This window comes from Acinetobacter venetianus RAG-1 = CIP 110063, assembly GCF_000368585.1.
Taxonomy (GTDB): Bacteria; Pseudomonadota; Gammaproteobacteria; order Pseudomonadales; family Moraxellaceae; genus Acinetobacter; species Acinetobacter venetianus.
The window spans coordinates 442,625-500,295 of the sequence record NZ_KB849558.1 but is presented as its reverse complement, the minus strand read 5'-3'; the positions used below and the strand labels follow the sequence as shown (position 1 = coordinate 500,295).

The 57,671-nt window shown below is 38.8% G+C and carries 51 protein-coding genes (1 of these 51 cut by a window edge); 23 read left to right on the top strand and 28 right to left on the bottom strand.

Annotated elements, in window-relative coordinates; genetic code table 11:
- From F959_RS07825 to F959_RS07810, 4 genes are all read right to left on the bottom strand, one after another.
- Window positions 1-350: the 5' portion of an HNH endonuclease gene (locus F959_RS07825; protein WP_004878889.1), read on the bottom strand. The gene continues 13 nt to the left of window position 1, outside the view; 350 of the gene's 363 nt are visible here — the first part of the coding sequence; its start codon is at window positions 348-350; its stop codon lies off the left edge, out of view.
- Between the two features lie 109 nt (window positions 351-459).
- Entirely contained in the window at window positions 460-903 is a 444-nt protein-coding gene (locus F959_RS07820; RefSeq protein WP_004878886.1) for a hypothetical protein, read from the bottom strand.
- Window positions 904-1,113: 210 nt separating this feature from the next.
- Window positions 1,114-1,536 (bottom strand): hypothetical protein, encoded by a 423-nt coding sequence (locus tag F959_RS07815; RefSeq protein ID WP_004878884.1) that lies wholly within the window; start codon window positions 1,534-1,536, stop codon window positions 1,114-1,116.
- A gap of 100 nt (window positions 1,537-1,636) precedes the next feature.
- On the bottom strand, window positions 1,637-2,020 hold the full coding sequence (locus F959_RS07810) for a hypothetical protein (RefSeq protein ID WP_228127148.1): 384 nt from the start codon (window positions 2,018-2,020) through the stop codon (window positions 1,637-1,639).
- Window positions 2,021-3,384: 1,364 nt separating this feature from the next.
- Between F959_RS07810 and F959_RS07800 the strand changes: the two genes are divergently transcribed.
- Both F959_RS07800 and F959_RS07795 read left to right on the top strand, forming a co-directional pair.
- Entirely contained in the window at window positions 3,385-3,930 is a 546-nt protein-coding gene (locus F959_RS07800; protein WP_004878880.1) for a 1-acyl-sn-glycerol-3-phosphate acyltransferase, read from the top strand.
- A gap of 138 nt (window positions 3,931-4,068) precedes the next feature.
- A complete protein-coding gene (locus F959_RS07795) occupies window positions 4,069-4,818 on the top strand; it encodes a YebC/PmpR family DNA-binding transcriptional regulator (protein WP_004653079.1) in 750 nt (249 codons plus the stop codon).
- 43 nt (window positions 4,819-4,861) lie between these two features.
- Here F959_RS07795 and F959_RS07790 read toward each other — a convergent pair whose 3' ends face one another.
- Together F959_RS07790 and F959_RS07785 are read right to left on the bottom strand one after the other, a co-directional pair.
- Entirely contained in the window at window positions 4,862-5,332 is a 471-nt protein-coding gene (locus F959_RS07790; RefSeq protein WP_004661600.1) for an Lrp/AsnC family transcriptional regulator, read from the bottom strand.
- Between the two features lie 457 nt (window positions 5,333-5,789).
- Entirely contained in the window at window positions 5,790-6,560 is a 771-nt protein-coding gene (locus F959_RS07785) for a glutathione S-transferase family protein (RefSeq protein ID WP_004878877.1), read from the bottom strand.
- A 357-nt stretch (window positions 6,561-6,917) separates the two neighbouring features.
- On the opposite strand from F959_RS07785, the gene F959_RS07780 reads away from it, so the two are divergent.
- The 7 genes from F959_RS07780 to ychF all read left to right on the top strand — a co-directional run bounded on the left by F959_RS07780 (window position 6,918) and on the right by ychF (window position 14,544).
- Window positions 6,918-8,129 (top strand): SfnB family sulfur acquisition oxidoreductase, encoded by a 1,212-nt coding sequence (locus tag F959_RS07780; protein WP_004878875.1) that lies wholly within the window; start codon window positions 6,918-6,920, stop codon window positions 8,127-8,129.
- A 13-nt stretch (window positions 8,130-8,142) separates the two neighbouring features.
- Complete coding sequence (locus tag F959_RS07775; RefSeq protein ID WP_004878873.1) at window positions 8,143-9,366, top strand: SfnB family sulfur acquisition oxidoreductase; 1,224 nt, start codon at window positions 8,143-8,145, stop codon at window positions 9,364-9,366.
- Window positions 9,366-10,778, top strand: coding sequence for an LLM class flavin-dependent oxidoreductase (locus F959_RS07770; protein ID WP_004878871.1), 1,413 nt, complete (start codon window positions 9,366-9,368; stop codon window positions 10,776-10,778). Before F959_RS07775 ends, F959_RS07770 begins: the two co-directional genes overlap by 1 nt.
- A gap of 27 nt (window positions 10,779-10,805) precedes the next feature.
- Entirely contained in the window at window positions 10,806-11,636 is an 831-nt protein-coding gene (locus F959_RS07765; RefSeq protein ID WP_004878866.1) for a MetQ/NlpA family ABC transporter substrate-binding protein, read from the top strand.
- A gap of 11 nt (window positions 11,637-11,647) precedes the next feature.
- On the top strand, window positions 11,648-12,718 hold the full coding sequence (locus F959_RS07760; RefSeq protein WP_004878864.1) for a methionine ABC transporter ATP-binding protein: 1,071 nt from the start codon (window positions 11,648-11,650) through the stop codon (window positions 12,716-12,718).
- Complete coding sequence (locus tag F959_RS07755) at window positions 12,699-13,358, top strand: methionine ABC transporter permease (RefSeq protein ID WP_004878861.1); 660 nt, start codon at window positions 12,699-12,701, stop codon at window positions 13,356-13,358. Before F959_RS07760 ends, F959_RS07755 begins: the two co-directional genes overlap by 20 nt.
- Before the next feature lie 94 nt (window positions 13,359-13,452).
- Complete coding sequence (gene ychF / locus F959_RS07750; protein WP_004878859.1) at window positions 13,453-14,544, top strand: redox-regulated ATPase YchF; 1,092 nt, start codon at window positions 13,453-13,455, stop codon at window positions 14,542-14,544.
- Window positions 14,545-14,622: 78 nt separating this feature from the next.
- Here ychF and F959_RS07745 read toward each other — a convergent pair whose 3' ends face one another.
- The gene (locus F959_RS07745) at window positions 14,623-15,156 is read right to left on the bottom strand and encodes an Mpo1 family 2-hydroxy fatty acid dioxygenase (protein WP_004878858.1); all 534 of its coding nucleotides are present in this window, start codon (window positions 15,154-15,156) and stop codon (window positions 14,623-14,625) included.
- 106 nt (window positions 15,157-15,262) lie between these two features.
- Between F959_RS07745 and F959_RS07740 the strand changes: the two genes are divergently transcribed.
- Entirely contained in the window at window positions 15,263-15,967 is a 705-nt protein-coding gene (locus tag F959_RS07740; protein WP_004878857.1) for a Crp/Fnr family transcriptional regulator, read from the top strand.
- 36 nt (window positions 15,968-16,003) lie between these two features.
- Here the strand turns inward: F959_RS07740 and F959_RS07735 are convergent, their stop codons facing one another.
- Window positions 16,004-17,134: a CNNM domain-containing protein gene (locus tag F959_RS07735; RefSeq protein ID WP_004878856.1), complete on the bottom strand. Its 1,131-nt coding sequence runs from the start codon at window positions 17,132-17,134 to the stop codon at window positions 16,004-16,006.
- 166 nt (window positions 17,135-17,300) lie between these two features.
- Complete coding sequence (locus tag F959_RS07730; RefSeq protein WP_029424882.1) at window positions 17,301-17,765, bottom strand: hypothetical protein; 465 nt, start codon at window positions 17,763-17,765, stop codon at window positions 17,301-17,303.
- Between the two features lie 179 nt (window positions 17,766-17,944).
- On the opposite strand from F959_RS07730, the gene F959_RS07725 reads away from it, so the two are divergent.
- From F959_RS07725 to dapC, 4 genes are all read left to right on the top strand, one after another.
- Entirely contained in the window at window positions 17,945-18,334 is a 390-nt protein-coding gene (locus F959_RS07725; protein WP_004878852.1) for a tautomerase family protein, read from the top strand.
- Window positions 18,335-18,454: 120 nt separating this feature from the next.
- Complete coding sequence (purT, locus tag F959_RS07720; protein WP_171056597.1) at window positions 18,455-19,672, top strand: formate-dependent phosphoribosylglycinamide formyltransferase; 1,218 nt, start codon at window positions 18,455-18,457, stop codon at window positions 19,670-19,672.
- Window positions 19,673-19,742: 70 nt separating this feature from the next.
- Window positions 19,743-22,409 carry a [protein-PII] uridylyltransferase gene (gene glnD, locus F959_RS07715; RefSeq protein WP_004878848.1) on the top strand — a complete coding sequence of 889 codons (2,667 nt, stop codon included), beginning with the start codon at window positions 19,743-19,745 and terminating at the stop codon, window positions 22,407-22,409.
- A 64-nt stretch (window positions 22,410-22,473) separates the two neighbouring features.
- On the top strand, window positions 22,474-23,643 hold the full coding sequence (dapC, locus tag F959_RS07710) for a succinyldiaminopimelate transaminase (RefSeq protein ID WP_004878846.1): 1,170 nt from the start codon (window positions 22,474-22,476) through the stop codon (window positions 23,641-23,643).
- A gap of 47 nt (window positions 23,644-23,690) precedes the next feature.
- On the opposite strand, the gene F959_RS07705 is transcribed toward dapC, so the two are convergent.
- The gene (locus tag F959_RS07705; RefSeq protein WP_004878844.1) at window positions 23,691-24,308 is read right to left on the bottom strand and encodes a LysE family translocator; all 618 of its coding nucleotides are present in this window, start codon (window positions 24,306-24,308) and stop codon (window positions 23,691-23,693) included.
- 154 nt (window positions 24,309-24,462) lie between these two features.
- Between F959_RS07705 and F959_RS07700 the strand changes: the two genes are divergently transcribed.
- The 3 genes from F959_RS07700 to F959_RS07690 all read left to right on the top strand — a co-directional run bounded on the left by F959_RS07700 (window position 24,463) and on the right by F959_RS07690 (window position 29,363).
- On the top strand, window positions 24,463-24,915 hold the full coding sequence (locus tag F959_RS07700; RefSeq protein ID WP_004878842.1) for an Lrp/AsnC family transcriptional regulator: 453 nt from the start codon (window positions 24,463-24,465) through the stop codon (window positions 24,913-24,915).
- 112 nt (window positions 24,916-25,027) lie between these two features.
- Window positions 25,028-26,209, top strand: coding sequence for an efflux RND transporter periplasmic adaptor subunit (locus tag F959_RS07695; protein ID WP_004878840.1), 1,182 nt, complete (start codon window positions 25,028-25,030; stop codon window positions 26,207-26,209).
- Window positions 26,210-26,219: 10 nt separating this feature from the next.
- Window positions 26,220-29,363, top strand: coding sequence for an efflux RND transporter permease subunit (locus tag F959_RS07690; protein WP_004878838.1), 3,144 nt, complete (start codon window positions 26,220-26,222; stop codon window positions 29,361-29,363).
- Between the two features lie 42 nt (window positions 29,364-29,405).
- Here F959_RS07690 and F959_RS07685 read toward each other — a convergent pair whose 3' ends face one another.
- From F959_RS07685 to msrB, 4 genes are all read right to left on the bottom strand, one after another.
- Window positions 29,406-30,029, bottom strand: a complete 624-nt coding sequence (locus F959_RS07685) for a LysE family translocator (protein ID WP_004878836.1) — start codon at window positions 30,027-30,029, stop codon at window positions 29,406-29,408.
- A gap of 73 nt (window positions 30,030-30,102) precedes the next feature.
- Complete coding sequence (locus F959_RS07680) at window positions 30,103-30,942, bottom strand: AraC family transcriptional regulator (RefSeq protein ID WP_004878835.1); 840 nt, start codon at window positions 30,940-30,942, stop codon at window positions 30,103-30,105.
- Between the two features lie 34 nt (window positions 30,943-30,976).
- Entirely contained in the window at window positions 30,977-31,462 is a 486-nt protein-coding gene (locus tag F959_RS07675) for a glutathione peroxidase (RefSeq protein WP_004878832.1), read from the bottom strand.
- Window positions 31,459-31,878 carry a peptide-methionine (R)-S-oxide reductase MsrB gene (msrB, locus tag F959_RS07670; protein WP_004878830.1) on the bottom strand — a complete coding sequence of 140 codons (420 nt, stop codon included), beginning with the start codon at window positions 31,876-31,878 and terminating at the stop codon, window positions 31,459-31,461. The genes F959_RS07675 and msrB overlap by 4 nt, the downstream gene beginning before the upstream one ends.
- Window positions 31,879-32,107: 229 nt before the next feature.
- On the opposite strand from msrB, the gene F959_RS07665 reads away from it, so the two are divergent.
- Complete coding sequence (locus F959_RS07665; RefSeq protein WP_004878829.1) at window positions 32,108-33,538, top strand: pyridoxal phosphate-dependent aminotransferase; 1,431 nt, start codon at window positions 32,108-32,110, stop codon at window positions 33,536-33,538.
- A 56-nt stretch (window positions 33,539-33,594) separates the two neighbouring features.
- Here the strand turns inward: F959_RS07665 and F959_RS07660 are convergent, their stop codons facing one another.
- Window positions 33,595-34,479, bottom strand: a complete 885-nt coding sequence (locus F959_RS07660) for a tetratricopeptide repeat protein (RefSeq protein WP_004878826.1) — start codon at window positions 34,477-34,479, stop codon at window positions 33,595-33,597.
- A 216-nt stretch (window positions 34,480-34,695) separates the two neighbouring features.
- Here F959_RS07660 and dnaE point away from each other — a divergent pair, with 216 nt between their 5' ends.
- From dnaE to F959_RS07635, 5 genes are all read left to right on the top strand, one after another.
- The gene (gene dnaE / locus F959_RS07655) at window positions 34,696-38,259 is read left to right on the top strand and encodes a DNA polymerase III subunit alpha (protein ID WP_004878822.1); all 3,564 of its coding nucleotides are present in this window, start codon (window positions 34,696-34,698) and stop codon (window positions 38,257-38,259) included.
- 13 nt (window positions 38,260-38,272) lie between these two features.
- On the top strand, window positions 38,273-39,112 hold the full coding sequence (locus F959_RS07650; RefSeq protein ID WP_004878821.1) for an RNA methyltransferase: 840 nt from the start codon (window positions 38,273-38,275) through the stop codon (window positions 39,110-39,112).
- Window positions 39,105-39,923, top strand: a complete 819-nt coding sequence (cysE, locus tag F959_RS07645) for a serine O-acetyltransferase (RefSeq protein ID WP_004878820.1) — start codon at window positions 39,105-39,107, stop codon at window positions 39,921-39,923. The genes F959_RS07650 and cysE overlap by 8 nt, the downstream gene beginning before the upstream one ends.
- A gap of 113 nt (window positions 39,924-40,036) precedes the next feature.
- Complete coding sequence (locus F959_RS07640; RefSeq protein ID WP_004878819.1) at window positions 40,037-40,936, top strand: ABUW_2363 family tetratricopeptide repeat lipoprotein; 900 nt, start codon at window positions 40,037-40,039, stop codon at window positions 40,934-40,936.
- Between the two features lie 120 nt (window positions 40,937-41,056).
- The gene (locus F959_RS07635) at window positions 41,057-43,075 is read left to right on the top strand and encodes an esterase/lipase family protein (protein ID WP_029424883.1); all 2,019 of its coding nucleotides are present in this window, start codon (window positions 41,057-41,059) and stop codon (window positions 43,073-43,075) included.
- A 46-nt stretch (window positions 43,076-43,121) separates the two neighbouring features.
- Here F959_RS07635 and ahpF read toward each other — a convergent pair whose 3' ends face one another.
- From ahpF to F959_RS16730, 13 genes are all read right to left on the bottom strand, one after another.
- Window positions 43,122-44,687 carry an alkyl hydroperoxide reductase subunit F gene (ahpF, locus tag F959_RS07630; RefSeq protein WP_004878817.1) on the bottom strand — a complete coding sequence of 522 codons (1,566 nt, stop codon included), beginning with the start codon at window positions 44,685-44,687 and terminating at the stop codon, window positions 43,122-43,124.
- Between the two features lie 127 nt (window positions 44,688-44,814).
- Window positions 44,815-45,729, bottom strand: a complete 915-nt coding sequence (locus F959_RS07625) for a hypothetical protein (protein ID WP_004878816.1) — start codon at window positions 45,727-45,729, stop codon at window positions 44,815-44,817.
- A 20-nt stretch (window positions 45,730-45,749) separates the two neighbouring features.
- The gene (locus F959_RS07620) at window positions 45,750-46,874 is read right to left on the bottom strand and encodes a toxic anion resistance protein (RefSeq protein ID WP_004878815.1); all 1,125 of its coding nucleotides are present in this window, start codon (window positions 46,872-46,874) and stop codon (window positions 45,750-45,752) included.
- Between the two features lie 12 nt (window positions 46,875-46,886).
- Window positions 46,887-47,663, bottom strand: coding sequence for a hypothetical protein (locus tag F959_RS07615; protein ID WP_004878814.1), 777 nt, complete (start codon window positions 47,661-47,663; stop codon window positions 46,887-46,889).
- A gap of 122 nt (window positions 47,664-47,785) precedes the next feature.
- Entirely contained in the window at window positions 47,786-48,202 is a 417-nt protein-coding gene (locus F959_RS07610) for a PaaI family thioesterase (protein ID WP_004878813.1), read from the bottom strand.
- 53 nt (window positions 48,203-48,255) lie between these two features.
- Complete coding sequence (locus F959_RS07605; protein WP_004878812.1) at window positions 48,256-49,239, bottom strand: fatty acid desaturase family protein; 984 nt, start codon at window positions 49,237-49,239, stop codon at window positions 48,256-48,258.
- A 120-nt stretch (window positions 49,240-49,359) separates the two neighbouring features.
- Window positions 49,360-50,157: a PaaX family transcriptional regulator C-terminal domain-containing protein gene (locus tag F959_RS07600; protein WP_004878811.1), complete on the bottom strand. Its 798-nt coding sequence runs from the start codon at window positions 50,155-50,157 to the stop codon at window positions 49,360-49,362.
- Window positions 50,158-50,269: 112 nt separating this feature from the next.
- A complete protein-coding gene (locus F959_RS07595; protein ID WP_004878810.1) occupies window positions 50,270-51,070 on the bottom strand; it encodes an undecaprenyl-diphosphate phosphatase in 801 nt (266 codons plus the stop codon).
- Window positions 51,071-51,198: 128 nt separating this feature from the next.
- A complete protein-coding gene (locus tag F959_RS07590) occupies window positions 51,199-53,088 on the bottom strand; it encodes a M48 family metalloprotease (RefSeq protein WP_019384191.1) in 1,890 nt (629 codons plus the stop codon).
- Between the two features lie 103 nt (window positions 53,089-53,191).
- Complete coding sequence (gene purF, locus F959_RS07585) at window positions 53,192-54,730, bottom strand: amidophosphoribosyltransferase (RefSeq protein WP_004878808.1); 1,539 nt, start codon at window positions 54,728-54,730, stop codon at window positions 53,192-53,194.
- Between the two features lie 40 nt (window positions 54,731-54,770).
- Window positions 54,771-55,364 carry a CvpA family protein gene (locus F959_RS07580; protein WP_004878807.1) on the bottom strand — a complete coding sequence of 198 codons (594 nt, stop codon included), beginning with the start codon at window positions 55,362-55,364 and terminating at the stop codon, window positions 54,771-54,773.
- A 1-nt stretch (window position 55,365) separates the two neighbouring features.
- Window positions 55,366-56,373 carry a quinone-dependent dihydroorotate dehydrogenase gene (locus F959_RS07575; RefSeq protein ID WP_004878806.1) on the bottom strand — a complete coding sequence of 336 codons (1,008 nt, stop codon included), beginning with the start codon at window positions 56,371-56,373 and terminating at the stop codon, window positions 55,366-55,368.
- 230 nt (window positions 56,374-56,603) lie between these two features.
- Window positions 56,604-57,671 (bottom strand): YadA family autotransporter adhesin (locus tag F959_RS16730; RefSeq protein ID WP_004878805.1); only part of this gene is annotated, 1,068 nt, incomplete at its 5' end.

Genomic DNA, 57,671 nt, shown 5'->3' with positions numbered 1-57,671 from the left:
TTGCTGTCTTCTCGCGCTGTCTTTTCTTGGTGACACGGCGAGCATAGCGATTGCAGGTTGTCCATATCATCTGTGCCACCCTGTTCCTTTGAGACAATATGATCGAGATCAGTGGCCATAACAACTTCACCGATTGCGAAGTGTTTTACGCAAAGATAATTATCTCTTTTAAGCACTTGTTCTCTAAGCTTGCGCCATGCATGTCCATAGCCCCGCTCTGTGGTTGAGCCTGATCGTTGAGGTCGTTTGTTCCAATTACTGCGCTTATCTGCATGATCATCATAGAAGCCTTTTTGGCTTCTTGATTTGACTAGGTTTGGACATCCAAACTCTCTGCAAGGTCTGCTCATTCTGTTTCACCTCAATCTTCAGGCATAAAAAAAACCACCGAAGTGGGCGTATTTTTGACAATCAATTTCAATAAACTATTTTATTGTTGTTCTGTTAGCTGATGATAACCTACTTCTGAAAATACTTGTCCAATAAGTATAGTAGATCTCTATCATCTATTTCCTTTTTTCTACTTTGCTCTATTTGCTGCTGATACTCTTCTTGTGAAATTACTCCTTTATCAGGTGTAGTCTCAATGAGCTTCAAATAAGGCTTATTATTTAAAGTTTTATTTTGTGCATTATATTGAGTTTTATCATAAGCGCTCATACCGGATGTCTGAAATACATCTTCAATTCTTTGTGTCATATAATTATAGTTTTGATTTGCCCATTTTGTTTTTAGTTGATTTGATATCTCAAAAAAATCCACACTCTCATTGCTGTCAGTCTTATTATGAGAGTTATCTTCTTTAACAATTAAAATAGATGGTTTTTTTTCGAAAAAATCATCGGCTCTGCATACAGAACTGAAAACCACTAAACTAATAAAAAACAATAGTATCCTAAACATCAAATGTATAGCTCATTACAAACCGTTGGAATGAATAAATTTTATATAAATTTAAAAAAAACCTCCACTCCCTATCATATTCTTTTATTGCTTTTCGGCCTATAAATAGTTTTGTTTAGCTTTGCTTTCGGCAACTAAGATTCCATAATTTTCACTCATAAAAAACCGCCTCAACGGCGGCTTTAACACAACATCTTTAAGTGCTATTTATTACTCTGGAATAAAGACCATTTTTTGTTGGGCAACAATCCACTCTGGTTTCCCATCTTTTAGCCAAACTTTTGTTCTTGCCTTATTTATAAGTAAATGGACAATTTTTCTGTCTAAGTTTTCTAGACCAGTACTCTTGTACACTTTGATATGTCTAACATATCCACGTTTATCAATGAAAACTAAAAATTCAATTTCTCTGTATCTATTTTCAAGCTCACTGTTGTACACAGTTATATTTGGCAAATAAACCCAAATGTTCTCATTATTACTTATATCCTTAAAATTAAATTCAACACCATCAATAATTAACTTATCCGTTGAGTAAGGATCTAATTTTTCCATTTTAATATAGTCAACTTGAGTTGCTGCACATCCACTTAAAGATAGAAATAAAGCACAAAAAAACAATTTATTAAGCATGGTTTTTACCAAAAATTTTTTTGATTATATATATTTTTAAATCAAATACTATACTTAAAACCTCAAAAAAAATCAGATATTAAAAAATATTTTTGTGAAGTTAGTTCTTTCCAATCTTTATACGAAAATTAGTTGATCCAATGTCTTGTATTTGCATGGTGTAAACAGGCTTTCCGTCTTTCTGATCTTCGTTAATTAATAATTTAACAACTCCATAATTCTTATCACCAGTTATTTCAACTTTGTAAAAGTATGCCGGTTGTTTGGATTCATAAGAACTTGGACCGCCAACAGCTCTAATACTATAGTCGGTAACTTTGCCAAATTCTCTTCCTATCGTATCATCTGTATATATTACAGATTCAACACGCTGAACATTATTCTTATTATTAATCATAGAATGTACTCCCCAAAATATAAGTAAAACTACACTCATGAGAGCAATATTTCTTTTCTTCTTCAAATCTTTAAATTCTATAAACATGAAAGGGAAAAACCTTTTGAAAACATTCAAACAATTTATAAAAATCGTTACCTAATTGTACCCACTACAAAAAAAGCCCGCATTAGCGAGCTTTTAAATATCTAGTGAACCATTATAATTTCGCTCACTATAGCAGAAATATGTCATATCCTTTGTACAAGGTCAATAGTGAAACGAATTCAACTTTGATATGAATCCTCTTTCTCCTTACTAAACTCAAGAGAATCTTGAATCATGCTATTTGTAATCTGAAAGAGCCTAGTCACTTCTCTAAATACTAATTCATGAAATATTCTATGGTTCGCACCTGCTTGTTTTGGATTGCATCAAGCATCCCGGCAACATGTTCATTAGCTAATATTTGCACCATTCGCAATTTGCACGGCAGACAAGATAGATCCAAAACAGGCGAACATAAGAATACCTATAACTAAGACCTGAAATAAAAAATATTCTATCGCTAGCTTTTTGTCGCATTCCTATATTTCTGAAATTTTTATTGCTTCATTTCTTGAAAATTCTAAAAATTGAACACCTTTAACCTTTGGATATAAATAACACTTGTAGGAGTTATTAAATTCTATGTACGCATTGACTATCCAGAAAGCAAATGCGACCCATATAAATACTGTAAATATATAAAATGGAACGTGATTAAATGCCAATTTCAGTACATTCGATTTATATAAAAGAAGAAAAGCAATACCACCAAAAATAGTTTGAGTGAGTATAGTTGTCATGAATTTGTTGTAGGCTTCTCGACCTTCCTCAAAAATAAACATAATTTCTCCTAAAAATCATTAATTTTCATAAAGTTAAAGTTATTATGTTTGCAAACATGGAGTAAAGATAATGCTTATTTTTCGACAAAACAATATGCTTAATCTTTGATTTTTAATAATATTGATACGATTTTACAACTGATTTTTTACATAGCTTCTACTTAAATATCAAATATAAAGCGCCAACTTTTCCGAGTCGGCGCTTTTTTTGTTTACAATTCTCTCAGTTTTTTTATAAAAAATCTTAAGCCGGCGCATTAAAACAATTCAGATTTGTCTACATCAACTCGCCGTCCGTTGCTCTAACCAACTGAGCTATAGACCCTAAATCACAATGCTAATGATTAAAGATGCCTGATATTAGTCAAATAAAATTACAAACAGATGATTTTATAAAATTACTTTTAAAATCATATTCTTAGATAAATCCACCTGATATTCGCAAGCTGAGTAAAGAAAATATTTCCTTGTTTTGATCATTTTAGAGACATCCAAATTTTCTTGTGATCTTAAATTTTCAGCCATATATTTTATATAGAACTCGGATTAAACTGCTGAAATTCATTTGTAATGATAAAGAATATGAAAAAATTTTTAGGAAAATCTATTTTTAAAGCAACAGGTTGGGAATACAAAGTTGATCCAACTATCTTGGAAAAGAAGCAAGTTATTATTGGATTTGAACACACATCGAACTTAGATACGATCTTATCTTTAGCTTTATTCGAAATTTTAGAGCTTAAAATTCATACTCTCATCAAAAAAGAGCTTTTTAAAGGTCCACTTAAACCAATTCTAGAAAAGCTTGGTGGCATCCCTGTTGATCGTAAAGCAAATAAAGATATTGTTACGCAAATGGTTGACTTATTTAATCAAAATGAAAATTTCAACCTTGTAATTGCCCCAGAAGCAACGCGTGCCAAAGATGGTGAAACTCGAAAGCCAATCCGTACAGGTTTTTGGCATATAGCTAAGGCAGCGAATGTGCCTATCATTCTAATGTATGCAAATGCTCGTACGAAGAAAGGCGGTATTTTAGGGAAAGTCTACCCTACGGATCTTCAACAAGACTTAGAAAAAATTAAATCACTTTATGCAGAATATGGAATTGATGTAAAAATTAGCTAAGCTCATTGTTTCGATCAATCTTTGTAAAGTGACTGTGATTTTAAGTTTTGAATATGGAACATGGCTGTTTTCAACAAAACCATCGCTATGCTAATATTCGTGCACTTTTTTAAGTTTTAATTTTTTGGAGTTACTTCCATGGCGGGTCATTCTAAATGGGCCAATATTAAGCATCGTAAAGCTAAACAAGATGCAAGTCGCGGTAAAGTTTTTACTAAATATATCCGTGAGATCGTAACCGCTGCACGTTTAGGCGGTCCAGACGCAGCGAGCAACCCTCGTTTGCGTGCTGTTGTTGAAAAAGCACTTTCAGTCAATATGACACGTGACACCATCAATCGTGCAATCCAACGTGGTGCTGGCGGTGAAGACAATGATGATTTAAAAGAAGTAACCTATGAAGGTTATGGTGTGGGCGGTGTTGCAGTTATTGTAGAAACAATGACAGATAACTTAAACCGTACTGTACCTGACGTACGTCACTGCTTCTCTAAAACCAATGGTAACTTGGGAACCAACGGTTCGGTAGCCTACCTGTTTACTAAACGTGGTGAAATTTCTTTTGAAGATGTTTCTTTAGAAGACAAAGTCATGGAAGTTGCTTTAGAAGCAGGTGCTGATGACATCGAGATTGATGAAGATAGTATTCTCGTCATCACTAGCCCAGAAAGCTTTGGTGATGTACAAGATGCGCTCACAGCAGCAGGTTTAAAATCGGACAATGCTGAAGTTGTGATGAGCCCATCGACTAAAGCTGAAATCAATGATATTGATCAAGCCAAACAAATCATGAAAATGATTGATATGCTTGAAGATCTAGATGATGTTCAAAACGTTTATACCAACGTTGAATTCTCTGAAGATGTATTAACGCAACTTGATGCTTAATTCATTCAGAATAGTAAAAAATGCATCTTTTTAGATGCATTTTTTATAGCTTATTTAAAAGTTTATAGCAATTAAAAACATTGTATTCTTTAATCACAAAGCTAGAGTGAAGCGCAACGACACTATCGATCTTACCAATACGACGTAATAAGATTTCACTATAATCATCCATATTTCGCGCCACTAATTCTAAAATAAAATCAGCGCTCTGCCCCGTCACGAGAAATGCATTGGTCACTTCTGGGATATCTTCAATTTCTTGTAAGAACTTATCAAAAGTTTCACTATCGTGTTTACTCAACGAAACTTGCAAAAGAATATGCAGACTAAAACCAAGTTTATTAAAATTAATTTCTCGCTTGAGCTGTCCCATCACTTGGGATTCAATCAAATTTTTGATTCGACGATGGACTGAGCTGACAGACAGATTAATACGCTCTGACAATTCATTCAGATTTACGTCTTCATGAGTCAAAATTTCTAAAATTTGCTTATCAAAACGATCTAATTCCATTTCACAGTCCTCATTATCAAATTCAGTTTTTATCGGAACTGTTTATATGTTCGTGAATTTTTAAGGGTCAAGGGAAAACATTCGTTTAACTTTTGACGATGTTGCATGGATAACGCAAACATGATTCCGATAAATTTGTGATTTATCTTTGTCCCAAAGCCGAAACAAGACCTTTTGAGCAAATGTTCAACTCATCTCCCAATAGTTGAACAACTTGTTTCGATCCCCATCACACCCTGAAACATAAGATAGCAAAGCACTTTTATAATTATTTCCCTCTTTTCAGTTTTTTTAAAGTAAATTTGGAAATAAATTCCAATATTTCCCATATAAAACGAATTATCTTTTAAATTAGAAAATAATTAGTCATTTATTTCTTACATTTTTAAGAAAAATCTTATTTTTTTCTCATAAAAAAGCCCTAATTAAAAATTTAGGGCTTTTTGATCACTTTGAATTACATGCCACGCCAATCAACTCTCGCATTGCGCTCTGTTGCATAAATACGTTGGACATATTGCCCTAATGGCAAATCAAGCAAATAGTCATGATATTCTTTTAGCTCACCTGAAAACTGTTCAATATCATCATTTTCCAATTCCCAAGGCGTTCCTTTAATTAATAATAAAGGTGCAAGGAACGAACAAACTGCAATATCAGCCAAACCTAAACGATCACCGACCAAATAACGTCCCTGATTTTCGATCAATTTGAGGTTTAAATCAGTGATCAGCTCTGTCATACGCAATTTTGATTGCGCAACTTTTTCAGGGTTAAGCTTATAGTTAGTTGATACCAGACTTTTTAAAATCGGCTTGGAAATTTTTTCAAACTGGCGTAAATAGCCTTGCTCACCCATCATAATTTCTAAAGGATGATCGCCAACTGAGAGTGCTTGAGCTAATGACCAACGGCGCACATGAATACCTAGCTCATTTGCAAGTTGATCAATTTCAAGTGCATGTTCACGTAATTGTTCATCACGTCTTAATAAGGCATGCTCAGGATAAGTTGTATCTAAATACAGCGCGATTTGTGTTGAATCAGCAATCCATTGTTTATCATCTTTTAGCATCGGCAACAGATATTGTCCTGACTTAAGATAGGTAAACGCACGGTGAAAACCAGGAATTAAATTATGTGCAACATAGTCCAACTCCTTATGATCTAACAACCAGCGAGCTTTTTCACAATAGTGAGACAAAGGAAATTGGTATAAAACCCGCATAGACTCTCCAAATTTATTTTTCTACTCATGAAACATAAGGTTTTTCATACTTTAGAAGTAAAAGTCCTTCAAGACAATGTCATTTTTGCTTGATCTTTTCTAATTTTGGCTAAAAGTCTTTATCAATATTATTGGAGAGATTATTCATCTATTTCATAGAAATAGCCTTTTTGTGTTGATCAATGCAATTTTAAAAACTCTAAGCAACTGTTTTAAATAGCTATTCATTATCTATTTTTTTGTTACTTTTCTCATAAAAAATGCTTAATACTTATTGTGATATTCAAGCCATAACTGATGGTTTAGTGGAAAAGTAAAACTTTTGTAAAGTATCTCTTATCTATTAGAGGTGCTCACATGTCCAGTAATCAATCAGTGATTCAAGTTCAAATACAACTGATTTCAAATGATCAGCAGGCCATCAATGCTGCCTATCAAGTTGCTGACTTTGCATTAGAAGAACGAAATATCCGAGATCAACAGCGTATCTTGCCCAGTGAACAGATTATTCAGTTTAGTCAAAAAGGTCTAGGTGGAATCCGTGTACCTAAAGACTATGGTGGCGCATTTGTTTCTAATAAAACCTTAGCTCATGTGTTTCGTATTTTAAGTAAAGCCGATGCCAATGTTGGACAAATTCCACAAAACCAATTCGGTCTTTTAAATTTGATTAATATCACTGGTTCAGATGCACAAAAGAAGTTTATCTACGCTGAAATTCTTGCAGGTAAACGCATTGCCAATGGTGGGCCTGAAAAAAATTCTAAAGATACCAAAACCATTCAAACCAAGTTAACGTTGGAAAATGGTCAATACCTTTTAAATGGGGAAAAATTTTACTCTACAGGCACTAGCTTTGCAGATTGGTTAGCGATTCGTGCCTTACACCCCGATGGCTATACAGTATTGGTGATCGTTGATCGCCATGCTACTGGTGTCGAAGTGATTAATGACTGGAATGGCTTTGGTCAACGTACTACAGCCAGTGGAACGGTAAAACTACGCAATGTTGTCGTTGATCGTACACTATTTTTTGATGAGCGCATTATTGCTGACACCCCAAATGTGCGCGGTGCGTATTCTCAACTTTTGCAGGTTGCCATTGATGTTGGTATTGCCGAAGCAGCTTTTGACGACACCTTATCTAGCATTCGTAAAGCAAGACCGATCATCGATTCAGGTGTAGAAAAAGCCAGTGAAGAACATTACACCCTACAAGAAGTTGGCAAGCTCAACATCCTGCTCGATGCAGCGATTTTATTACTGGATGATGCTGCCGAATATCTGGATGAACTTGATCAAATCGCTGAGATTTCTGCCGAGCAAGTCGCGCGCGCTTCTATTTTAGTAGCAGAAGCAAAAATTTATGCCAATGATGCTGCCCTGCATATCTCCGAAAAGCTACTGGAACTTGGTGGCAGCCGTGCCAGCCTGAGCCAACACAATCTTGATCAACATTGGCGCAATGCTCGCGTACATACCTTACACGATCCTGTGCGTTGGAAATTCCATGCCATCGGCGACTATTACCTCAATGGTACCCACCCTGCCCGCCATGCTTGGATTTAAGGAGAAAATCATTATGACCTCATACCAAGAATTACAAGGCTTTGCCAAAACCAATTTTAAAACAGCGCATATCATTCAAAGCGATGCAGAAGCACTGGACATTGCTATTCAACTAAGTGAACAGTTTAAACAAGCAGCGGTTGAACGCGATGCCAATCGGAACTTACCTTTCACAGAAATAGAAGCCTATAGCCAATCAGGTTTATGGGCGATTACCGTACCTAAACAGTACGGTGGTGCAGAGGTTTCAAGTCTAACCCTTGCCAAAGTCATCGCTTTATTTAGTGGTGCGGATGGTTCAATTGGTCAAATTCCACAAAATCATTTTTATGCATTAGAAGTACTGCGTAATACTGGTACGGAAGCGCAAAAGAAACGCCTCTATCAAGAAGTTTTACAAGGTGCTCGTTTTGGTAATGCACTGGCTGAATTTAAAACTCGCACATCTGCACATAAGCAAACAACATTAATTCCAAGCGAAAATGGTTATCTGATTCAAGGAGAAAAGTTTTATTGCACGGGTAGCCTGTTTGCACATCGTATTCCAACACTAGCCGTTGATGAAGCAGGCAATGAATTTTTGGCTTTTGTACAAAGAGACAGCCAAGGTTTAGAAGTGATTGATGATTGGTCAGGCTTTGGGCAACGCACCACAGGCAGCGGCACAGTAAAGTTTAATCAAGTTTTTGTCGCCAAAGAGGATGTGATTCCTTTTGATGCTGCCTTTAAACAACTGTCCTTGGTGGGGCCATTTGCTCAAATCATGCATGCTGCAATTGAAGTCGGGATTGCCCGTGCAGCCTTTGAAGAAACCCTAGCGCGTGTGCGTGTGGCGCGTCCTTGGATTGATGCCAATATTGAGTCCGCAACTCAAGACCCCTTAACCCTGTCTGAGCTTGGTCGTGTGGCAACCGATGTCAAAGCCAGCGAATTACTCCTCAAACAAGCAGCTCGATCTGTTGATGCTGCTAAATATGGGTTGAATGCTGAGACCTTAGCCAAAGCCTCAATTGATGTCGCCAAAGTTCGTGCACATAGTACTGAAACAGCATTAAAGGCATCATCTAAATTGATTGAATTAGCAGGTAGTCGTGGCAGCCAACGTGCTGATGCTCTTGATCGTCATTGGCGTAATGCACGGGTTCATACCTTACATGATGCTGCGCGCTGGAAATATTACTTTATTGGCAATTATGTCCTGAACGGTATCTTACCACCACGCCGAGGGACGCTGTGATGAGTCAAAATCTCCCGAAGAAAATTTTACTGAATGCTTTTGATATGAACTGTGTTGGCCATATCAATCATGGCTTGTGGACCCATCCACGCGATCAATCACACCGTTTTAATGAGCTGAATTATTGGACTGAATTGGCACAAACCTTAGAGCAAGGTTTGTTTGATGGCTTATTTCTCGCAGATATTACGGGTGTTTATGATGTCTATCAGAATGGGATCGATCTGACTTTAAAAGAGTCGATCCAGTTGCCTAGTCATGACCCTTCTACCCTAGTTTCGGCAATGGCTTTGGTGACACAGAATTTAAGCTTTGGCGTGACCGTCAATCTCAGCTATGAACAGCCCTACCAATTTGCACGCCGTTTTGCCAGTCTTGATCATTTAACCCGAGGTCGTCTGGGCTGGAATATTGTCACAGGTTATCTGGACAGTGCCGAACGCTTAATTGGGCAAAAAGGTTTAAAAGATCACGATGCACGTTATGATCAGGCCGAGGAGTTCTTACAGCTTTGTTATAAATATTGGGAAGGTTCTTGGGAAAATGATGCCTTAAAGAAAGACAAGCAACAGCGTATTTTTACTGATCCAAACAAAGTCCACTCGATCAATCATCAAGGTCAACATTACCAAAGCCAAGGAGTATTTCAGGTTGCACCATCGGTTCAACGTACGCCAACACTCTTCCAAGCAGGTGCTTCACCGAAAGGACTACAGTTTGCCACGCGTCATGCCGAATGTATTTTCATTGGTGGTGATCAACCTGAAAAGATTCGTCAGCAAGTCAATAAGATAAGACTACAAGCAACACAGCAAGGTCGTGATGAAGATGCGATTAAAATCTTTGTCGGCATTACTGTAGTTGTGGCTGAAACAAATGAACTCGCCCAGCAAAAACTGGCTGAATATCGTCAATATGCCAGCCCTGAAGCAGGTTTAGCACATTATGCCAGTTCAGTCGGTATTGACCTTGCCAAGTTCGAAGATGATGAAGCGATCCCCTATCAAAAGAGCAACAGTATTGCTTCCGTCAATGAAAAGTTTAAAGAACAACGTATCAGTAAAAATGGTCTGAAAGCGCAGCATGTTCTTGGTGGACGTTATCCATTGATTGTGGGCAGTGGCGCAGAGGTTGCGCAATACCTCATTGAGCTACTCGATCAAACTGGCATTGATGGTTTTAACCTGACTCGTACTGTTGCACCTGAATCACATCATGATTTTATTCGACTGGTGATTCCAGAGTTACAACAACGTGGACGTTATAAAACTGAATATGCCACAGGTTCATTACGCAATAAACTCTTTGCCCAAGGCGATCATTTAACTGCAAGCCATCCTGCCGATCAGTTCCGATGTAGAACGCAGAACAACACACATCACCTAAAAATAATTGAAGAAATTAGTGGTTAACATTTAATAAAAGAATTGGAGAAATATATGGCTCAAACAGCCTCTAAAAAATGGTTGGGTATTGGCCTTGTCGTTGTTGTTGCGATTATTGCCTTATTGATTTGGAATAAACAAAGACAGAACCATAGCAGTGAACTGGTGATTGGGATTAGTCCTTCTTTTGCTCATCCACTGCAAGTTGCAGCAGATGAAGCCAAACAGCAAGGTTTGAATGTCAAATTGGTTGAGTTTTCCGACTGGAATACGCCTAACATCACTTTAAATCATGGTGATATCGATGCGAACTTTTTTCAGCATCAACCTTTTTTGGATAATGCCATTAAAGAAACTGGCTTTAAATTAAAGTCATTTGCTGCAGGTGCGGCTTCGCATGTGGGACTGTATTCAAAAAAATATAAAAGTTTCGATGAACTCCCGAATGGTGCAACGGTTGCCATTCCCAATGATCCAGTTAATCAAGGGCGTGCTTTATTGCTATTGCAACAAGCCAAGTTGATTGAGCTGAAAGACAGCAACAATCATCTTTCTGCACTTAAAGATATTACAGCGAATCCGAAGAACCTGAAATTTACCGAAGTTGAAGGCCCGCAAACTGCACGAGCCATTGATGATGTTGATCTCGCTTTTGGCTATCCACATTACTTACGTTTAGCTAAGACGACTGATCCTGAAAGTGCCTTATTGTTTGATGACAACACCAATAAACGTTATGCGATTTTATTTGTGGTTCGTGATGACTATCAGGACAAGGATAATAAACTACAGAAATTTGTCGAGATTTATCAAAACTCACCGAAGGTCAAAGCTGCATTGGATAGCGATTTCGGTCCAACGTTGTGGTTCCCAGGTTGGAAATAAGGAGAACAATCATGGTGAGTTTTGGTTCACAGGTCAATTTTTCAGTCCCGCATCTGAAAATACGCGGTTTAAATAAGTTTTATGATGTACAGGGCCAACGCTTACATGCATTAAAAGACATTAATGTGGATATTCCCAAAGCACAGATTGTTGGCATTATCGGGAAAAGTGGTGCGGGTAAATCCTCACTGATCCGTACCTTGAATGGTCTTGAAGCGATTGATACAGGCAGTATTTTGATTCACCAGCAGAATATTGCTGAATTGGGTCATGCTGAACTGATCAAAACACGACAAAAAATTGGCATGATTTTTCAGCACTTTAATTTAATGTCAGCCAAAACCGTGTGGGAAAATGTGGCTTTACCGCTACGTATTGCGGGTTATGAAAAGGCTGAGATCGAACAACAGGTCAGTGAGGTACTGACGCTGGTGGGATTAGAGGCAAAGCGAAATGATTACCCTGCTCAACTGTCTGGTGGGCAAAAACAACGTGTCGGTATCGCGCGGGCCTTGGTTTCTCAGCCTGAAATCCTGCTCTGTGATGAAGCTACCTCGGCACTCGACCCTGAGAGTACCGCCAATATTCTGTCCTTATTAAAACAAATCAACCGAGACCTTGGTTTAACCATTGTCTTGATCACCCATGAAATGCAGGTCATCCAAGAAATTTGCGATCAAGTCATCGTAATTGATCAGGGTGAAATTGTTGAAGCTGGGCAAGTCTGGTCGGTATTTTCCAATCCGCAACAACAAATCACGCAGGAATTACTCAATTTTGAACAAGTGAATTTACCCTTTGAGCTGAGCCAATCTGCTGATCAGCACACCACACAGCAGATTTTAAAACTCAAATATGTAAGTGAATCGAAATCGGTTCCTGATCTGTATGAATTGCTGGGCAGTTTTAATAGTCCAGTTCAAGTGTATTACAGTCAAATTGATAGCATTCAGCAGCGTACTATCGGCTCATTGATCATCGGGATTCGCAATCTCGAATTTGACTTAAATGATGCACAATTTGAAAAACACCCTGCCATTACACAACTTGAGGTGATCGGTTATGTACAATCAACTCATTGATCTATTACTGACAGGCACAATCGACACCTTAGTGATGGTAGGGGTTTCTGCCTTTATTGCCTTTTTAATTGGTCTGCCAATAGCCTTAATTTTGGTGAGTACTGCAGATTTTGGTATCTATCCATCTAAGAAAATAAATCAGTCCTTAGGCTGGATCATTAACATTACCCGTTCTGTCCCTTTCCTGATTTTAATGGTGGCATTGATTCCATTTACCCGCTGGATTGTCGGCACTAGCTATGGCGTATTAGCCGCGATTGTACCCTTAACCATTGCTGCCATTCCCTTCTTTGCACGTATTGCAGAAGTCAGCTTACGTGAAGTCGATCAAGGTCTGATTGAAGCCGCACAAGCCATGGGCTGTAACCGCAAACAGATTCTTTGGCACGTACTACTTCCCGAAGCATTATCAGGCATCATCGCAGGCTTTACTGTGACCATTGTCACCATGATCAGTTCTTCTGCTATCGCAGGTGCGATTGGTGCGGGTGGACTCGGTGATATTGCCTATCGCTATGGCTATCAGCGTTTTGATATGCAAGTGATGTTAGCCGTGATTTTAGTTCTTATTGTTTTAGTGATATTGGTGCAAAGTACAGGTGATCATATTGCCAAACAGCTGGATAAACGCAAAGTTTAATGTCGAATTGATAATCTGCTCTAGCCATGACTTTGTCATGGCTTTCATGTAAAATCAGCAGCAATTTTTATATAACACATTTGTGAGTGGTTTCATGGGTTTTAATTGCGGTATTGTTGGTCTGCCAAACGTAGGTAAATCTACATTATTTAATGCATTAACAAAGGCAGCGATTGCAGCTGAAAACTTTCCGTTCTGTACCATTGAACCAAATACAGGGATTGTACCTGTTCCAGATTCACGCTTAGATAAACTTGCTGCAATTGTAAAACCACAGCGCATCTTACCAACCACAATGGAATTCGTTGACATCGCAGGTTTGGTTGCTGGTGCCTCAAAAGGTGAAGGTTTGGGTAACCAATTCCTTGCAAACATCCGTGAAACTGATGCAATTGCGCATGTGGTTCGTTGTTTTGAAGATGAAAACGTGATTCACGTAAATGGTAAAATTGACCCATTAGATGATATCGCAACTATTAACACTGAACTTGCACTTGCTGACCTTGATACCGTTGCAAAAGCTTTGTTACGTTTAACTAAAGCAGCAAAAGGTGGTGATAAAGAAGCGCTTGCAACCAAAGCAGTTTTAGAAAAAATCCAACCTTTGCTTGATGAAGGTAAACCAGCGCGTGCAGCTGACCTGTCTGATGACGAACGTAAAGCGGTTCGCGGTTTTGGTTTAATGACACTTAAACCAACCATGTATATTGCTAACGTTGCAGAAGACGGTTTTGAAAATAACCCACATCTTGAAGCAGTACAAAAACTCGCTGCTGAAGAAAATGCCATTGTTGTACCACTTTGCAACCAAATCGAAGCTGAAATTTCATTATTAGAAGATGAAGATCGCGCTGAATTCTTGGAAGCGATGGGTATGGAAGAACCAGGCTTAAATGTTGTGATTCGTGCAGGTTATAAACTGCTAGGCCTACAAACCTATTTCACTGCGGGTGTACAAGAAGTTCGTGCTTGGACAGTTAAAGTCGGAGCAACTGCGCCACAAGCGGCTGGTGTCATTCATACTGACTTCGAAAAAGGCTTTATCCGTGCTGAGTGTGTGGCTTATGACGACTTCATTCAATATAACGGTGAAAATGGCGCTAAAGAAGCTGGTAAATGGCGTTTAGAAGGTAAGACTTACATCGTTCAAGATGGCGATGTTTTACACTTCCGTTTTAACGTATAAATCGATTTTCTAATCTAAAAAACCGCCAATAATGATCTTATTGGCGGTTTTTATTTGATTGATATTTTAGACTTCGATTTAAGACACTATTTGCGGTTTCATATCCATTTCAGCACGTTTCATTTGTGCTTCTTTTAAAATACGTTGATGTAATGATTTACGGAAGCCCAGTAAGAATACAAACTCTGCCAAGACGAATAATGGTCCGATTGCTAGACCAATCAGATCATCAACAAAGGCTGGCTTTTTCTTCTCAAAATAATGCCCGATGAATTGGAATACCCATCCCACCAAAAAAATACCAATGCTAGCGCCCAACCAACTCCACATCGACAATGCAGCAATTTTGATAGCCAATGGATAAACCAAGACAAATAGAATAAGCATCAAAATGCCAAATAACTTATCTAATGAAAGATAGTAAACGCTACTTAAAACTATGAGTATGATAGCCAAAGTGACCGAAAAGCCAGATATATCAACTGCAGCCCGAGCACTTAAGCATAGAATAGAAAAAACAATTAATGGAATACCCACAAAATGGGTCACAATATTATTTCTGTCTAAATGATAAGCTGCATACTGACTCAATAGACGTTCCAAATTTGTCATTTTATTTTCCTCAGATCAATTCAGTTATGCTATTAATCTATTAGAAAAATCAAAGTGAAGTTGTCATGTAGCTGACAAATGGATTCATATTTACAAAGGAATGATTGTGTTAGAACATGCATATATCCAGCATTTACAGCAAAATTCTTGGTTTAGTCGCTTAGACAAGCCGTTTCAAGAGTTCATTATTGAGCACAGTAAAAAGCAATCTGTAGAAAAAAATACTGCTGTATTTAATGCCCAAGACAAGTTTGATGGTGTCTATGGTGTTTTAGAAGGCTCTATCAGCTTGGGATATATTGATGTCAATGGTAATGAAGCAATTGCTGCAATCGCAGAACCAATCATGTGGTTTGGCGAAATCTCCTTAATCGACAAACAACCTCGCTCGCATGATGCAATTGCCTTAAAAAGAAGTGTTGTTCTTCAAATTCCTGCCGAACCCCTGAAGCAACTATTAGATCAACATCCGTATTATTGGTATTACTTTGCTTTGCTGACTAGCCAAAAACTCCGCTATGTATTTTTAGAGCAAATTGCGATTCAGACCCAAAGCATAACCCAGCGCTTAGCACAACGATTGCTGTTTATTTTAGAGGGTTATGGCAATCGATCCAGTATTCAAGATTTGAACATCCATATTTCTCAAGACCAACTTGCCAATATGCTGACTGTATCAAGACAAACGGTAAATCAAGAACTCAATGTATTTGAAAAACAAGGTGTAATTCAGCTTGGATTTAAAAAAATAGAAGTGCTGAATTTAGAGGGGTTGAGGATGCTGGCATCCTCAGGATTTTTTACAGAATAAGCATGCCAACCAATTAGGCTGACACACTTTTATTGATTATTGTGTTGGCGGTTCTAAATAAATGCCAATTTTTTCAGCCCTTTTCACCCATAGTTGTCGAGCAAGTTTCTGCATATCTTCTACTTTGTCGCCCTCATCGAGAATCTCGATACCTAGCAATGTTTCAACGACATCTTCTAAAGTAACGACCCCTTTAGTATCTCCAAACTCACCCACGACCAATGCAATATGTTGTCTTTGTTCCAACAAAACTTCCATTAATTTTGATAATGGTGTTTTTGCCATAACCGTAACAATTTCTCTTTTGAAGTCGCTAATTATTCGACTACCCTGACCTTGGTTCTTTGCAACCAATAAATCTTCACGCAAAACAAAGCCAACAACGCTATCCAAGTCTTGATCATAAATTGGCAGTCTTGAAAAATTTGAGCTTTTTGGGGCAGATAAAACTTCATCAACTGTTAAATCTTTTTGTAATGCCGACACTACTACACGAGGCGTCATGACAGTGCTCGCATCCAAAGATTTAAAGAGGAAAAGATTTCGAATGATTTTAGACTCTCGATCATTCAACATGCCTTCTTCTTTACCAATCCCAGCCATCGCAACAAACTCATCACGACTAAACTGATTTGCTTTGGTACCGCCAGAAATTAACTTAGTTAACTTTTCCGAGATCACGATTAAAGGATACATGGCTTTAATTAAGAAATTAACATAAACGCCAGTTGGTCCAGCAAGTTGACGCCAATACACCGCACCTAATGTTTTTGGAACAATTTCCGAAACAAACAGGATGAGTAAGGTCATTACTGCGGAGAAAACACCAAACCAAACCTCACCAAAAACAGACGTTGCTTTTGCGCCTGCACCAATCGCACCGACTGTATGTGCAATGGTATTGACGGTTAAAATAGCAGCCAATGATTGGTCAATATTGTCTTCTTTCAAGCGTCTTAATTGCTCAGCCTTTTTAGGCTTGGTCTCTTTAAGCCTCGCAATGTAGCTTGGTGTGATACTTAATAATGTTGCTTCTGCAATCGAACACAAAAAAGAAAAAAGTAATGCTAAAACGACATACAGCAGTAAAAGCAAAAGATCGCCATGAAAAATGGAAGCGAATGAAAATTGATGAACGGTTTCAGAAATTAAACTGGGAGTATCCATATGCGAACTTGGTTTTTAACCACAGATTCCTTATATAACTTAGGAAATTCATCCTACGGTTTACCCATAACCAAGTCAATTCTTTGGATATATTTTGTATCTATTCTAAAAATATTACTATCTTTTACTTAAAAAATAGCAATATTTATCGTAGTCAGTTTTAGTTTTACTTCGGAGAAGTATTGCCTAACGCTGGATTATCAATTGCATCTTTACACTGTGCCTTATCACGCTCGTAGTCAGCTTGTTTTTGGCTCGAAGCGGTTGGATTGTCTTTTACTTCTCTCGCCCAAGTATCCAAACTTGTTAAAGCCTTACGACATAAGGCATATTTCCCTTCCGTCACCGAATCAGTCATTTTCACATTAATACGCCAATCTGTACTAAGCTGACGCAATGGTTTTCTTACTTTATCTTCGATTTCTGTTGTTTGTTTCTGATAAACAATTGGATCAATTTGATTGATTAAATCCCATGCTGCATTTGCATATGTTGTCGCATCATTACTCAATTTTGGTGCTGGTTTAATTTCAACCTTTTTTTCAGCTTCATTATTTGAGTTCCCGCATGCAGTCATTAGAACTGTACTGCATAGCATCAAAGCCACAAGATGAGTTTTTCTGTTCAACATATCTAACCAAATCGTCGATGAAACATTTGCCCATAATCCTAGTCAATTCAGTTGCAATACTCAATCATTGTTACCTTTTTATCATCGAAGTCTGATCAACCTGAGATTTATCAATTTTATGCTAAGGTTAGACCCATAATTGTCTTCAAAATAATTAAATCACTTGGAATCATATATTCATGTCACAAATCAAAATTTATGCATTGAGCAAAACGATTGATCAATACCGAAACTTACTTTCTGAAGCTATTCATGATGCCTTGGTCGAAAGCTTAAATTATCCAATTGAAAAGAGGTTTCAGCGCTTTATCCGTCTTGAAACAGATGACTTTATTTATCCTACAGATCGTAGTGATCACTACACCATTATTGAGATATCAATGTTCGAAGGTCGGACAATCGAAGCCAAGAAAAAACTGATCCAAACTCTATTTTCTAATATTTATCAACACTGTGGTATTTCAGCACAAGACATTGAAATTACAATATTTGAAACACCTAGAAGTAATTGGGGAATTCGAGGTCAAAATGCTAATGAACTTCTGCTGAATTACCAAGTCAATGTCTAATTCTGAAAAAACAGATTTAGATCATCTTTTTTGTCTAACAAAAACAACTTTTTTTGTATCACACAAGCTTAACTCAGCAACAAGTTCTGCTATGCTTAAACACAAATTACTCAGGATAGGATTATTCGCATGAGCGTCACTCTTGGAACTCCACTTCAATCTTCTGCATTTAAGGTTTTACTGTTAGGTTCTGGAGAGCTTGGGAAAGAAGTTGTTATTTCTTTACAACGCTTAGGTGTCGAAGTTCATGCAGCTGATCGCTATGATCACGCACCTGCAATGCAAGTAGCACATTATTCTTATACATTGAATATGGCTGATCCTGTTGAATTAAAAAAACTTATCGAAGAAATAAAACCCAATTTAATTGTCCCTGAAATCGAAGCGATTGCAACTGAGGTTTTAGTTGAAATTGAACAGAGTCAAACAGCTACAGTCATTCCATCAGCAAAAGCTGTCAACCTCACCATGAACCGTGAAGGTATTCGTCGCTTAGCTGCAGAAGAGTTAGGACTGCCAACATCTGCTTACCGTTTTGCAAGTACTTTAGAAAGCTTCCGCGCGGCTTGTGATGATATTGGTTATCCAAATTTCGTTAAACCTGTTATGTCTTCATCAGGTAAAGGTCAATCTCGCGTAAAAAGCTTTGATGAAGTCGATGCTGCTTGGGATTATGCGATGCAAGGTGGCCGCGTAAATCAAGGGACTGTGATTATCGAGTCTCAAATTGACTTCGATTTTGAAATTACGCTTTTAACTGTTCGCGCCAAAAATCCTGAAACTACCGAAATCGAAACCCATTACTGTGATCCGATTGGTCACCGTCAAGATGCGGGTGATTATGTTGAAAGTTGGCAACCTCAACCAATGACAGCTGCGGCTTTAGATGAAGCAAAACGTATTGCAAATAAAGTAACAACTGCTTTAGGCGGTTGCGGTATTTTTGGTGTAGAGTTATTCGTAAAAGGCGATAAAGTTTGGTTTAGCGAAGTATCGCCTCGCCCACATGACACAGGCTTAGTGACTTTAGCTTCTCAATTCCAAAGCGAATTTGAATTACATGCGCGTGCAATTTTAGGTTTACCTGTAAATACAGAGCGCCATAGTGTTGCTGCAAGTGCAGTGATCTATGCAGGTGTAGATGCGAAAAATCTTAGCTTTACTGGCTTAGATCTTGCTTTGGCAAATCCGAATACAGATTTACGCTTATTTGGAAAACCAGAAGGCTTCAAACGCCGTCGTATGGGTGTTGCAACAGCGCGTGCCGAAAATACAGATTTAGCGCGTGAGTTGGCACAACATGCCGCTGACCAAGTGAGTGTTCAAACAAACGCTTAAACCACCTGAATCCTGAGCCACAATCAAGTGGTTTCAGGATAAAGAAAGACTTTGATAGAAGAACATTTTCATGATCAATACATCTCCATTGTTGAACTACGTCACCAGTCATCATGATATTCAAGCCATTAATCAATGGCGAACAGAAGTAGAGAAACAATTACAAGAGAGTTATGAAAATGGACAACCTATCCGTGAAGTCATCAAAGCTCGATCAAACTCTATTGATGAAGCTCTGATTTTTTTATGGAATCACGCAGGTTTAGATCAAACTGAATTAGGTTTATTTGCTGTCGGCGGTTATGGCCGCCGTGAAATGCTGCCTTATTCAGATACCGACATTATGATTTTATCAGAAGATGAAATTAGTGAGGAGCAAGGTAAACTCATTTCTGCTTTTATTTCATCACTTTGGGATGTTGGAAATTTTAAACCGGGTACCAGTGTTCGTACCATTCAAAACTGCGTAGATCAAGCTGCAAATGATCTAACTGTTGCAACCACACTGATTGAAGCTCGTCTGATAACAGGCAATGAACAACTTGCTAAATGGCCACGTCGTATCGTTGCGCAAACATGGACGGATAAAACTTTCTATGATGCCAAAATGCAAGAGCAAGCAAAAAGATATGCGCAGCACAACAATACTGAAAGCAATTTAGAACCTGATATTAAAAATGCACCCGGCGGTATCAGAGATATTAATCAAATCGGTTGGATTGCTAAGCGCCATTTCCGTGTCAATCGTATCTATGACCTTGTACATCTCGGTTTTATTACTGAGTTTGAGCTGGGAGTTCTCGAAGAAGCTGAAAGCTTTTTATGGGAAATTCGTACCCATTTACATCGTTTAGCCAAGCGTGATGAAAATCGATTATTGTTTGAATATCAACGTGACATTGCTGCAAAATTTGGCTATGTGCGTGAAGAAGGTCAGCCTGTCAATTTCGCTGTTGAACAGTTCATGAAGCGTTATTATCGGACTGCTCAGCAAATTTCTACTTTAAACGAAATGCTACTCGCCTACTTCAATGAATCAGTGATTACGCCACGTTTGACCGATTATGAACGTGAAATTGAAGACATTAATGATCGTTTCAAAATTGTAGATGGCAAACTTGCTGTTCAACACCATAAGGTTTTCTCTGAAGAACCAAGTGCAATTTTAGAAATCTTTTATCTACTTGCAAATCGCCCAGAAATTACAGGTATTCGTGCCCGTACCTTACGCTTGTTAGTTTTAGCTGCAAAACGTATCGATCAACGTTTCCGTGACAATCCTGAACACCAAGCCTTGTTTATGTCGATTATTCGCTCACCACATCGATTATACGACACTATGGTTGCGATGAAACGATATGGTGTTCTAGGCAATTATATTCCCGCTTTCGGGCAAATTATGGGATTGATGCAATACGATCTTTTCCATATTTATACCGTCGATGCCCATACCCTACTTTTACTACGTAACCTCAGTCGTTTTAAAGAACCTGAGTTTGCTAAAGACTTCCCTGTCGTCAGTTCAGTATTCCAACGTATTGCTCGACATGACATTGTTTATTTAGCAGCAATTTTCCATGATATTGCCAAAGGTCGCGGTGGTGATCACAGTGAACTCGGGGCAATCGATGCAATTGAATTCTGCCGCACGCATGGCTTTACTGAACGTGAATGTAAACTCGTTGCATGGTTAATCAACAATCACCTACTGATGTCACTTACTGCACAGAAAAAAGATATTTCTGACCCTGATGAAGTCAAAGAGTTCGCTGAAAAAGTCGGTGACATGGAGCACTTAGACTACTTGTACACATTGACTGTTGCAGATATTAATGCCACAAATCCTAAGCTTTGGAATACATGGCGTGCTTCATTGATGCGTCAACTCTACACCTATGCGCGTGATGTCATTCGTTCTGGTTTAGGCCGACCTGTTGATTATCAAATGCTCATTGAAGATACTAAATTCGCTGCCAGTGAATTGCTTGTAAATGATTTTTCATTAGCCGAAGTCGAAAAAGTTTGGCAAGAACTTGGTGATGAATATTTCGTAAAAGAATCTGCCAATGAAATTGCATGGCACACGCAAGCTATTTTACAACACGGTGATAATCCAGAGCCGTTGGTCTTGTTACGTGCACATCGAAATGCAGCACAAGATGCAGTGCAAATCTTTATCTACACTCGCGATCAAGCAAATCTCTTTGCAACAACCGTTGCTGTATTGGATCGCATGAATCTCGATGTTCAAGACGCAAAAATTATCACGGCAAGTACAGATTTTAGTTTAGATACTTACTTGGTACTCGATCGTTTCGGCACATTATTGACAGACCCTGAACGTGAACGAAAAGTTAAATCTGCACTGGTCGATGCATTGAGTCATTCAGATCAGTATCCGGGGATCATGCAACGTCGGATTCCTCGTCATTTACGTCATTTTGACATTCAAAATACAGTTGATATCGTACTTAACCCAGCCTTACAACAACATATGGTAGAAATTTCTACACTCGATCAACCGGGTTTGTTAGCGCGTATTGGTGCGTTATTTATGTTGCAAGGTCTCGATATTCACTCAGCCAAAATTGCAACGTTGGGCGAGCGTGCGGAAGATATTTTCTTTGTCACCAAGAAAAATGGTGTACTGCTGAATGACGAAGAAGTTAAACTTTTTGCGGAAACCTTGAAAGCTGCTTTAGATGAAGCATCTAATCAAATTTGTAATCCATCTTAGAATCCTACTGAATCCTTCTTTTCAAAAGAAGGATTCTCCACACTTATCTTGGGTAATTGTTTAAATGAACTCCAGCTTGTCTCTATTGCATCCTTATCCATTTGAAAAGTTAAACCAACTTTTCAAAGATGTGCAACCTGCAAATCTGCCTTTGATTCCACTATCAATTGGTGAGCCAAAACATCCTGCGCCTGAGTTCGTTAAACAAGCGATTATTGCAAATTTTGCACATTTATCGACTTATCCAAATAGCAAAGGCTTACCTGAACTGCGTCAAAGTATTGCAAAATGGCTCACTCAGCGCTTCAAATTGAATCAAATTAGTGCAGAAGATCATATCTTGCCTGTTTCTGGTACACGCGAAGGTATTTTTTCTTTTGTTCAAGCATTAATTAAGCGCGAAGATGCACCTTATATCGTTATGCCAAATCCTTTCTATCAGATTTATGAAGGTGCGGCATTGCTCTCAGGCGCAAAACCTTACTTCATTAACTGTACAGAAGAAAATGGATATCTAGGTGATTTTGATGCTGTTCCTGCTGAAGTTTGGGAAAAAACAGCATTATTATTTGTATGTACACCGGGCAATCCAACGGGTGCAGTGTTATCAAAAGAACAATTTAAAAAGCTGATTGCACTTTCAGATCAATACAACTTTGTAATTGCTTCTGATGAATGCTATTCAGAGCTTTGGTTTGATCAAGCACCTATTGGTCTACTAGAAGTGTGCGCAGAAATAGGACGAGACGATTATAAAAACTGTATCGTATTCCACTCACTTTCTAAACGCTCAAATTTGCCGGGTATGCGTTCTGGTTTTGTTGCAGGTGATGCGGCTTTGTTAAAACCATATTTGCAATATCGTACTTATCATGGCGCGGCAATGCCAGTGCAGCATCAATTAGCATCTATTGCTGCTTGGGATGATGAAACACATGTTGAAGAAAATCGTAAGCAATACCGTGCAAAGTTTGAGTTATTCCAATCTGAACTTGGACATTTACTTCCATTGCAAAAACCTGATGCGGGCTTCTACTATTGGCTGAAAGTGGATAATGACGAAACTTTTGCAAAATTACTCCTAGAAAAAGCCAATATTAAAGTTTTACCTGGGCGTTATTTATCTCGTGATACAGAACAAGGTAATCCGGGTGAAGGTCATGTCCGTATGGCATTGGTCGCAGATCTAGCGCAATGTGAAGAAGTTGTTAAACGCTTGAAAAATATTTTATAGCCTACTATTAAGAATCCACGTAACAACGTGGATTCTTTTATCACGGACTAACTCTGACCTACAATTAAAATCAATCCAATCATTACCATAAGCCCTCCTGAAATTCGACTAACAATTTTGACCGCATAAGGTCGGGTACTTAATAGTTTCTTTGCAGCAAACCCAACTAAAACGTAGACAATCGCACAACTAATTAAATGAATGACCCCAAGTGACATGATTTGCGCGGTTGGAGACAATGCCATTTGCGGATGAATAAATGGTGGTAGTAAAGCAAAGAAAAGTAATAAAACCTTTGGATTTAAGCCACTAATTCCAATACCTTTAATCAACCATAATTTAGCAGAATCTAATGCAACATTTTGATCTGAATGATTTGAAATAACAGCAGGTTTAATCAGTAAATTTATCCCCATCCACAACAAATAGCATGCACCTGCAATGGTCAGCCCTGTTAACAAAACAGGATAATGGCTGAGCAAAGCCCCCACTCCAGCAGCAACACAGAGAATGGCAATAAAATGCCCCAGCACCAAACCTGTAACAGCAGTGACGATAAATTTACCCTTTATACCTGCCAAAATCGCATACGCCCAATCCGCCCCAGGTGTTAAGACAAATAAAATGGAAACACACCAGAAAGCAAGAACAACATTCATTTCCATAATTGCACCTAGAGCAGCAAAGCAAATTACTTTTGAAATCAGAATTTATTTTTCACCAAATGGTGAAGACTGGTTTGAGAGAATATGCTTTAATGATGGAAATGTTCTTTCAAATGTTTCTACATTTTAAAAGCTATAGGGTAAATTCTTCTATATGGATCGCACTGATAAGAAAATTCTTGCTGAACTTCAAGCCAATGGGCGATTATCTGTTACAGAACTCGCTGAAAGGGTTGGCTTAAGCCTATCCCCTTGTCACCGTCGAGTGAAGGCATTAGAAGAACTGGGAATTATTAAAGGCTATCATGCTGATCTGGATGCTTCGCAAATTGGCTTTAATTTTTCCGCGATTATTTTCGTGACGTTAAAAGATGGTGATAAGAAAGCCTTATCAAATTTTGAAGAGAAAGTCAGTGATATTGCTAATGTGATTCAAGCTCAACGCTTATTTGGCAATCCAGACTATTTATTACATGTCGTAGCTAAAGACTTAGCCAGCTTCCAAAAACTTTATGATGATAGCTTATCTGCACTGCCTAATGTTCAACGATTAACCTCAACTATTGTGATGAAAAATGTAGTGACCAATCGTTTGCTACCGCTCTAACTAAAACGGATGGTGTGCATCTATTAATTTTTGCATCCATCCATCCGTGATTGACCATCTGTTGAAATCTTCGTCTATACTTAGCCATCAATATTAAGTTAACTATGGAAAGATGGCTTCTCAAACTCCTCAGAAAACTAAGAAAAAAGTTTGGTTTATATTAGCAATCATCATCGTAATTTTAATGATCGGTGTCGTGATTTGGCAAGTTAAGGCTGATAAAAATACAGCCAAAAACAAAGATCAAAACGATGGCAATTTATCGCCTAAGGCTGCATTAACAGTAACGGTAATTCAACCAGAAGTTCAGAACTGGAAGCAAACCTTTACAGCCAATGGAAATATCGCAGCTTGGCAAGAAGTTGTTATTAGTAGTGAGCTTTCGGGACAACGACTAACAAAGGTTAATGTCAATGTAGGCGATAAAGTTCGTCGTGGGCAAGTTCTGGCCGAAATCAATAGCGATACGATTCGAGCCGATTTAGCGGCTGCAAAAGCAAGCTATACAGAAGCACAGGCAGTTTTAGCCGATGCAATTACCAATAATAAACGCATCCAGCAACTTAAAAATACAGGTGCGATTTCTGCACAAGAATCCACCCAATATCAAACCTCGCAAGCGACTGCTCAAGCTCGTCTTGATGCTGCGAAAGCACAAATAGATAGTAATCAGCTTCGTTTAGCTCAGACTCAGATTGTCGCACCAGACAATGGTGTCATCTCAGCACGTACCGCTACTGTTGGATCACTTGCTCAAACAGGTCAAGAGCTATTCCGCCTGATCAGAGATCAGCGATTGGAGTGGCGTGCTGAAGTCACTTCTGAAGATTTATACAAGTTAAAAGAAGGCATGAATGCTCGTGTCTTCTCTCCTGATCCAGCTCAACCAGCAGTTTCAGGTAAGGTGCGTATGATTGCTCCTGTGATTGATCCGCAGACTCGTTATGGCTTGGTTTATGTTGACCTACCAACAACACAAGCTGTTCGGATGGGCATGTTTGTAAAAGGCGAATTTGATTTAGGCCAAAAATCGGCGCTCACGATTCCACAGACTGCGTTGCTGTTACGCGATGGCTTTTCTTATATATTTATCGTCGATCAGCAAAACCGTGTCAGCCAACAGAAAGTTTCTGTTGGACGTCGCGTTGGTGATCGGGTTGAAATCTTAGATTTGGCAAATAGTAATGTCAAACTCGTTTCATCAGGCACAGGCTTCTTAACCGATGGTGATTTGGTGACGATCGCTAAAGATATTCCTGAAACACCATTGACCAAACAGCTTGTAACCGAATAGGAGAATTAAAATGAATTTCTCCGCTTGGTCAATCCGAAATCCGATTCCCGGCATTCTGCTCTTCATTATGTTGGGTTTGGCAGGTCTACTTTGTTTTCACTGGATGAAAATCCAACAGTTTCCAGACATTGAATTACCGATGGTGACTGTCACGGCAGCACTTCCCGGTGCAGCACCACCACAACTTGAGACAGAAGTTGCCCGAAAAATAGAAAACTCAATAGCAACCTTACAAGGATTAAGAAATCAATACACTAAAATTCAAGATGGTGTAGTAACTGTCACAGCCGAATTTCAATTAGAGAAACCCTTACAAGAAGCCGTTGATGATGTGCGCAACGCTGTTTCACAAGTTCGCTCTGATCTTCCTGCTGATTTAAGAGATCCAATTGTTAGTAAAATTAATCTATCCGGCTCTCCTATTCTCACATATACCATCCAATCTCCGAAGATGGATGAAGAAGCCCTGTCATGGTTTGTAGACTATGATATCTCGCGTGCGATGCTTCAAGTTAAAGGTGTTGGAGCTGTTTCTCGCGTTGGCGGTGTTACCCGCCAAGTTGAAGTAGAACTTGATCCAGAAAAACTGTTAGCACTGAATGCAACGGCAACAGATATTACACGCCAACTTAGACTAACACAGCAAGATGCTTCTGGTGGTCAAACCAAGATTGGGGGTAGCGAACAGTCCATTCGTACCATTGCAACGGTAAAAACTGCTGATGAAATTGGTTCAATGGATATTGCACTAAGTGATGGACGTCATATTCGCTTAGATCAAGTTGCAAAAATTCATGATGGCATTGCTGAAAGACGCTCCGCAGCACTGTTAAATGGCAAACCTGTTATTGGTTTTGAAATCACTCGCAGTAAAGGTGCAAGTGAAGTCGATGTTGAAAAAGGCGTAATCGAAGCACTGGATAAACTCAAAGCTGCGCACCCTGATATAAAAATTACAGAAGCATTTAACTTCGTAAAACCTGTAGCTGATAACTACAAAGGATCAATGTCACTGTTATATGAAGGTGCAATTTTAGCGATTTTAGTGGTTTGGTTATTCTTACGTGATTGGCGAGCAACAATTATTGCTGCAACCGCTCTACCACTTTCAATCCTACCTGCCATGATTGGTATGTATTACTTTGGATTTACACTAAATACCGTAACCCTACTTGCAATGTCCTTGGTTGTCGGCATCTTGGTCGATGATGCAATTGTTGAAATTGAAAATATCATTCGACATTTGAGGATGGGTAAAACACCTTACGAAGCAGCAATGGAAGCTGCTGATGAAATTGGCCTCGCTGTCATTGCAACGACATTCACCTTGATTGCAGTGTTCTTACCAACTGCATTTATGAGCGGTATAGCCGGTAAATTCTTTGTTCAATTTGGTTGGACTGCTGCGCTTGCGATCTTTGCATCATTACTCGTCGCTCGCCTACTGACCCCAATGATGTCTGCATATATTCTCAAGCCTTGGGTGGGCAAAATAGACACAACTGAAGAAAATCAAATTGCTTTAAATGACCAAGGAACAACTCGATTAGCCCATGATCGTTCTAAAGATGGACATGTTATGCGTGGCTATATGAGTTTAGTGACTTGGTGTCTAAATCATCGTTGGGTTACCCTATTCGGTGCGATTGCCTTTTTTATTGGCTCAGTGATGCTGATTCCATTACTCCCAACAGGCTTTGTGCCACCGCCAGATACAGGTCAAACACAAGTCCGCCTTGAGCTAACACCAGGCTCACAATTTGCCGATACGTTAAAAACGGCGGAATATGCGCGTGATTTAATTAAAGATCATCCTGAAATAAAAAGCATTTACACTACGATTGGTGGTGGTGCGGCGGGAACTGATCCGTTTGCGGGTGGTGCATCAACAGAACCTCGTAAAGCAACGCTAACGATCCAAACCACAGAACGATCAGATCGAAGCGCAAGTTTACAAGATATTGAAAATGAAATACGTCAACGACTTTCCCCTGTGCCCGGAGCACGTATTCAAGTTGGTTTAGCTGGAAATAATAGCCAATACCAACTTTCACTTTCAGGTGATGATCCTGAAACTTTAATGTCAACCGCACGTAAGCTAGAACGTGAATTACGCACGATTCCTAATATCGGTAGTATTACTTCAAGTGCTGCATTGATTCGACCTGAGTTGGTGATTCGACCTGATTTTGCGAAAGCCGCTGATTTAGGTGTTACTACTTATGACATTGCTGAAACTTTACGTATCGCGACGGCGGGAGATTTTGATCAAAACTTAGCGAAACTCAACCTCTCGCAACGCCAAGTTCCTATCGTAATCAAACTACCGTTACAAGCACGTCAAGATCAGGAACTCATGAAACGGCTCATGGTTAAAGGTAGTCGTGGTCCAATTATGCTCGGTACGATTGCGGAGGTGAATATTGAAAGTGGGCCTTCTCAAATTGATCGCTTCAATCGTTTGCGTAACATTAACTTCAACATTGAACTCAACAATCAACCTTTAGGTGATGTTGCTGCCAAAGTTGATCAATTGCCAACGATGAAAAATCTACCACCAACAGTAAAACGCACCAACATCGGTGATGCAGAAGTCATGCAAGAGTTATTCTCAAGCTTTGGCTTGGCAATGTTAACTGGCGTACTCTGTATCTATGTCGTTTTAGTCCTTCTATTCAAAGACTTCTTACAGCCAATTACGATTTTGGTTGCATTGCCTTTATCACTCGGCGGTGCATTTGTTTTACTCCTTTTAGCAAAAAGTAGTTTCTCTATGCCAAGTTTAATTGGCCTGATTATGCTAATGGGTATCGCAAGTAAGAACTCGATTCTGCTCGTGGACTACGCGATTATTGCAAGAAAGGAAAAAGAATATTCTAGGATAAATGCCCTATTAGATGCCTGCCATAAGCGTGCACGTCCGATCATCATGACGACGCTAGCAATGGGCGCTGGCATGTTACCCATTGCACTTGGGATTGGTACAGACCCAAGTTTCCGTGCGCCAATGGCAATCTCAGTTATAGGTGGATTAATTACCAGTACATTCTTATCTTTACTGGTAATTCCTGTGGTATATACATTCATTGATGATATCAATCGAAAATTGCATAGTTTTAGAAAAACCAAGCAGCAACCGATTGAGTCATCGTAATCATTTACTCAGAAAAGACGGTTTAATCACCGTCTTTTTTATTTAGGAAAATACCAGCACCAACATGAAAAAGAGAAAGCTCGTACCAGCAAGATAATACAAATGATGAATATGCTGATTTAACCATGATAAATAAATATTCGAACTCATGAATTGCACAATACTTAGATTCCAAATCAGTACCAAAAGGACCATCCATGAACAAATCAAAAAGTTTTGAACAAAATTATATTGAGGATAAATCAAGATCACCAAAACGCTATAAAACATCAGATTTTTAGGATTTAATAAACTCGAAAGTAATCCTAGTAGAAAAGACTTGAATAGATTTTCATTCGGATGAACATAAGACGTATTTTCCGATTGACCTCGAATAATCTGACTAAGGCGAGCCGATCGAAAGCATTGAACAGCAAGATATATAAAATAAAATGCCCCTAACCATTTCATCCCTATCAATAATTCAGTTTTTACTGCACCAATAATAAATAAACTGCAATAAATAACCACTAAAATAATGGCATTACCTAACGCAATACCAAAACAAGTCACTCGTGCTGCAACTTTCTGAATTTGCAAAAGAGTTTTTAAAATTAAAAAGAAGTCTGCCCCGGGCATCAGTAATGCAATGAAATGTGTTACTGCAATGGTCAGAAAAAGCTCCATAGATCTACTCCTAAAAAATCAGGAGCTAGAGTAAAAAAGTGCTGAATTATGTTCTTGTATAAAATTGCGAGGATTACGCTTTTTTAGAATATTGCTTAGGAGTTACACCAGTCAGCTTTTTAAAAACACGATGAAAATGACTCTGATCAACAAACTCAAGCTCATATGCCACTTGAGCAATATCAGCACCAACTTTCAATCGTTCACGCGCTTGATTGATCTTGTGATTCAGTTGATAGGCATGCGGTGTGAAACCAAAATAATGTTTAAATAAGCGAATCAACGCATAGCGGCTGATTTTCATTTTTTCAGCTAAATGCGTTAAAGATAAATCCTCAACATCTGACTGAAGATGGAGAATCAAATCTGGTAAATATTGCTGAAAATAACCAGAAAAACTTATGCTTTCCCACTCAAAATTCGGTATAAGAATCTCGGTTAAAACCTGAATGAGAGATTGTTCTTTTTCGAATAGTGAAATTTTTTTATCAAACAAGATGTTATTTAATTCAGTAAAAGCTTCATAAACTTTAACATGATGAATAATCTTTGGTCTTAGTTTTGGAAAAGATGTAATCTGCTGAGTGCATGTTTTGCCAATTTCTATCTCTAACTCGTTTAACAGCCTCATTAACCATGCTGCATCAAGATGCATCATTTGGTAGCTCCATGCTTGATTAGAGAATGGATTACATGAGTGTTCAACATGTGCAGGAATAACAACGATACTTTTAGCTTTGATTATTTCATTTTTGCCAAAAGCACTTGAAAAACAACTTTGCCCTTCATCCACAGCACCAATTGAAAATGTGGGATGGCTGTGTGATTGATAACATATGCGACTTTGACATGCCCTACGTGTTTCAACATAAGGCATGGCTGGATGAGTCCAAAATTCAACCGTTGAGTCCAAACAGAAACCTCAATTAATTCTGGGATAGCAACACTTACTTTGATAATGCCTTTTCAATATCAGCTTCTAATGCTTCTGGTTTAGTTGTTGGTGCATAACGCCCTAAAACCTCACCATTGCGTCCAACTAAAAACTTAGTGAAATTCCACTTAATATTACGACTACCTAAAATTCCCTTTGCCTCTCGTGTTAAATAACGAAAAATAACATGCGCCTCAGGCCCTTTTACATCCACTTTAGCAAACATTGGGAAATTCACCCCATAATTACGCTGGCAAAATGAACCGATCTCTTTATTTGTTCCTGGGTCTTGTCCCCCGAATTGATTGCAAGGAAAACCTAATACCTCTAAACCTTGAGATTTATATTTTTCATAGAGTTTCTCAAGCCCTGCAAATTGTGGTGTAAACCCACATTTACTTGCAGTATTTACAATCAGCATGACCTTGCCTTTATAATCAGCAAATGCCTTTGTTTCTCCCTCTAACAATTCAGCTTCAAACTGATAAATGTTACTCATGGATAAGTTTCCTCGTCATTCTTTTCTTGTGTTTTAAGTTGTAATGATGCCGAATTCACGCAATAACGCAGTCCCGTCGGCTGTGGGCCATCCTCAAACACATGACCCAAATGTGCCTCGCAATCATGGCAGACTATTTCTGTTCTGACCATACCATGCGATAAATCTTCATGTTCATCTATTGCTGTGCCATCGATTGGTCTGAAAAAGCTTGGCCAACCACATCCACTGTCGTATTTCGTTTCTGATGTAAATAACTCAGCACCACAACAACGACATACATATATACCTTGTTGCTTACTATTCCAATATTGTCCTGTAAATGCTGGTTCTGTGCCTTTTTGACGAGTAATACGATATTCTTCTGCGGATAATTCTCTTTGCCACTCGCGATCCGTCTTATTTACTTTACCCATAACCTGCACCTTTTATTCTGTTGTTAAAGTTCAGGTTTTATATTTACGCCATTCAAAACAAAAACTCTAGTCTCAGATCGTACAATTTCTTATATTTTGAATGCTTAATATTAGATAGCAAATAGTGAGCAAATTTAAAAAATAAAAGTAAGCAAAATTTATTTACTTTATCTTTCAAGTAAGCAAAGATAGTGTTATTCTTATTCAGCTCGGTTGTATAGGACAAAAAATGTCACAGAAAAAAAGTGTGGTTTTTAAAAATCTTTTACCAACCATCAGGCAATATCAACAATCAGGCTTTACCCATGAAAAGATTGTTGAATTACTGAGAGATCAACACAACCTGAATTTGGTTACAGTCGAAACCTTTAAGAGTTACTTATACCGATATGCAAAGGTGAGCCCTTCTATGTCTAAGAATACTGCTACATCCCACTCAGCTCAAACTACTAGAGAAATCAAAAAATCATCTAAACTTGAGCATGTTTGTTACGACATTCGTGGACCAGTATTGCGCGCCGCCAATGAAATGGAAGAGCAAGGGCATAAAATCATCAAGCTCAATATCGGCAACCCTGCTCCATTTGGTTTTGAAGCACCACAAGAAATTATTAATGACGTTGCCTTAAACCTGCCGAATGCAATTGGTTATACAGATTCAAAAGGTATCTTCCCTGCGCGTAAAGCGATTTGCCAGTATTATCAGCAAAAAGGCATTTTCGATATGCATGTCAATGATGTATACGTTGGCAATGGTGTATCTGAACTCATCGTAATGGCAATGCAAGGTTTATTGGATGACGGCGATGAAATGCTCGTTCCAATGCCTGACTATCCATTATGGACAGCCGCTGTCAATCTTTCTGGTGGTACAGCAATTCATTATAAATGTGATGAAGAAAACTACTGGTATCCTGATATTGCGGATATGGAAAGTAAAATCACGCCAAATACCCGTGGTATCGTTGTTATCAATCCAAATAACCCAACTGGTGCTGTTTACCCACGGCATGTATTAGAACAAATCGTTGCTTTAGCTAAAAAACATGATTTGATTTTATTTGCAGATGAAATTTACGACAAAATCATTTATGACGGTATCGAGCATGTTGCTTTAGCAGCATTGGCTGGTGATCAGCTTTGTATCTCATTCAATGGTTTATCTAAAGCTTATCGTATAGCAGGTTATCGTGCGGGTTGGATGGCGATAACTGGTGACAAGAAACGTGCTGCTGACTATATTGAAGGTTTAGATATGTTGGCTTCAATGCGTCTTTGCGCCAACCATCAAGCACAATATGCAATTCAAACAGCTCTAGGTGGCTATCAGTCTATTAATGATTTGATTCGTCCAGGCGGTCGCCTCTATGAACAACGTAATATTGCTTGGGAAATGTTAAATGAAATTCCAGGTGTAAGCTGTGTAAAACCTGAAGGCGCAATGTATTGCTTCCCTCGACTTGATCCTGAAATTTATCCTGTAGAAGATGATGAGAAGTTAATGCTCGATTTATTAACTGCAGAAAAAGTCTTATTGGTTCAAGGTACTGGTTTTAACTGGCCAACACCAGATCACTTCCGCGTAGTATTCTTACCTGCGGAGAACGAATTACGTGAAGCAATTAATCGTTTAAGTCGTTTCTTATCAAAGATGCGTTAAACATAAAAAGAGGAAGCTTCAATGCTTCCTCTTTTTATAACTCTAAATCACTTTGGTTATTGCAACTCATCCCACTGATCTTCGTATTGTTGAGAAATCTCTGTGTTCTTGGTTAAACCAAAGCCGCCTTTTCCAAACAATCTAGCGAGATCTAATAAGCAATCATTTTCACCTTGCTCAACCGCAAGCTCGTAATACGCAGCTGCTTTCGTATAGTTTTTTGCTACGCCTTTGCCCTCTTCATAAATATAAGCAATATTAGATGAACCTAAACCATTCTCAGCTTCTGATGCTAAAGTAAATAATCTAAGTGCTTCTTTATAATCTTGTTTAATTCCACCTTTACCTTCTAAATAGTAAATACCCAAGTTATTGATAGCAGCAGGTTCGCCTTGTTTTACCGCCAAACGGTAATATGCAAGGGCTTTCTTCAAATCTTGCGGAACACCTTCAATACCATCATTATATAAATGACCAAGTTCTGCTTGAGCAATATCTAGTCCAGCATCCGCTGACTTTGTCATCCACTCCAAACCTTTTTTAGTATTTACAGTAACGCCGTCATCACCATACAGGTAAAGAAAACCGAGATAGTATTGCGCATAGAGCTGACCTTTCTGAGCCGCTTGTGTATACCATTTCAGAGCAGTTGGATTATCTTCCTCAACACCTTCGCCATAATCATACATATAACCAACTGAGAAAAGTGCATCTGCATTGCCCTTTGCAGCCGCTTTTTTAAACCAGTCTAAAGCTTTATCAAAGTCTTTCTCAACGTCATAGCCATAGTAATAAGCATCCCCTAAATTATTTTGAGCGACCGCATCCCCTGATTTTGCTTGCTGTACTAACTCCTGACTAAATACAACGTCCTCAGCATGAGCAACATCCCATAAACTGCTCATTAATAATATGGAAAGAGCGATATTCTTTAATTTCATTATGTGACTCACTTTGCTACATTTTTATACGAATACATTCTATCTACAAATCAATCTTAGTACATCATTATTTATAAACACTGAAAATTCATACGTTAAATTTTAACTTTTTTTAAAATCATTTACGGCGAACTACGGTTTGCCAAAATATTAGGCATGTCATTTTGGGTTTGCGTGCTAAACTATGCGTTGGTTTGAAAACAGGATATTCCTTCTATGCAGTTTGTTCATCTCGGTATTCATACAGAATTTTCGATCACCGAATCGATTGTTCGCATACCAGATTTGGTCAAAGTTGCAGTCGCTGAAGAAATGCCTGCTTTAGCCATTACTGACCTATCGAACCTACATGCCGCGGTCAAATTTTATGGTGCTTGCCTCGGCAAAGGTATTAAACCGATTATGGGAAGTGTCATTCGCTTAAATGATGCTGAGCATAAAGCAACCCTATTGGCAATGAGCAATACAGGTTGGCGAAATCTCACAGAAATCGTTTCTCGCGGATTTATTGAAGGTCAACAACTGAGTATTCCATGCATTCAAAAAGAATGGGTACTTGAGCAATCAGAAGATTTAATCATTCTTTTAGGCCAACACAGTGATGTTGGCCGAATGCTATGCTCATCAAATCCGCAAAAGGCAGAACCATTATTAGAAGCGTGGATTGAAAAATTTGGTAATCGTGTGTATCTCGCCCTCACCCGTACCAATCGTAGTGGTGAAGAGGATTTTATTCAGCAAGCAGTAAAACTTGCAGCAAAATATCAAATTGGCGTCGTTGCGCATAATGACGTTCACTTTGTTGAACAAGATGACTTTGAAGCACATGAAGCACGTGTATGTATTGCTGATGGTTATGTATTAGGCGATGATAAACGACCTAAAAACTATAGTACTGAACAATATTTCAAAACAGCTGAGCAAATGTCTGAACTATTTTCAGATATTCCTAGTGCAATCGAAAACACCTATCAAATTGCAAAACGATGCAACGTTGAGTTGCAGTTAGGTACTTATTTCTTACCAGACTTTCCTATTCCCGATGGTTATACCATCGATACTTATTTCGAACATTTATCCCGTGAAGGTCTAGAAGAACGCTTAAATCATCTTTATCCAATCGCTGAACGTGATGAAGACTGGGCTGACATTCGTAAGCCTTACGATGAACGAATTAAGTATGAAGTCGACATTATCTTGAAAATGGGCTTTCCTGGCTACTTCTTAATTGTCATGGACTTCATTCAGTGGGCAAAAAATAATGGTGTGCCTGTTGGACCGGGTCGTGGTTCTGGTGCAGGCTCTTTAGTCGCTTATAGCTTAAAAATTACAGACCTTGATCCACTTCGTTACGATCTACTCTTCGAACGTTTCTTGAATCCAGAACGTGTTTCGATGCCCGACTTCGATGTCGATTTCTGTATCGCAGGTCGTGACCGTGTTATTGAATATGTGGCACAAAACTATGGTCGTCAGGCTGTTTCACAGATTGCAACCTTTGGTACGATGGCCGCAAAAGGTGCGATTCGAGACGTTGCACGTGTCTTGGGTAAATCTTATGGTTTAGCAGATCGCATCTCGAAAATGGTTCCAACTAAGCCGCTCGGAGTTGACTTAAAGCAAGCAATTGAACTTGAACCTCAACTCAAAGATATTGTCACCAACCCTGCTAACCCAGATAATGATGATGCCAGTGAAATTTGGGAAATGGCACTTAAACTCGAAGGTATTACACGTAATACAGGTAAGCATGCGGGTGGTGTGGTCATTGCGCCGGGTAAAATTACTGATTACTCTGCCGTGCTGTGTGATGCAGATGGTACTAACCGTGTTGCACAATACGATAAAGATGACGTTGAAGCTGCGGGTCTAGTTAAGTTCGACTTCTTGGGTTTGCGTAACTTAACTGTAATTGAAGATGCGGTTCAGAATATTAATAAGCGCATCAAATCCGAAGTACCCCTCAATATTTCCAATGTGCCTTTAGATGATAAAGATGCATACTTAGTCTTTGCTGAAGCCAATACAACCGCGGTATTCCAGTTTGAATCCGTCGGTATGAAAAAAATGCTAAAAGAAGCAAGGCCAAGCAAATTCGAAGAAATTATTGCATTCGTATCCTTATACCGTCCGGGTCCGATGGATCTAATCCCCGACTTCATCCATCGTATGCATGGTGGAGAGTTTGAATACCTACACCCTTTACTAGAAGGTGTCCTTGAACCTACTTACGGGATCATGGTTTACCAAGAACAGGTCATGCAAGCTGCTCAGTTCTGCGCGGGTTATACGCTTGGCGGTGCAGATTTACTTCGCCGTGCAATGGGTAAGAAAAAACCTGAAGAAATGGTGAAACAACGCCAAATCTTTATTAAAGGTGCTGCTGAAAAAGAGATTGACGAAGCCACTGCCAACCATATTTTCGACTACATGGAAAAGTTTGCAGGTTATGGCTTTAACAAATCCCATGCCGCCGCGTATGCACTGGTTGCCTACCATACAGCTTGGTTAAAAGCGCATTATCCAGCTGAATTTATGGCTGCGGTGATGTCATCGGAAATGCAAAACACCGATAGTGTCGTGTTCTTGATTGATGACTGCCGTAATAACAAATTAGAAGTGCTTCCACCCTCTGTAAATATGTCGCTCTATCACTTCCATGCAAGTGATGAACAAACGATTGTTTATGGTTTAGGCGCGATCAAAGGCGTTGGTGAGCAAGCTATGCAATCTGTGATTGATTCACGGGTTAATGACGGACCTTATAAAGATCTATTTGATTTCTGCCATCGTATTGACCTTAAAAAAATCAATAAACGTACCCTTGAAGCACTTATTCGAGCAGGTGCATTGGATTGTCTTGGTATCGAACGCTCAAGTTTAATGGCGCAACTTCCTGAAGCTGTTCAAGCAGCTGAACAAGCGCGGAGCAACCGTGAAACAGGTATCATGGACCTGTTTGGTGAAGTTGAAGAGGTTCAACGTAAACCTGCTAAACCTGTAAAACCATGGTCTGATGAAATTCGCTTAAAAGGTGAAAAAGATACACTTGGTTTGTATTTAACAGGTCATCCAATTGATGTTTATCGCCCTGAATTGAAATCATTTATCCCTGCAAAACTCAATGAAGTTACACCGACACGTCGTGGTCTAACCACAGTATTTGCAGGTCTAGTACTAGATGTCGCAAACTTCCCAAATCGCATCATGATCACGCTTGATGATGGTACAGCGCGTATTGAAGTCAGTTGTAATCACGAACGCTTCCAACGTTACAAAGATATTGTTCGCTTAGAGCAGGTTGTGGTCATTGAAGGTGAAATCTACGAGCGTGAAGGCTTTGATCGTCCGATGGCTCGATTAAGCAAAGCTTTTAACTTAAATGAAATTCGCCAAAAGCGTGCACAAAGCATTCAAATTCGTTTGCCAAATGATTTAATAACCAAAACATTAGCCAAAGATTTACAGAATATGTTGCTACCTTATTGCAATGTCGATATGTGCCAACATATCGGCATACATATACAAGTAGAGCAAAGTTTTGCAACGGCTGAATTACATCTAGGCCCTCAATGGAAAGTTGCACCACTAGATGAATTACTGGGTAAATTACGTGATTACTTTGGTAAAGAAGCGATTCACATCGAATACCAAGTCAAATCAAAAGCGGCTAAAGCGGTTGAAACACCCAAAGTCAGTGTTGTTGCCCCACCGCCTGCAAATATGTCAATGGATGAAGCTTTAGATCTTTATCAAGCCGAAGTCTCTCAATACTCTTAATTTTGGATAATATATGAATCAGTTTGACCAAAATAATGTGTCCAAACATTTGGAGCATGTGCGTATTGTGATGGTCAATACGACACTCCCTGCAAATATTGGTAGTGCTTTACGTGCAATGAAAACAATGGGGTTATCAAAACTTGTACTTGTTGCACCGAAAACTTATCCGCATCCAGACATTGATGCACTTGCTGCTGGTGCACAAGATCTGATTGAAAAAATTGAGATCGTTGAGACTTTAGAACAAGCCATCCAAGACTGCCACATTGTTTTTGGTACAAGTGCCCGCAGTCGTACCATTCCTTGGCCTCTATTGGACGTGCGCCCTGCTGCAACAGAAGCATTACAAGCTGCAAGTAAAGATCAAAATATTGCGATTGTGTTTGGTCGCGAAGATCGTGGACTGACCAATGAAGAACTCGCATTGGCAAACTATCATTTAACGATTCCAGTGAATCCTGAATATGGAGTGTTAAACGTTGCACAAGCAATTCAAGTGGTTTGCTACGAATTGCGTATGGCAGCTTTAGAACAAAATCATTCTAATACTGAAATTCCAAATGACCACATGCAGCTTAAACAACAGCAAAGCATGGAATGGGATGAGCCTCTAGTCACCCAACAACAGATGGAAGAATTTTATCCACATCTTGAGAAGATGTTGACTGATATCGAGTTTCTAGATCCAAATAACCCGCGCTTACTCCCTTTACGTTTGCGTCGTTTATTTGGCAGAATACAATTAGATCGTATGGAGTATCATTTACTACGTGGTATTTTCAGTCGTGCACAAGCATTAGCCAACGGCTCATGGAAAAAAACTAACAAGGAGGATCATTCTCATGATTAAACAGCTTAAAGAAGATATCGAAGCTGTATTTGCGCGTGATCCTGCTGCTCGAAATACACTTGAAGTTTTAACAACGTATCCAGGAATTCATGCGTTGATTATGCATCGTATGGCACATGAGCTCTGGAAAAAAGAATATAAAGGTACGGCACGTTTACTTTCCTCTTTTAGCCGATTTGCAACAGGTATCGAAATCCATCCCGGTGCAAAAATTGGAAAACGTTTCTTCATTGACCACGGCATGGGTGTGGTGATTGGTGAAACTGCTGAAATTGGTGATGACGTAACGCTTTATCATGGTGTGACGCTAGGTGGTACAACATGGAATAAAGGTAAACGACATCCAACACTTGAGGATGGGGTAGTTGTAGGCGCAGGCGCGAAAATATTAGGACCATTTACAGTACATAAAGGTGCTAAAGTTGGTTCTAATGCTGTCGTTACCAAAGAAGTGCCTGAAGGTGTAACTGCGGTCGGCAGCCCAGCACGTTATATTTTCAAAGAACAAGCAACAACTGAGCAAACTGAACAAGAAGCGCGTCGCCGTGATTATGCAGCGACTATTGGCTTTGAACCCTATGCCACTACACAAGACCAATCTGATCCAATTTTGGAGGGTATTCGTGTTTTACTCGATCGTATGCAACAAAATGAGAAGCGTATGACAACACTCTGCCAACGTCTTTCTTTGCTTGACCCAACCTTTAAAGGGCAAAGCTCAAAAACTCAACCATTTAGTAAAGAAGAACTCAAAATCATTGATGAACTACGTCGTGAATGTGAGGCACAGAGTAAAACTTCAGCAACATAATACAATTTATAAAAAATGTAACATGCTTCTCATTGCAAGTTGGTTTTGCTTTTCCTAGACTGGTAAAACCAACGATCTACCTCTCATTTAACTAAAATTAATGGATGTAAAGCATGAATTTTAAGCCTTTGGCACTACTTGTACTTTCAACTTCTGTTTTGACGGCCTGTGGTATCGCTCCCACTAAAAAGGACAAGGCAACCGAACCGTTCGTTTTTAAAGAACCAGAACCTACTGCACCATTTTATGCTTTAAATCCAACCAACTATGATGCGCCTCCAAGTTTTGAAGTTGCACTCAAAGATGCCTCTGCACAACCTGTAACAAAAATGGTAGTTTCTCTACAAAACGATCCATCAAAATCTGCAACTTTAGATATCAATAAACTCATAGTACCAACGATTGATAGCAAAGAACGCAACATGAAATATGCTGTTCTCGCGGGTGAGAATGAAGTTGATGTCACTGAAATCGATGATTTCTTACAACTTGTTGAAGGTAAAGCTCGTCATTACCCACCTCGCTTCCCTGATCGCCAAGAGCGCAAAGGCTACGAAGTAAAATTGAAAGAAATCACTCAAAAACTTGATGCTTTAGCGGAAAAGCCAAATGCTTCTCTGGATGTTCTCACACGTGCATTTAAAGCGAGCGTTATGGCGCGTAATTTAGACTTAGGTACGTCATACACATCGAAGTCTTTGAATTATGCACAACGTATTTTAGCGATCAAACCAAATGATCCTGAAACAAATTTCTGGTTTGGTTTCGGTCTATCTGAAGGCGGTGGTCAACGTGAAGCCATTCCTTACTTAGACAAAGCAATTAAAGGTGGTGTTCAAGAAGCTTACCTTTCTGCTGCAAATAACTATTTATGGTTAGAGCAAAAGAAAAATGCAATTCAAACGTTAAAGAACTACAAGATCAATTACCCTGATGAAGCAGAAGTAACCGACCGTTTAATCAAAGAAGTTGAATCTGGTAAACGCTGGAACGTTTGGCAAGTTCTGAACTAATTTGCATCCTTTTTTGTAAAAATAGACCGTTTTTTCACGGTCTATTTTTTTATGTACATTGAAAAAGCGATTAAATTTCGTATGATAACCATAATCTTTGTGCATATTTATAGAATTCTAATGCCTGCATTCAAGCCAAATTATCGTCTCTTCGCCCTCACGATACTGAGCACAATCGTAATGAGTGGTTGCCAAGTTGTTAGTCTCAAACAACAGGCATTAAATGTCACAATCGCCAACGAACGTAACAGTATCTTAACTCAGAAAAAACTGAGTGAAGCCAGCCTGAATGTTCTTTCGATGTCTGGTAAAGAATCAAAAGTCTGTATGCAGAATCCAGATCAATGTATTGCTGATCTACATAAGATTCCAGAAATTATTGATGAGCAATTGCTCTCTACAGCGAGTGAGTTGTATCTTGCTAAATCTAAGCTTCTTTCTGAATCTTCGGAATGTAAAATTAGCAAATTAAGTAAGCATAAGTCTGATGATGAACAAAAGATTATTCAGCAAAACTATGAAAAATGTATTGATCAAGAACTAGAAGCTTTAGATAAAAGTCTGCGCTATAGCTATGCTTATCTATTTAAAACCTCGCGCCAACCGCAAGAACGAATTTTTGATAACCGACAAGTTCAGATTAGAGATTTCTATAACCAAGCCCTTACACAGCTGGTAAATGTCTATAATGTGAGAACACCCTCTCAAGATATTGCACCAACCTTAAAAATTGGTAAAAGTACCTACACCATTGATATACAAGCTTATCAACGACTGCAAAATATGAAATTAGAGAAGTTTATCTCTAGTTATAATATGAACTTTTCTGGTTTACGTGCGATCAATCGTCGAGATGGTTTTGGTTCAGATTTCGTTGCGGTATTTCCAGCGAGTGACCCATCAAAATTAGAAAATAAATACATTCTTGACCCTCTCACCTATCATTATCCGAAAGGGATCAATCCAAATATTCACAAAGCCCGCTATTTAGCAGCAACCATTATTGCGCAACCGAAAAAGAGAACTGCAACAGTTGACGATGTTTTAAATAGTCCCAATTTCGAAATTAAAGTTTATGATCCCTACAGTGTAGATAAAGTTGATATTGCTGGAAAAACATACTCTCTCGCTGCAAATTTCTCAGCACCCTATGGACTTTGGCTTGCAGAAAATAACTTAGGTGCTGCGGCCTATTTAACCTTGATTGATCGTGATCAACGTTTAACTATGCCTCATTTATATATGCTCGAACCGTATAATCCGAATAAAAAAGTGATTGTATTGGTACATGGTTTGGCCAGTAGCCCTGAAGCATGGATTGCTGTGACCAATGACATCATGGGTGATCCAGTTTTACGTGAGCACTACCAAGTTTGGCAGATTTTTTATTCTACCAATATGCCAATTTTAGAGAGTCGCTTTCAAATTTATGCATTGCTCAAACAAGCTTTTGCATCACTAAATCCAAAAGATCCAGCAGCTAAAGATTCTGTGCTTATTGGACATAGTATGGGCGGAATCATCAGCCGATTGCTGGTTAGTGATGCAGACATATCAAAACAAGCACTCGCAATGATGAGCAATCGTCAGCAAACACGTTTAAGAAAACATCCTGTGATTGGTGAACGCTTGAAAATGGAACCAATTACAAACTTTGATCGTGCGATTTTCCTCGCTGCACCGCATCGTGGTACAGACTATGCCGATCGATGGTTTACCTTAGCAGCACGTAAAATTATTAAACTTCCTGCAACTTTCTTAACTACGTTAGCAGATACATTAACCAGTGATGATGTTGATCTAAAAGATTTCGTGAAAACACTCACTAATGATGTCATTCAAAATGGACCAAGTGATCTCAGTAAAAAATCTAAATTTATGGAGCTTACCGCTGATATTCCACCGGAAAAAGGCTTGGTGTTCCACTCTATCATGGGCAACATTACCAAAAGTGATGATCCAAATGTGATCACAGATGGAATTGTGACTTATAAAAGCGCTCATTTAGATGGTGCTGTTTCAGAAAAAATACTTCCAGGTGGACATTCAATTCAAGAAACACCAGCTGCAGTTTTAGAATTGCGTCGTATTTTACGCCAACACTTGGTTGATCATGGTTTGTATAAACCAAAAAATTAAGTATAAAAAAGCCCCAATAAATTGGGGCTTTTTTATATCAGTCGATTTATACGCCTGAACGAATCATGTAATCAAAAGCAGAGAGAGAAGCCTTCGCACCTTCACCTGTCGCAATGATAATTTGCTTGTAAGGCACGGTCGTACAGTCACCTGCCGCAAACACACCTTTAACATTGGTTTCGTTACGATCATTAATCACGATCTCACCACGATTGCTGAGTTCAACCGCACTGTTCTTTAAGAAATCTGTATTTGGTAATAAACCAATTTGTACAAAGATTCCTGCAAGTTCTACAGTATGTTCAACATCTGTGGTACGGTCTTTATATTTCAATGCTGTAACTTGAGAACCATCACCCACCACTTCCGTACTTAAAGCATTCATGATCACTGTGGTGTTTGGTAAGCTATTTAACTTATCTTGCAAGACTTGGTCTGCACGAAGTTTGGTATCGAACTCCACCAAAGTCACATGCTCAACAATCCCTGCAAGGTCAATCGCAGCTTCAACACCAGAGTTACCGCCACCAATCACGGCAACACGTTTGCCTTTGAATAATGGACCATCACAGTGTGGGCAGTAGGCAACACCACGAGTACGGTATTCTGCTTCACCTGGTACATTCATTTCTCTCCAACGTGCACCTGTTGATAGAATGATGGTTTTTGATTCAAGCTTAGCACCATTCTCAAGTTCAACTTCAACCAAACCATTGGCTGTTTGATCTGCACCAGTGATTTTGCTGACGCGTTGCAAGTTCATGATGTCTACGCCATATTCACGTACATGCGCTTCCATATCTTGCGCAAACTTCGGACCAACCGTTTTTTGAACCGTGGTAAAGTTTTCAATATCCATGGTATCCATCACCTGACCACCAAAGCGCTCAGCAACGATACCTGTTTTGATGCCCTTACGTGCTGCATAGATCGCTGCTGTACCACCCGCAGGACCACCACCAATCACCAATACATCAAATGCATCCTTGGCATTGATCACAGCAGCATCTTTCTCACCAGAGTTAGTATCTAACTTAGCCACGATTTCTTCCAAAGTCATACGACCTTGACCGATATGCTGATTGTCTTGGAATACCATGGGTACTGCTAAGATTTTGCGTTCTTCAACTTCGTCTTGGAAGAAAGCACCATCAATCATGGTTGCCGTAGTATTTGGATTATTAATCGCAATTAGGTTTAATGCTTGCACTACATCTGGACAGTTATGACAGCTTAAAGATACAAACACATCAAAGTTTGCAGTTAAATTTAAGCCTTTGATTTGAGCTAAAACTTCATCAGAGACTTTAGGTGCATAACCAGATACTTGTAGTAATGCTAAGATCAAAGAAGTAAACTCATGTCCCATTGGTAAGCCTGCAAAGAACACACGAGGTTGTTCGCCTGCTTTAGCCACACCAAAACTAGGACGGCGAGCGTTTGAACCGTCAAAACGCGCCGTAACTTGGTCAGAAAGTTCAGCAATCTCAGTCACAAGTTCTCTGATTTTTTCTGCTTTGTCAGACTCATCTAAAGCGGCAACCAACTCGATTGGACTTTCTAAACGTTCTAAGTAAGCTTTTAATTGATTTTTAATATTTTGATCTAACATGTATTTCTCCAAATGCTAAGACTTTAAAATCTGCTAAATTCATTCAATGAGGCTATAGTACGCAAAAGCGTTAAATAGGTAAAACAGTATGTTTTTATGAGTTTGATCGGATAAACCGAATACAAGGCTAAGCATCAAGTTGATGTGCAATTCGATTACGTCGACTTTTCAAATGAGATGCTAAAAAATATAAAACCATACTTATCGCTATTGTGACGAACAGCAATCCCCACACCACCACATTTACGATTTGAGCGATACGCTCAGCCTGTTGGGCACGTAAATCCAATGGCTGTGTCATTAATGTAATACTTTTGCCGTAGAGCTGTTGTTGCATAACCCATAATTGCTCAGGCTTGAAATCGTACTTTTGGAACTCTGTAGGATTATTTCGCTCTGCATTAATTAGCTGATTTACATAAATATTGGCAGTTTTTCGGTCTATCGGATCATGCAATAAAGCGACTTGCGCCAACACATAAGCTTTCTCAGTTGCAGAAGCATTCGACTGATTCAAATCCTGTGCGATTTGGCTTTCGATAATATTATTTTTATAGCTCATCCACTGCTGATAAGCTTTTTCAGTTTCATCTTGCCAGTCATACTGAATATAACTCATACCTGACCATAACAGTGTGAAAGCAATGATCCAAGCAACGACTCGCAGTGTCCAAGCTTGAAAACGTTGTCGAAAAAAGTTTAATTTTTTTGCCCAACGTAGTAATAAAAATGCACCAATGAATGCAACGAATATTTTTATAAATAACCAGCCAAACCAAGACAGTAAATTAAAAAAATAATCTACTGGCTGTTTAAATGGAATTAGATCTTGAACATGGTAAGGCAAGTCCAAAGTTTTAACATGCATAGAAAGATCAAAAAAACGATAGACAAATTCTTTTTGGAAAAACAATGCAGTGATCGTCATTAACACCAAAGCACTGCTTAAAAAAAACCAAATCATCAGATGACGTTGGCGTTTTTTTAAAACCACTAAACGCTGATCAATTGGCTGTACACTGAACTCGTCTATCGGTGACAATGATTTTTCCTCTGCTTAAATCATGATTGAAAAGATTGGCTATTTTCTAGAACCAATTGATTCAAACTCTCTTGTAATGCACGTAAACGTGTCGTTGCTTCAGCACGTTTTTGCATCCCCTCTTTCTGAATCTGAATCACATCATTTACAGTTTTAATGAGGGTATTTTGCACATGTTCAAGGGTTTCGACATCAATAACCGAGCGCTGATTCGCTTTTGCGGTATCGACCGAGTTTTGATGCAATAATTCAGCATTTCGACGCAATAAATCATTTGTCGTGTCATCAATTGCTTTGGCTAACTGCACACTATTTTTTTGTTCCTGCAATGAAATCGCTAAGCTAATCTGGTTTTTCCATGCAGGAAGCGTAATGTTTTTGATCGCATAGAACTTATCAACCAACATTAAATTGTTGGATTGAATGATCCGAATCATCGGCAAAGTTTGCATTGCAGATTGTTGTAAAACCTGCAAATCACTGACTCGCTTTTCCAGATTATTTGCCAAATGATTTAAATCATAAATCTGCTGTGTTGTCTGTTGATCTTGCTCTTGAGTTGTAAGTGTTGAAATCTGTTGTTGAATGTCTTGTTGCTTCAATTGTCCAGCAGCAATATAAACACCAAGTTGTTTATATTCATCTTGAACGGCATCAAACATTTTGTCCAAAGTTCCAACCCGTGCTTTCAAACCAGACTGAGAACTTTCAATTTCTTTCACAAGAACATCAATCTGTTCTTTTGTCGTATTAAAGTGTTGGTCAAAACTTTGCTTTGCACCTTTAAACTTACTTAGCAATCCGCCAAAGAATCCTGAACTCTTTGATTTATTTAAAATGCTTGTCGTATTCAACTGCTGTGCAACTTGCACAACTTCATTTAGCTTTTGCCCAGTTGCATCTAAGTCTTTGTTTTGAACAAGATTAAGCAACTCATCTGTATATGTAGATGTTTTATTGGCAATATTTTTACCATATTCAGCAACAACTGTCGTACTAATGTCAGCAAGCTCTTGATGTGCATCCATTACTTCTGCAAAGTCTTGAACCTGTAAGCCCAATTCTTTCAAGTTAAGTTGTTCAAAGCGTTGCTCTTGATTAACAACCAGTTCATTTGATGAATTGCTCAGTTCTGAATTAGACATAATATTCCCCTCTTATTTCTGTAATGATTTCTTAAGATTTTGAATGAGATGTTCTCTGCTTTTATCCAACTGTTCAAGTGTCTTTGTCGAATTGCTCTCTCGACTTTGTTCCAAATGATAGCGCCATGCTGGAATCAAAACCTGCTGCGCCTCTTTAAAACGATCTAATAAGCTAAATGATAAATGTTGTGATAACTGCATTTGTTTTAATGCAATATCATTACTGGTTTGTAAGGTTTGTAAGGTGTTTATTTTTTTAGACAGTCGCTCTACAAAGTGATCTAAAGTTTGTTGCTTACTGAACTGAGGATACTCTTGCAAGAACTCTTCAGCAGCACGAATATACTCAGCCATTTGCTCTCTTAAACCGACAACCTGCTGTAACCGTGATTGAGATTTTTGAATCTCTATCTGTAATTTTTGACTGAGATAATTTGCCTCATCAATTAAACGATCAAAATTCTTTAGGTATTTGATCTGACCAGCATCGTACTCGATGTCGATCCCTAGCCATTTTTGCAATACATTAAATTTTCGTTGACCCAGATACTTATTCGAACGAGACAGTTGTTGAATAATTTGATGAATAACTTCGCTCAATTGCTGATTCAATTTAGGATCAACACCATTTAAGAGTACGCTTTGAGCTTGCACCAAATGATCAGCATAATGATTTAAACGATGCGGATCATTCAGCAACGGGACTAAATCATTACGCTTAATCGCCAAGATATGTTCTTGATTTATGTCAAGCTGTGATAAAGGAATTAAATCAAGCGGTATGGTCATAGAAATAGAAAATAATAAGAACAAATAAATTTGAACATTCTATTTTTAGCATGTTCTTACTATTTCGCATACTGAATTGTTGTTATGTTTTGCACGATTGCTGATTGTTATTTTTAAAGATTTTATGATTTTTGTGGAATCGCATAGGTTCCAATCACATGAGCGACAGGCTCATCATCATCTAAAGAATAGAGCCAAACCTCACCTGTAACTAATGTTTTACCTACTTTAATCAGTTTACACACTGCCCGAATATTTTGATTCCCATTCGGTTTTCGAAAGAAGTTAATGGTCATGTTGGTTGTAACGGCCATCGTCACCAAACCAATATGACCCATGATTGCCACATAGAGCGAGAAATCAGCCACCAACATCAGTGTTGGACCAGAAACCGTTTGTCCAGGACGCAAGTCATCAGCATCAATTTGATACAATAACTGAGCGCCTTTATCGGTGATTTCTTCAATGCTGGTTTTTTTAAGTGCTTGTGGAAACTCTTGAGCCAAAAAATCAATAATTTCATGTTTTCCAATCTTCATCTGCTTTCCAAATTTTTCAATGTGATGTTTTTTTAAGATATCCGTTTCAAATTTTATTCGGCTTGATTAGAAAGCTCATTTAAAACTTGCCAATATGTCGGCGCTTCATCGACATGGCCTTTATCGCGTAACATTTGATGCATCTTTGGCAATTTGAAATATGGAACAGTAGCCATCAAATGATGCTCTTTATGGAAATTCACATGAATTGGTGCAACTAAAGCCCGAGCAATATAGCCTGCCTTTGTGGTTCGTGTGTTGGTTAATGCGCTATGACTGGTCTCCATACCAGCATGTTCAGCCATCGAACGAACTCGCAAAAACAATGGAAATGGTGTCAAATAAGCCAGCACCCAAAGTGCATACAGTTTAGGATGCCCTGATGCCCATAAAGCTGAAAATAAAGCTGCATTGGTTACAATCGCACCACCACTATTTTTTAAGAATGTTTTGGGATAATCAAACCAACGACGACCTTCTTGATAAATCCAACGACGGTCATTCGACACCGTCCACTCCATTTTCTCAACGTCCATCAATACCCGACCAACTGCAAACTTAAATCCAGTCACGCCAGATAAATCACGTATAAATTTACGCATTAACGATTTCTTCGTCGTCGGAAATCCTGTTACAAGCGATAAATCAGGATCATCCATTGTAGAAGTCTTACTATGATGACGCAGATGATGGGCACGATACTTATGCAAATCATTCCAGATTGGACGAGCACACAACCAGTCCGTTAAAGTGTCATTTAACCATTTCGTTTTGAATAAACTTTGATGAGAAGCATCGTGCATGATGATTGCCAAAGCTAACTGACGACCTGCCAGAATAATTAGCGCAGCAATACAGAGTAATAATTTTCCCCAATTCGGTAAATATTCCCAAAATCCGGCCACGGTAGCAAAAGTACCGCCAATGACTGCCCAAGTAGAAAAAACAGCCCAGCCACCATGCAAATCTGATTTAGTTGTTAATTCCGTTATTTCATCTCTCGTGAATAAATCACTGATTGCTATACGCGTATTCATATCCCTTACCTACAATTGTTCTAATTTTATAAATACATAAATCTTAATTTTATTTTAAATTAAGTAATATTTCTGTCAATCTATTAAAATTTATTTTTTAGTAATATTTGTAATCAATCTTTACTCTAAACTGAGTTCATAAAACTTCTGCCACAATTCCAAACCTGTTCGATCTAGCTGTTGAACGCTTGTCGCAAATTGATCTCTTAGTTGCACATCAACAAAATCTTTGGGCAATAACGGATCGTTCATTAATAGTGAAATCGTTTGGCGACCGAGTAATAACGATTCTCTAGCTGCTGCTTCCAAGCTTAATTGACTTACCGTCAGCAACCACTCCTGAATCATTTGACTGTATTTTTTATAGTGCTGATTGAGATGCTCTATTGGCCATAACTGATAGATCTTTTCTACTGTGTCTTGATCAAAATGAGAAATCTGACAAATCTTGGCACTACTCTCTAAGCCTGAAGCTTTTAATTCAGTAAAAAGATGATCAAATGAAATTGCCAAATTATCTGGACGAATATAAATCCCTTGCTCTAATTCTTTAAAACCAAAATGTTTTAACGCTCGTTCTCGACGATTTAAAGCGGTACGATCGACACGACCCAACTCACCTGTAAACACAGCTAAATATTGCTGATTCCATTTTTTGGTTTGTTTAATTCCGTTCTTACGGTTGAGCATCACATCTGCCCATTCATGTGATTGCAGTGTAAATTGATAAACCCCTCGTTCAATCGCCTCAATGACACCGTCACCAGATAATCTAGTTACCGCGACCCGTATGCTATTTTCACTAATCTCAAAAAGTTTCCCTGCAATAATAATTTGTTTAATCGAGATCTCACGACCTTGTAACCCTAGAAGTAAATCAATGATCAAATCCCGGGCATTCATTTTTGCTATTGTCATGTTGCTATTGAACCAGTTTAAAAATAAAAAGAGCGAAATTAAGGTGAAACAGTTTAACTTAGAATTTGCCTCTTTTAGTCATCTTTCTAAAAGAGGCTTATTTTTTAATTATTTATAGGAAAATGAACAATAAAATGATACCAAGCACAATACGATACCAAGCAAACACACGCAAAGTATGACGTTCAACAAACTTTACTAATGCACTCACTACAAGTAGCGCTGCAATAAATGCCGCCACAAAACCAACACCGATATTCAGCATGTTTTCTTGCGTCAGGACATCCGCATTACGTGCTAAATCAAATACAGCTGCACCTAACATGGTTGGCATTGCCAAGAAGAAAGAAAACTCGGTTGCTGCTTTACGAGATAGGCCAGAGAACATTCCACCGACAATCGTTGCACCTGAGCGAGATGTTCCAGGAATCATTGCAACACACTGCGCACAACCCACTAAAAATGCTTGTTTATAGGTAATTTTTGTTGCTTCAGTGGTTTTATGATCAAACTTAATCGACTCAACCCAGAAAATAATTAAACCACCGACAATCAAAGCAATTGCCACAACAAGTGGGCTAAACAATACACTTTTGATGAAATCAACAGCGAAAATACCAATCACGACAGCAGGGATAAAAGCCAATAAAACACTAAAGGTAAAGTGTCTTGCCTCAGTATCTCCACTAAAGAAACCTTTAATCAAGTCCACAATCTTTTGGCGGTATAACCAACATACCGCCAAAATTGCACCCAGCTGAATAACAACTTCAAATACACGACCATCATCAGAATGGAAGTCAATCATATGACCAAATAAGATCAAATGCCCTGTACTTGAAATGGGTAAGAATTCGGTAAGACCCTCGATAAAACCTAAAAATAAGGCTTTTAAAATTTCAATATGTTCCATAACTTACTCAAAAAGCGTAAATACAAAAATAAAAATAAATGGCAAGCTTACATGTAAATAAGAATATTTTATGTGACTGTCACGTAATAATTTTGACAGCACAATAAGCAAAAATTTATCAGTAGATTCTAGATAATCATCAAGCTGTTTTTCTTTTGCATTTGTTCAACAACATCTTTGGTATCAAATCCTAAACGCCAATACAGCAATTCCAAAACATCTAGCTCGTCCTGAGTAATAATCCGATCACTCCACAAGCAGCGTTCAGCAATCGCCAAGATATTTAGACGATCACGTAATAACAGGCCTGAGACATCATTTAGGATTTCAGCTAAATCTAAAGGTTCATCTGAAATATCAGCAAAAGTTTGCATTTCAACAGCAGTTAAAATCTTTCTTAAAATACGTTCACGCACTTCTAACTGATTCGGACTATTGATTTGTTGAACATGCAATAATGCATCAACCAAATGAACAATCTGCGATTTAACATCTTCAATAGCTGTTGGTAAATGTGCAGGCATCAAATTTAACTCATGTTTGACTCGTTCAAGTAGCAAAGCATCAAGTAAACCAACTTCGCCATCTTCCTGAATGATACAAGCAAGCTTAGTTAAAAATTGACGGGCAATACTGGTTGGCATATGACCAATATTTTTACAAGCATCATGGAAAATTTGCACATGAATACGGCCATCAAGATTCAACAAAGCATCTACAATCGCATGGCTCACAGGTGCATCTTGAGGAATAAACTCTCGATATTGACGAATCATCAAGATCGCCACCATCACTTCTCTAGAACCCGTTGCGGTCTGCATAGCACGTTGGATTAACTCTGGACGCTTTTTATTTTTACGCATCTCAGGATTCAAAGGCTTAATGGCATCATTCAACGCAAAACTAATTGGAGACAAACGCAATAAAGGTAAAGGCTGCGGTGAACTCCAAGGTGTCGTAATATCGGTAATTTCTTCTTCTAATGATCGAAACAAACTGAATAATGGTCGATTTCGAAGTTTGCGCAGATTTTCTAGCTGTAAATCTTGCAACAGTGTTGGATTCAGTTCGTAGATACGATCTTTAATACTTGGATGAATATTCATCCAGCTTTGCGGACTCAATGAATTGGCAAAGCACATATGCGAGATTGATTCAGAATAAGCACTATGAATCTGCGAACCAGTATGATGCACATAAATTCTTAATAACGTTTGGATATTGGCATTGTTATTCATCAACCGCATGGTTTTCAAATCATTACGGAAAGTTCGACCACTCAAAGTCAAATATTTGATTAAACGAGTAATTAAAATACCCAAACTACCAATCAGCCAAATCACGCCACCGATTGCCACGAAAATCGTTTCAAACTTATTTCGATAGGAAGTTGCATAAGGGTTATAGCCTGCCTGAGCTAATTTACTTCCCCATTGACTGAACGTTGTTAGTCCGCTGTATAAAATTTTAAGCTTGGTGTTTTCAACAGCTTCACCAGATAGAATTTGATTGAACTCATAACTAAGTAAGCCATACAGCTCAAGTTCATCTAAGTTCTGCAAAGCACCCCAAGTTAGAATAATCACAATATCCTGTGATTTAAATCCTGCTGTTAAGGCATTAACACCGACTTCATCGGGCAATACATACACTGCTGGTGTATCAATTGCAAAACTACGCGCGACTTGCTCTACTACTTTAAGTGCGGTGCTTTCTTCAGGGGTACTTTCATCAAAAACAAGACGACGAGCTTTTAATTGCTTGGCAAGCGAATGTCCACCTTCACGCAACACATAAAGCTCAGCACAAACAGACCAAACTAAGACAAAGAAAAGCAGAAAGATGAAATACGGACTGAGAACATGCCACCAAATCAGCTGGGTGTAATCAAAGAAATGCACCACCAAACCCAAAATTAAATTGAGAATAAAGACGGTTAATAACATTGCGAGAATACAGAAACTAACTGACCACGCAATATTCTTATTTTCAATTAAATAATGGCTCATTTCTTTCAATGTAAATTTTCCTTATTACATTGTTTCTATCCGAGGCATTAGCGCCTTCTGTATCATAAAATAAAAAAGCGGGAAATTCCCGCTTTTCTGGATATTAAAATGATTACTCTTCTTTAATACCTGTTAAATCAACTGAAGCTGCATCAATATTTACATCAATATAACCATCAGTTTTTTTCTTTGCTGTATCGCTACGTTTTAACTCAAGGTTAATTAAATAGTCGTTATCAATGCCACCAGCAACATAAACACCATCAAAGACAGAACAGTCAAACTCTCTTAAATCAGGAACTTTGCTTGTACGCACTGCATTTTTCAGATCTTCAATTTCTTGGAAAATTAAACGATCTGCACCGATAATTTCACGAATTTCTTCAACTGTACGATCAGAAGCAATAAGCTCAGATTTTGCTGGCATATCAATACCATACACGTTTGGATACTTCACCATCGGTGCTGCTGAGGCAAAGAATACTTTTTTCGCACCAGAGTCACGCGCCATCTGAATGATTTCATTACACGTTGTACCACGTACAATTGAGTCATCGACTAAAAGAACATTTTTGTCTTTAAATTCAAGCTCTACCGGATTCAGTTTTTGACGAACTGATTTTTTACGTTGTTGCTGACCTGGCATAATAAAGGTACGACCGATATAACGGTTTTTCATGAAACCTTCACGGAACTTCACGCCTAAAATATTTGCCAACTCTAAAGCTGATGTACGGCTTGTATCAGGGATTGGAATCACAACATCAATGTCATGCTCCTCACCCCATTCTTTTAGGATTTTATGCGCAAGCTTTTCGCCCATTTTCAAACGAGCTTTATAAACTGAAATACCATCAATTGTTGCGTCTGGACGAGCAAAATAAACGTATTCAAAAATACATGGACGGTATTCAGGATTAACTGCACATTGCTTAGAGAATAATCGACCTTCGCTGTCGATAAAGATAGCTTCACCTGGTGCAATATCACGTTCAATTTTGAAACCAAGCGCAGTAATTGCAACTGACTCTGAAGCAATAATATATTCTGTACCTTGATCAGTTTCTCTTGAGCCGTAGATCAACGGACGGATACCATTTGGATCACGGAAGCCAACCAAACCATGCCCTGTAATCATCGCAACTACACCATAAGCACCTTTGCAGCGCTCATGAACGCGAGAAACCGTATGGAAAATATCTTCAGGTGTTGGATTTAAAGTACCAATTTTCTGTAGCTCATGCGCAAATACGTTAAGTAATACTTCTGAGTCAGAATCAGTATTCATATGACGTAAATCTGTTTTAAACAGATCATCATGAATTTCAGCTGCGTTGGTTAAGTTACCATTATGTGCAAGCGTGATACCGTAAGGTGAGTTTACATAAAATGGTTGCGCTTCTGCACTGCTAGAAGAACCCGCTGTTGGATAACGTACGTGTCCAATACCATAGTTACCAAGCAAAGCACGCATATGACGAGTATGGAATACATCGCGCACCATACCGTTGTCTTTGCGGAGGAACAAACGCCCTTGATGGCAAGTAACAATACCTGCTGCATCTTGTCCACGATGTTGTAACATCGTCAAGGCATCAAATAACATTTGGTTCACTGGCGATTTACCGGCTATCCCAACAACTCCACACATAGCAACCTCGCGACAAGCTAGGAACGGGGTTTGACCCCAATTAATAAAAAGGATTTTTCGTCGAATGATCAGCGCGCTGATCCGTAGCAGCACGTTCTGACTCGTCCATTTCAGTTGAAGGGCGATGCAATAGCGCACCTTCAGACCTCATTTGATCTAAAGCTTGATTTGCAGCATCTTTGGAAATTTCAGTCGCCAAAGGAGCATAAGGTAATAAAATCTGAATTAATTTTGACTGTTTCCAGTGGGGAGAACTATCCACCCAAGGTCCTACACCTTGCATGGCGATCAGAACAATCAATAGTCCTTTTAGAGAGCCAAAAGCACCACCTGCTAAACGATTTAATGGGCCCAGTTTTAAACTTTTCAAGAGCCCATTTAAAAGTGCGCTAACAATCCATGTACACACAACAATGATCAATACAATAAAAGCAAAAGCTGCAATTTTTTGCACAACAGGGTCTTGGCTGAGACTGCTCATTGCAGGTGCCAATATAACTGCGTACTTTGCCCCAATGATCAATGCAAATATCCATCCGACCAAGTTCGCAAAGGCTTTAATAAATCCTTGACGCAAACCGTTTAGCCCTCCAATGAGCAAAATGATCAGAATAATGATATCAAGCGTGTTCATTTCACACTGTCATCGCGTTAACACAATCTTTAATAAGCGTTGGACCTGTATAAATAAGGCCACTATAAACTTGAACCAAGCTCGCTCCTGCTTGCTGTTTTGCTACAGCTTGCTCACCATTTAAAATACCACCAACACCAATGAGTGGAATCTGTCCGTTCAGCACTTTAGAAAATTGACGTAAACACTCAGTACTCTTTTCAAATACTGGTGCACCAGACAATCCGCCTGCCTCATTACCATTTGGAAGGTTTTCAACACCATCACGACCAAGCGTCGTATTCGTCACAATAAGACCATCAATTTTGAACTGAATGAGTTGAGCTGAAATAAATGAAATATCTTCTGGTGTAAGATCAGGAGCAACTTTGAGCACTAAAGGAACATAATGATTATATTGTTCAGCAAGTTCTAGCTGTCGATCTTTCAAAGTTTGTAATAACTCTGTAAGTGCATCACCACTTTGTAAGCTACGCAGATTTTTAGTGTTTGGAGAGGAAATATTGACTGTAATATATGAAGCGTAATTATATACTTTTTCTAAACAAATCAAATAATCAGAAACAGCTTCTTCGACAGGAGTATCCGCATTTTTTCCGATATTAATTCCTAAAATCCCTTTAAACTTTGATGATTTAACATTTTCAATCAGTTTATCAACACCATCATTATTAAAACCCATACGGTTAATAATGGCTTTTGCTTCAGGAATACGGAATAAACGTGGCTGAGGATTGCCGGCTTGAGGACGCGGAGTGATTGTACCAATTTCGATAAAACCGAAACCTAATGCTGCTAAAGCATCGATATGCGCACCATTTTTATCCAAACCCGCGGCCAGACCAACAGGATTTGGAAACTCGATACCCATGCAAGTTACAGGTTTTGCAGCAACTTTTTGATGCATAAAACCCAACTTATGCGCTTTATCAAGCATAGAAAGTGTGAGTTCATGTGCACGCTCTGGTGCTAAAGTAAACAACAAAGGGCGAGCCAATGAATATAACATACCAATCACAGTCTACTGATTTTCAAGTAGGCATATTATAGGCATAGGCTTAACAAAACGCCATGCCTGACAAGCGCTTATTTTGTAGAGTCGTTGCTTTAATGTTCCTTGAATATACAACTATGAAAATAAGTCGATACAAATCCTCTATTTTTTATTTACATCTCTATCAAATAAAAGTAGGTAAGTACCTTCGAGTACTTACCTACTTGTTATTCATACATGATGTGTTATTTCCAAGAATAGGAAACACCAGCACCTACAGCGGTTGTATTACCATTATTAAAGCCAGTTGAGAATGCGCCTTTAATTGCGACACCATTATCAAAGTAATGACTTGCTCCCACTGCGATCGCGGACTGACTATCGTAATAACCCATACCTACACCAACAGTTGAAGCTCCTGCTTCTGCAGGCATCGGAATATTTGTCATCGCACTAATACCTGCAATACCTTGTGCAGCAATATCACGATTCTTTCTAACGGTTTGATTGGTTTGATCTACACGATTTGATACATCCCTAAAACTATTTTCTAGATCAGTCACTTTTGTATCAGTGTAAGCTTTCGCATCTGATAATACTTTAGCATCAGCAGTTTTGTACTCTTGTCGCATGACGGTTTCACGGCTATCTGTATAACCTTTAGCGCTACTTAAAGTTGCCTGATCACCAACATCAGCATACGTTTTAGCATCACTTAGAACTTTTGCATCAGCATCTTTCATTTGTTTGAGGTTAACTGCATCAGTATCTTGAACACCCGCTGCGACATGAATAATTTGACGCTCTTGACCTGAAGCGCCAACTGATACAGTGTTATCTCGATCTGAGGCAGAATCATTACCCAACACAACAGCATTTTTAGCTGAAGTATTTACATTATTACCAACAACAAAAGTTCTATCCCCTGTGATGGTATTGTCATTGCCGACAGCATAACTGTCGTTTGCCTGAATTACGTTTGGATCGCCGAATGCCCCTGAGCGATTTCCTTCAACTTTGTTACCTTTACCCACTACAGTATTCGATTCTCCTGTAGCAGATGCTCCTGAACCAACAACCGTATTATTATTGCCATCAGCTATAGCACCATCGCCCAATGCTGTTGCACCTGCACCTGTCGCTTTTGCACCAGTACTAGATTCATTAGCTTTCGCATCTAAGAATGGTGACGAGCCACCTTGACCTTGCTGTCCCTCTATCCATTGTTGTTCTGTGCCCGTATAGCCATTATCAACCGCAATTTCATAAGCACTCTTACCTGTCGCTCCAGTGTCGCCTTTATCTCCCTTGTC

Excerpts from the sequence above, each read along its gene's own strand:
- F959_RS07735 (WP_004878856.1), bottom strand. The coding sequence starts at position 17,134 with ATGGATACTCCCAGTTTAATTTCTGAAACCGTTCATCAATTTTCATTC.
- cysE (WP_004878820.1), top strand. The coding sequence starts at position 39,105 with ATGATTAAACAGCTTAAAGAAGATATCGAAGCTGTATTTGCGCGTGAT.
- F959_RS07605 (WP_004878812.1), bottom strand. The coding sequence starts at position 49,239 with ATGAATACGCGTATAGCAATCAGTGATTTATTCACGAGAGATGAAATA.
- ychF (WP_004878859.1), top strand. The coding sequence starts at position 13,453 with ATGGGTTTTAATTGCGGTATTGTTGGTCTGCCAAACGTAGGTAAATCT.
- F959_RS07695 (WP_004878840.1), top strand. The coding sequence starts at position 25,028 with ATGGCTTCTCAAACTCCTCAGAAAACTAAGAAAAAAGTTTGGTTTATA.
- F959_RS07685 (WP_004878836.1), bottom strand. The coding sequence starts at position 30,029 with ATGGAGCTTTTTCTGACCATTGCAGTAACACATTTCATTGCATTACTG.
- F959_RS07690 (WP_004878838.1), top strand. The coding sequence starts at position 26,220 with ATGAATTTCTCCGCTTGGTCAATCCGAAATCCGATTCCCGGCATTCTG.
- F959_RS07665 (WP_004878829.1), top strand. The coding sequence starts at position 32,108 with ATGTCACAGAAAAAAAGTGTGGTTTTTAAAAATCTTTTACCAACCATC.
- F959_RS07765 (WP_004878866.1), top strand. The coding sequence starts at position 10,806 with ATGGCTCAAACAGCCTCTAAAAAATGGTTGGGTATTGGCCTTGTCGTT.
- F959_RS07795 (WP_004653079.1), top strand. The coding sequence starts at position 4,069 with ATGGCGGGTCATTCTAAATGGGCCAATATTAAGCATCGTAAAGCTAAA.
- F959_RS07620 (WP_004878815.1), bottom strand. The coding sequence starts at position 46,874 with ATGTCTAATTCAGAACTGAGCAATTCATCAAATGAACTGGTTGTTAAT.
- F959_RS07725 (WP_004878852.1), top strand. The coding sequence starts at position 17,945 with ATGTCACAAATCAAAATTTATGCATTGAGCAAAACGATTGATCAATAC.
- F959_RS07595 (WP_004878810.1), bottom strand. The coding sequence starts at position 51,070 with ATGGAACATATTGAAATTTTAAAAGCCTTATTTTTAGGTTTTATCGAG.
- F959_RS07790 (WP_004661600.1), bottom strand. The coding sequence starts at position 5,332 with ATGGAATTAGATCGTTTTGATAAGCAAATTTTAGAAATTTTGACTCAT.
- F959_RS07745 (WP_004878858.1), bottom strand. The coding sequence starts at position 15,156 with ATGACAAATTTGGAACGTCTATTGAGTCAGTATGCAGCTTATCATTTA.
- F959_RS07760 (WP_004878864.1), top strand. The coding sequence starts at position 11,648 with ATGGTGAGTTTTGGTTCACAGGTCAATTTTTCAGTCCCGCATCTGAAA.
- F959_RS07770 (WP_004878871.1), top strand. The coding sequence starts at position 9,366 with ATGAGTCAAAATCTCCCGAAGAAAATTTTACTGAATGCTTTTGATATG.
- F959_RS07640 (WP_004878819.1), top strand. The coding sequence starts at position 40,037 with ATGAATTTTAAGCCTTTGGCACTACTTGTACTTTCAACTTCTGTTTTG.
- F959_RS07820 (WP_004878886.1), bottom strand. The coding sequence starts at position 903 with ATGTTTAGGATACTATTGTTTTTTATTAGTTTAGTGGTTTTCAGTTCT.
- F959_RS07610 (WP_004878813.1), bottom strand. The coding sequence starts at position 48,202 with ATGAAGATTGGAAAACATGAAATTATTGATTTTTTGGCTCAAGAGTTT.
- F959_RS07705 (WP_004878844.1), bottom strand. The coding sequence starts at position 24,308 with ATGGAAATGAATGTTGTTCTTGCTTTCTGGTGTGTTTCCATTTTATTT.
- F959_RS07650 (WP_004878821.1), top strand. The coding sequence starts at position 38,273 with ATGAATCAGTTTGACCAAAATAATGTGTCCAAACATTTGGAGCATGTG.
- purF (WP_004878808.1), bottom strand. The coding sequence starts at position 54,730 with ATGTGTGGAGTTGTTGGGATAGCCGGTAAATCGCCAGTGAACCAAATG.
- F959_RS07575 (WP_004878806.1), bottom strand. The coding sequence starts at position 56,373 with ATGTTATATTCATTGGCTCGCCCTTTGTTGTTTACTTTAGCACCAGAG.
- F959_RS07635 (WP_029424883.1), top strand. The coding sequence starts at position 41,057 with ATGCCTGCATTCAAGCCAAATTATCGTCTCTTCGCCCTCACGATACTG.
- F959_RS07810 (WP_228127148.1), bottom strand. The coding sequence starts at position 2,020 with ATGTTTATAGAATTTAAAGATTTGAAGAAGAAAAGAAATATTGCTCTC.
- ahpF (WP_004878817.1), bottom strand. The coding sequence starts at position 44,687 with ATGTTAGATCAAAATATTAAAAATCAATTAAAAGCTTACTTAGAACGT.
- msrB (WP_004878830.1), bottom strand. The coding sequence starts at position 31,878 with ATGGGTAAAGTAAATAAGACGGATCGCGAGTGGCAAAGAGAATTATCC.
- dnaE (WP_004878822.1), top strand. The coding sequence starts at position 34,696 with ATGCAGTTTGTTCATCTCGGTATTCATACAGAATTTTCGATCACCGAA.
- F959_RS07780 (WP_004878875.1), top strand. The coding sequence starts at position 6,918 with ATGTCCAGTAATCAATCAGTGATTCAAGTTCAAATACAACTGATTTCA.
- F959_RS07785 (WP_004878877.1), bottom strand. The coding sequence starts at position 6,560 with ATGCGGGTTTTATACCAATTTCCTTTGTCTCACTATTGTGAAAAAGCT.
- F959_RS07700 (WP_004878842.1), top strand. The coding sequence starts at position 24,463 with ATGGATCGCACTGATAAGAAAATTCTTGCTGAACTTCAAGCCAATGGG.
- F959_RS07755 (WP_004878861.1), top strand. The coding sequence starts at position 12,699 with ATGTACAATCAACTCATTGATCTATTACTGACAGGCACAATCGACACC.
- F959_RS07800 (WP_004878880.1), top strand. The coding sequence starts at position 3,385 with ATGAAAAAATTTTTAGGAAAATCTATTTTTAAAGCAACAGGTTGGGAA.
- glnD (WP_004878848.1), top strand. The coding sequence starts at position 19,743 with ATGATCAATACATCTCCATTGTTGAACTACGTCACCAGTCATCATGAT.
- F959_RS07730 (WP_029424882.1), bottom strand. The coding sequence starts at position 17,765 with ATGTTGAACAGAAAAACTCATCTTGTGGCTTTGATGCTATGCAGTACA.
- F959_RS07615 (WP_004878814.1), bottom strand. The coding sequence starts at position 47,663 with ATGACCATACCGCTTGATTTAATTCCTTTATCACAGCTTGACATAAAT.
- F959_RS07675 (WP_004878832.1), bottom strand. The coding sequence starts at position 31,462 with ATGAGTAACATTTATCAGTTTGAAGCTGAATTGTTAGAGGGAGAAACA.
- dapC (WP_004878846.1), top strand. The coding sequence starts at position 22,474 with ATGAACTCCAGCTTGTCTCTATTGCATCCTTATCCATTTGAAAAGTTA.
- F959_RS07600 (WP_004878811.1), bottom strand. The coding sequence starts at position 50,157 with ATGACAATAGCAAAAATGAATGCCCGGGATTTGATCATTGATTTACTT.
- F959_RS07660 (WP_004878826.1), bottom strand. The coding sequence starts at position 34,479 with ATGAAATTAAAGAATATCGCTCTTTCCATATTATTAATGAGCAGTTTA.
- F959_RS07580 (WP_004878807.1), bottom strand. The coding sequence starts at position 55,364 with ATGAACACGCTTGATATCATTATTCTGATCATTTTGCTCATTGGAGGG.
- F959_RS07815 (WP_004878884.1), bottom strand. The coding sequence starts at position 1,536 with ATGCTTAATAAATTGTTTTTTTGTGCTTTATTTCTATCTTTAAGTGGA.
- F959_RS07775 (WP_004878873.1), top strand. The coding sequence starts at position 8,143 with ATGACCTCATACCAAGAATTACAAGGCTTTGCCAAAACCAATTTTAAA.